The 57671-nt window shown below is 54.9% G+C and carries 53 protein-coding genes (2 of these 53 cut by a window edge); 36 read left to right on the top strand and 17 right to left on the bottom strand.

Going from position 1 to position 57671, the window contains the following annotated elements:
* Both ettA and FIV00_RS21390 read left to right on the top strand, forming a co-directional pair.
* Positions 1-1236: the 3' portion of an energy-dependent translational throttle protein EttA gene (ettA, locus tag FIV00_RS21395; RefSeq protein ID WP_152502660.1), read on the top strand. Its footprint begins 414 nt before the window's first position; the window shows 1236 of its 1650 coding nt (coding positions 415-1650); its start codon lies off the left edge, out of view; the stop codon is at positions 1234-1236.
* Positions 1237-1774: 538 nt separating this feature from the next.
* Positions 1775-2302 carry a hypothetical protein gene (locus FIV00_RS21390; protein WP_209006650.1) on the top strand — a complete coding sequence of 176 codons (528 nt, stop codon included), beginning with the start codon at positions 1775-1777 and terminating at the stop codon, positions 2300-2302.
* Between the two features lie 272 nt (positions 2303-2574).
* On the opposite strand, the gene FIV00_RS21385 is transcribed toward FIV00_RS21390, so the two are convergent.
* A complete protein-coding gene (locus tag FIV00_RS21385; RefSeq protein WP_173006092.1) occupies positions 2575-3102 on the bottom strand; it encodes a ricin-type beta-trefoil lectin domain protein in 528 nt (175 codons plus the stop codon).
* A gap of 317 nt (positions 3103-3419) precedes the next feature.
* Here FIV00_RS21385 and FIV00_RS21380 point away from each other — a divergent pair, with 317 nt between their 5' ends.
* The 4 genes from FIV00_RS21380 to FIV00_RS21365 all read left to right on the top strand — a co-directional run bounded on the left by FIV00_RS21380 (position 3420) and on the right by FIV00_RS21365 (position 7739).
* Positions 3420-5501 (top strand): FUSC family protein, encoded by a 2082-nt coding sequence (locus tag FIV00_RS21380; protein ID WP_152502657.1) that lies wholly within the window; start codon positions 3420-3422, stop codon positions 5499-5501.
* A gap of 172 nt (positions 5502-5673) precedes the next feature.
* A complete protein-coding gene (locus tag FIV00_RS21375; protein ID WP_152502656.1) occupies positions 5674-6492 on the top strand; it encodes a hypothetical protein in 819 nt (272 codons plus the stop codon).
* A gap of 193 nt (positions 6493-6685) precedes the next feature.
* Positions 6686-7303 carry an MOSC domain-containing protein gene (locus FIV00_RS21370; RefSeq protein WP_152502655.1) on the top strand — a complete coding sequence of 206 codons (618 nt, stop codon included), beginning with the start codon at positions 6686-6688 and terminating at the stop codon, positions 7301-7303.
* A gap of 43 nt (positions 7304-7346) precedes the next feature.
* Positions 7347-7739 carry a RidA family protein gene (locus tag FIV00_RS21365; protein ID WP_152502654.1) on the top strand — a complete coding sequence of 131 codons (393 nt, stop codon included), beginning with the start codon at positions 7347-7349 and terminating at the stop codon, positions 7737-7739.
* 45 nt (positions 7740-7784) lie between these two features.
* On the opposite strand, the gene FIV00_RS21360 is transcribed toward FIV00_RS21365, so the two are convergent.
* Together FIV00_RS21360 and FIV00_RS21355 are read right to left on the bottom strand one after the other, a co-directional pair.
* Entirely contained in the window at positions 7785-8102 is a 318-nt protein-coding gene (locus FIV00_RS21360; RefSeq protein ID WP_152502653.1) for a DUF2293 domain-containing protein, read from the bottom strand.
* Between the two features lie 47 nt (positions 8103-8149).
* Positions 8150-10147: a bifunctional diguanylate cyclase/phosphodiesterase gene (locus FIV00_RS21355; RefSeq protein ID WP_209006649.1), complete on the bottom strand. Its 1998-nt coding sequence runs from the start codon at positions 10145-10147 to the stop codon at positions 8150-8152.
* Between the two features lie 373 nt (positions 10148-10520).
* Between FIV00_RS21355 and FIV00_RS21350 the strand changes: the two genes are divergently transcribed.
* The 3 genes from FIV00_RS21350 to FIV00_RS21340 all read left to right on the top strand — a co-directional run bounded on the left by FIV00_RS21350 (position 10521) and on the right by FIV00_RS21340 (position 14075).
* Positions 10521-11147: a metalloregulator ArsR/SmtB family transcription factor gene (locus FIV00_RS21350; RefSeq protein WP_152502652.1), complete on the top strand. Its 627-nt coding sequence runs from the start codon at positions 10521-10523 to the stop codon at positions 11145-11147.
* Positions 11148-11257: 110 nt separating this feature from the next.
* On the top strand, positions 11258-13138 hold the full coding sequence (locus FIV00_RS21345; protein ID WP_173006257.1) for an ABC transporter ATP-binding protein: 1881 nt from the start codon (positions 11258-11260) through the stop codon (positions 13136-13138).
* Between the two features lie 100 nt (positions 13139-13238).
* Entirely contained in the window at positions 13239-14075 is an 837-nt protein-coding gene (locus tag FIV00_RS21340) for a hypothetical protein (RefSeq protein ID WP_152502650.1), read from the top strand.
* Between the two features lie 74 nt (positions 14076-14149).
* Here FIV00_RS21340 and FIV00_RS21335 read toward each other — a convergent pair whose 3' ends face one another.
* On the bottom strand, positions 14150-15241 hold the full coding sequence (locus FIV00_RS21335) for a hypothetical protein (RefSeq protein WP_152502649.1): 1092 nt from the start codon (positions 15239-15241) through the stop codon (positions 14150-14152).
* A 376-nt stretch (positions 15242-15617) separates the two neighbouring features.
* Between FIV00_RS21335 and FIV00_RS21330 the strand changes: the two genes are divergently transcribed.
* Positions 15618-16397 carry a helix-turn-helix transcriptional regulator gene (locus FIV00_RS21330; RefSeq protein WP_209006648.1) on the top strand — a complete coding sequence of 260 codons (780 nt, stop codon included), beginning with the start codon at positions 15618-15620 and terminating at the stop codon, positions 16395-16397.
* Between the two features lie 21 nt (positions 16398-16418).
* On the opposite strand, the gene FIV00_RS21325 is transcribed toward FIV00_RS21330, so the two are convergent.
* Positions 16419-18095, bottom strand: a complete 1677-nt coding sequence (locus FIV00_RS21325) for an FMN-binding glutamate synthase family protein (RefSeq protein ID WP_152502647.1) — start codon at positions 18093-18095, stop codon at positions 16419-16421.
* A gap of 331 nt (positions 18096-18426) precedes the next feature.
* Between FIV00_RS21325 and FIV00_RS21320 the strand changes: the two genes are divergently transcribed.
* On the top strand, positions 18427-19341 hold the full coding sequence (locus tag FIV00_RS21320; protein WP_152502646.1) for a hypothetical protein: 915 nt from the start codon (positions 18427-18429) through the stop codon (positions 19339-19341).
* A gap of 51 nt (positions 19342-19392) precedes the next feature.
* Here FIV00_RS21320 and FIV00_RS21315 read toward each other — a convergent pair whose 3' ends face one another.
* Positions 19393-20691: a glycosyltransferase gene (locus FIV00_RS21315; RefSeq protein ID WP_152502645.1), complete on the bottom strand. Its 1299-nt coding sequence runs from the start codon at positions 20689-20691 to the stop codon at positions 19393-19395.
* Between the two features lie 205 nt (positions 20692-20896).
* Between FIV00_RS21315 and FIV00_RS21310 the strand changes: the two genes are divergently transcribed.
* Together FIV00_RS21310 and FIV00_RS21305 are read left to right on the top strand one after the other, a co-directional pair.
* Positions 20897-21322 carry a secondary thiamine-phosphate synthase enzyme YjbQ gene (locus tag FIV00_RS21310; protein WP_152502644.1) on the top strand — a complete coding sequence of 142 codons (426 nt, stop codon included), beginning with the start codon at positions 20897-20899 and terminating at the stop codon, positions 21320-21322.
* Between the two features lie 135 nt (positions 21323-21457).
* Positions 21458-21754, top strand: a complete 297-nt coding sequence (locus FIV00_RS21305; RefSeq protein ID WP_152502643.1) for a hypothetical protein — start codon at positions 21458-21460, stop codon at positions 21752-21754.
* 9 nt (positions 21755-21763) lie between these two features.
* On the opposite strand, the gene FIV00_RS21300 is transcribed toward FIV00_RS21305, so the two are convergent.
* The 4 genes from FIV00_RS21300 to FIV00_RS21285 all read right to left on the bottom strand — a co-directional run bounded on the left by FIV00_RS21300 (position 21764) and on the right by FIV00_RS21285 (position 24770).
* Positions 21764-22519 carry an SDR family NAD(P)-dependent oxidoreductase gene (locus tag FIV00_RS21300; protein WP_152502642.1) on the bottom strand — a complete coding sequence of 252 codons (756 nt, stop codon included), beginning with the start codon at positions 22517-22519 and terminating at the stop codon, positions 21764-21766.
* A 27-nt stretch (positions 22520-22546) separates the two neighbouring features.
* Positions 22547-22987: a hypothetical protein gene (locus FIV00_RS21295; RefSeq protein ID WP_152502641.1), complete on the bottom strand. Its 441-nt coding sequence runs from the start codon at positions 22985-22987 to the stop codon at positions 22547-22549.
* Positions 22988-23625: 638 nt separating this feature from the next.
* Positions 23626-23880, bottom strand: a complete 255-nt coding sequence (locus FIV00_RS21290; RefSeq protein WP_152502640.1) for a YdcH family protein — start codon at positions 23878-23880, stop codon at positions 23626-23628.
* Positions 23881-24191: 311 nt separating this feature from the next.
* Entirely contained in the window at positions 24192-24770 is a 579-nt protein-coding gene (locus FIV00_RS21285; RefSeq protein ID WP_152502639.1) for a TetR/AcrR family transcriptional regulator, read from the bottom strand.
* A gap of 103 nt (positions 24771-24873) precedes the next feature.
* Between FIV00_RS21285 and FIV00_RS21280 the strand changes: the two genes are divergently transcribed.
* Complete coding sequence (locus tag FIV00_RS21280) at positions 24874-25665, top strand: crotonase/enoyl-CoA hydratase family protein (RefSeq protein ID WP_152502638.1); 792 nt, start codon at positions 24874-24876, stop codon at positions 25663-25665.
* A gap of 114 nt (positions 25666-25779) precedes the next feature.
* Here the strand turns inward: FIV00_RS21280 and FIV00_RS21275 are convergent, their stop codons facing one another.
* Together FIV00_RS21275 and FIV00_RS21270 are read right to left on the bottom strand one after the other, a co-directional pair.
* Positions 25780-27048 (bottom strand): HupE/UreJ family protein, encoded by a 1269-nt coding sequence (locus FIV00_RS21275; protein WP_152502637.1) that lies wholly within the window; start codon positions 27046-27048, stop codon positions 25780-25782.
* An 82-nt stretch (positions 27049-27130) separates the two neighbouring features.
* On the bottom strand, positions 27131-29074 hold the full coding sequence (locus tag FIV00_RS21270) for a calcineurin-like phosphoesterase family protein (protein ID WP_173006091.1): 1944 nt from the start codon (positions 29072-29074) through the stop codon (positions 27131-27133).
* A gap of 286 nt (positions 29075-29360) precedes the next feature.
* Between FIV00_RS21270 and FIV00_RS21265 the strand changes: the two genes are divergently transcribed.
* Both FIV00_RS21265 and FIV00_RS21260 read left to right on the top strand, forming a co-directional pair.
* Positions 29361-29735 carry a VOC family protein gene (locus FIV00_RS21265; protein ID WP_152502635.1) on the top strand — a complete coding sequence of 125 codons (375 nt, stop codon included), beginning with the start codon at positions 29361-29363 and terminating at the stop codon, positions 29733-29735.
* 12 nt (positions 29736-29747) lie between these two features.
* Positions 29748-30440 carry a YafY family protein gene (locus tag FIV00_RS21260; RefSeq protein WP_152502634.1) on the top strand — a complete coding sequence of 231 codons (693 nt, stop codon included), beginning with the start codon at positions 29748-29750 and terminating at the stop codon, positions 30438-30440.
* A 100-nt stretch (positions 30441-30540) separates the two neighbouring features.
* Here the strand turns inward: FIV00_RS21260 and FIV00_RS21255 are convergent, their stop codons facing one another.
* Positions 30541-31566 carry a LacI family DNA-binding transcriptional regulator gene (locus FIV00_RS21255; protein WP_152502633.1) on the bottom strand — a complete coding sequence of 342 codons (1026 nt, stop codon included), beginning with the start codon at positions 31564-31566 and terminating at the stop codon, positions 30541-30543.
* Between the two features lie 94 nt (positions 31567-31660).
* Here FIV00_RS21255 and FIV00_RS21250 point away from each other — a divergent pair, with 94 nt between their 5' ends.
* From FIV00_RS21250 to FIV00_RS21185, 14 genes are all read left to right on the top strand, one after another.
* Positions 31661-32839: a phytanoyl-CoA dioxygenase family protein gene (locus FIV00_RS21250; protein WP_152502632.1), complete on the top strand. Its 1179-nt coding sequence runs from the start codon at positions 31661-31663 to the stop codon at positions 32837-32839.
* A 256-nt stretch (positions 32840-33095) separates the two neighbouring features.
* Positions 33096-34634, top strand: coding sequence for a glycosyl hydrolase (locus tag FIV00_RS21245; protein WP_152502631.1), 1539 nt, complete (start codon positions 33096-33098; stop codon positions 34632-34634).
* Positions 34631-35380 carry an HAD family hydrolase gene (locus FIV00_RS21240; protein WP_152502630.1) on the top strand — a complete coding sequence of 250 codons (750 nt, stop codon included), beginning with the start codon at positions 34631-34633 and terminating at the stop codon, positions 35378-35380. Before FIV00_RS21245 ends, FIV00_RS21240 begins: the two co-directional genes overlap by 4 nt.
* A 72-nt stretch (positions 35381-35452) precedes the next feature.
* The gene (locus FIV00_RS21235; protein ID WP_152502629.1) at positions 35453-36748 is read left to right on the top strand and encodes a glycosyltransferase; all 1296 of its coding nucleotides are present in this window, start codon (positions 35453-35455) and stop codon (positions 36746-36748) included.
* A 114-nt stretch (positions 36749-36862) separates the two neighbouring features.
* Positions 36863-37117, top strand: a complete 255-nt coding sequence (locus FIV00_RS21230; protein WP_173006090.1) for a PepSY domain-containing protein — start codon at positions 36863-36865, stop codon at positions 37115-37117.
* A gap of 79 nt (positions 37118-37196) precedes the next feature.
* Positions 37197-37865 (top strand): response regulator transcription factor, encoded by a 669-nt coding sequence (locus FIV00_RS21225; protein WP_152502628.1) that lies wholly within the window; start codon positions 37197-37199, stop codon positions 37863-37865.
* The gene (locus FIV00_RS21220) at positions 37855-39273 is read left to right on the top strand and encodes an ATP-binding protein (protein ID WP_152502627.1); all 1419 of its coding nucleotides are present in this window, start codon (positions 37855-37857) and stop codon (positions 39271-39273) included. Before FIV00_RS21225 ends, FIV00_RS21220 begins: the two co-directional genes overlap by 11 nt.
* A 270-nt stretch (positions 39274-39543) precedes the next feature.
* Complete coding sequence (locus tag FIV00_RS21215; RefSeq protein WP_152502626.1) at positions 39544-39981, top strand: RT0821/Lpp0805 family surface protein; 438 nt, start codon at positions 39544-39546, stop codon at positions 39979-39981.
* A 207-nt stretch (positions 39982-40188) separates the two neighbouring features.
* On the top strand, positions 40189-41589 hold the full coding sequence (locus FIV00_RS21210; protein ID WP_209006647.1) for a hypothetical protein: 1401 nt from the start codon (positions 40189-40191) through the stop codon (positions 41587-41589).
* A gap of 114 nt (positions 41590-41703) precedes the next feature.
* Positions 41704-42834, top strand: a complete 1131-nt coding sequence (gene ccmI / locus FIV00_RS21205) for a c-type cytochrome biogenesis protein CcmI (protein WP_152502624.1) — start codon at positions 41704-41706, stop codon at positions 42832-42834.
* Between the two features lie 66 nt (positions 42835-42900).
* Positions 42901-43350, top strand: coding sequence for a cytochrome c maturation protein CcmE (gene ccmE, locus FIV00_RS21200; RefSeq protein ID WP_152502623.1), 450 nt, complete (start codon positions 42901-42903; stop codon positions 43348-43350).
* 37 nt (positions 43351-43387) lie between these two features.
* Positions 43388-45379, top strand: a complete 1992-nt coding sequence (locus tag FIV00_RS21195) for a heme lyase CcmF/NrfE family subunit (RefSeq protein ID WP_152502622.1) — start codon at positions 43388-43390, stop codon at positions 45377-45379.
* 4 nt (positions 45380-45383) lie between these two features.
* Positions 45384-45869 carry a cytochrome c-type biogenesis protein gene (locus FIV00_RS21190; RefSeq protein WP_152502621.1) on the top strand — a complete coding sequence of 162 codons (486 nt, stop codon included), beginning with the start codon at positions 45384-45386 and terminating at the stop codon, positions 45867-45869.
* Positions 45870-45986: 117 nt separating this feature from the next.
* Positions 45987-47222, top strand: coding sequence for a bifunctional alpha/beta hydrolase/OsmC family protein (locus FIV00_RS21185; protein WP_152504369.1), 1236 nt, complete (start codon positions 45987-45989; stop codon positions 47220-47222).
* Positions 47223-47253: 31 nt separating this feature from the next.
* Here FIV00_RS21185 and FIV00_RS21180 read toward each other — a convergent pair whose 3' ends face one another.
* The 3 genes from FIV00_RS21180 to FIV00_RS21170 all read right to left on the bottom strand — a co-directional run bounded on the left by FIV00_RS21180 (position 47254) and on the right by FIV00_RS21170 (position 49394).
* Positions 47254-48336, bottom strand: a complete 1083-nt coding sequence (locus tag FIV00_RS21180) for a DUF2336 domain-containing protein (RefSeq protein ID WP_152502620.1) — start codon at positions 48334-48336, stop codon at positions 47254-47256.
* Positions 48337-48617: 281 nt separating this feature from the next.
* On the bottom strand, positions 48618-49082 hold the full coding sequence (locus tag FIV00_RS21175; RefSeq protein ID WP_152502619.1) for a nuclear transport factor 2 family protein: 465 nt from the start codon (positions 49080-49082) through the stop codon (positions 48618-48620).
* Positions 49083-49106: 24 nt separating this feature from the next.
* Positions 49107-49394, bottom strand: coding sequence for a putative quinol monooxygenase (locus tag FIV00_RS21170; protein ID WP_152502618.1), 288 nt, complete (start codon positions 49392-49394; stop codon positions 49107-49109).
* Between the two features lie 103 nt (positions 49395-49497).
* Between FIV00_RS21170 and FIV00_RS21165 the strand changes: the two genes are divergently transcribed.
* A complete protein-coding gene (locus tag FIV00_RS21165; protein WP_209006646.1) occupies positions 49498-50412 on the top strand; it encodes a LysR family transcriptional regulator in 915 nt (304 codons plus the stop codon).
* 97 nt (positions 50413-50509) lie between these two features.
* On the opposite strand, the gene FIV00_RS21160 is transcribed toward FIV00_RS21165, so the two are convergent.
* Entirely contained in the window at positions 50510-51508 is a 999-nt protein-coding gene (locus FIV00_RS21160) for a DUF2336 domain-containing protein (protein ID WP_152502617.1), read from the bottom strand.
* Between the two features lie 127 nt (positions 51509-51635).
* On the opposite strand from FIV00_RS21160, the gene FIV00_RS21155 reads away from it, so the two are divergent.
* From FIV00_RS21155 to FIV00_RS21135, 5 genes are all read left to right on the top strand, one after another.
* The gene (locus FIV00_RS21155) at positions 51636-52292 is read left to right on the top strand and encodes a glutathione S-transferase (protein ID WP_152502616.1); all 657 of its coding nucleotides are present in this window, start codon (positions 51636-51638) and stop codon (positions 52290-52292) included.
* Between the two features lie 254 nt (positions 52293-52546).
* Positions 52547-54076, top strand: a complete 1530-nt coding sequence (locus tag FIV00_RS21150; RefSeq protein WP_152502615.1) for a Do family serine endopeptidase — start codon at positions 52547-52549, stop codon at positions 54074-54076.
* Between the two features lie 190 nt (positions 54077-54266).
* Positions 54267-54953, top strand: coding sequence for a response regulator transcription factor (locus FIV00_RS21145; protein ID WP_173006089.1), 687 nt, complete (start codon positions 54267-54269; stop codon positions 54951-54953).
* Positions 54937-56385 (top strand): HAMP domain-containing sensor histidine kinase, encoded by a 1449-nt coding sequence (locus tag FIV00_RS21140; RefSeq protein ID WP_152502614.1) that lies wholly within the window; start codon positions 54937-54939, stop codon positions 56383-56385. Before FIV00_RS21145 ends, FIV00_RS21140 begins: the two co-directional genes overlap by 17 nt.
* Positions 56348-57671, top strand: the beginning of a protein-coding gene (locus FIV00_RS21135; protein ID WP_152502613.1) for a bifunctional [glutamine synthetase] adenylyltransferase/[glutamine synthetase]-adenylyl-L-tyrosine phosphorylase. 1667 nt of this gene lie beyond the right edge of the window; 1324 of the gene's 2991 nt are visible here — the first part of the coding sequence; the start codon lies at positions 56348-56350; its stop codon lies off the right edge, out of view. Before FIV00_RS21140 ends, FIV00_RS21135 begins: the two co-directional genes overlap by 38 nt.

Genomic DNA, 57671 nt, shown 5'->3' with positions numbered 1-57671 from the left:
GAAATGGCGATGGAGGCTCTGCGCTGCCCGCCATCCGACAGCGCTGTCGACAAGCTCTCGGGCGGTGAGCGCCGCCGCGTCGCGCTTTGCAAGTTGCTTTTGTCTGAGCCGGACCTTCTGCTGCTCGACGAGCCAACCAACCACCTGGACGCTGAAACCGTCCATTGGCTTGAGCGGCACCTGCGCGAATTCAAGGGTTCTGTTCTGATCATCACCCACGATCGCTACTTCCTGGACAATGTTACCGGCTGGATCCTGGAGCTCGACCGTGGACAGGGCATCCCTTACGAGGGCAACTATTCGGTCTATCTGGAAAAGAAGACCAAGCGCATGGAGCAGGAAGGCCGCGAGAACATGGCTCGCTCCAAGGCCATCTCTCGCGAGCGCGAATGGATGGGCATGAGCCCGAAGGGACGCCAGACCAAATCGAAAGCCCGTATCCGGGCCTATCAGGACCTGGTTGCCATGCAGGAAGAGCGTCAGCCGACCATTGAGCAGATCCTTATTCCGGTCGGTGAGCGTCTGGGTGCTAACGTCATCGAAGTCGATGGCGTCTCAAAGGGCTTCGAAGACCGTCTCCTGATCGATGATCTGACCTTCAAGCTGCCACGCGGCGGCATTGTCGGCGTTATCGGCCCGAACGGCGCTGGTAAATCCACTTTGTTCAAGATGCTGACCGGCCAGGAAAAGCCTGACAATGGCAACGTTACCATCGGTGACAGTGTCCAGCTCGGGTACGTCGATCAGTCCCGTGATGCTTTGGACCCCAACAAGACGGTCTGGGAAGAAATTTCCGGCGGCGCTGAGGTGATTTATCTTGACGACAAGGAAATCAACTCCCGCGCCTATTGCTCGTCCTTCAACTTCAAGGGCCCGGCACAACAGGCCAAGGTGGGCGACCTTTCCGGTGGGCAGCGCAACCGCGTGCATCTTGCCAAGGTCCTGAAAAAGGGCGCCAACGTGCTCTTGCTCGATGAGCCGACCAACGACCTCGACACCGAGACGCTTGCCGCTCTTGAGGATGCGCTGGAAAATTACGCCGGTTGCGCCGTGGTCATTTCGCACGATCGTATGTTCCTCGACCGCCTGGCGACGCACATGCTGGCATTTGAAGGCGACAGCCATGTGGAATGGTTTGAAGGAAACTTCGAAGACTACGAAAAGGACAAGGTGCGGCGACTTGGTGCCCATGCTGCCGACCCGCGCCGGATCAAGTACAAGCCGTTGACGCGCTGACCCGCAAAGCGGTTGTAGCGGAAAAAAGCGTTCCATTGGAACGCCTCAGATTGCTGACAAACCCGCGAATTTTCGCGGGTTTGTTTTTGCCCCTGCTTGCATTCGGGTTTTGGGGGGCAGAGTTTTGATGTGGGCGGTCACTGTGGGTGTCAGGTCATCGCCACGCCACTTCTTCCCGACAGGTTGGACACTTTGCATCCGTAGTGCTTGCGACTCTGCCAGTGCATTGAATTGCCTGCTGAGCGATCACAATTTCTTCCGTGCAGTCGGCCAAAGTCGCTGTCACCGGCGGTATTTGAGCCTGCATGTTCAGCGTAGGTTCTGACCTCGTTTCTACAGCAGGGTCAGAAAGGAGTGTCGACAGCACCTCGCCAAAATCACGGAAAAAGTTGAACAATTGACAGAAACGGTGCCAATCTTCTTTTGAACGCAATGATTGCATAACAGTTGGAAGCATGCATAGGCTGCATTATGGAAGTTCCCTCGCGGGCGGGGCTGCAATACGAAATCGAATGTCAAATTGGTTCAAGGAAACACAATGTCTATCAAAAAAACTATCGTGGCAGGCGTCGGGCTTTCGTTGATGTTTTCCGGCGCAGCTCTTGGTGGAGGAATTTCAGAGCAAGCCGTAATCGATGCCCAAGAACGCTGGGGTAAGGGCATCGTCGAAATAGCTGCTCTGTATGCAAACGGCGGTGACTATAAAGCCCGCGCAACCGATCATATTCAGAAACTTTATGCCTATGGCGACACCGACGTCATGTTCAAACCGACGTTGGCAGCTGAAGACCAATTCCGTGAAACATTTGACGAAGCACTCAGATATTTCATTGGCGCTGATGGCACAGAAGATAGTGGTTTTGCAACAAAGGGGTGGACACAAGTACGTTGGGAAAACAATGGAATCTATACGGGTGACAAAGTAGCCATGGCAATGGGCAATTACTTCTTCACTGATCCTGATGGCAAGGAGGTTAAAGTAGAGTACACGTTTGGCTACTTGAAGGGTGCTGATGGAAATCTAAAAATCAACCTGCATCACTCATCACTACCTTACTCGCCATAAGTAACAACTGGTTTTGTGAGTAATAAAAGCACTCGAGAAACAAAATCAATTCACCTTGGTGGAGCGTTCCACTGTTCGGTATCAGGTGAACGAGTCCGCCAATCCGCATAGTCGGGTTTAGCTTCCACCTTGAACGGCTTGCATTACATTCTCAGCCGTATTCGAAGACTTTGTTGCACATCCTGTTTGCCTTTTCCGGCATTCGCGCAGTGCGGAACATTTCGAGCATCACTCGAGTGAATGGTCCCGAGCCGGGACCTTTGTGAAGTCGGTTATTCCCGAATGACCCATTGCTTTTGAGCTGCAGGCGTTGAGGCGCAATTGGCAAGTGCAAGGTCGCGTGAAACGAACGGTCCTGCGCTGCGTGTCTCTCCCGGGCTTGCCAGGCAAAGACCGCTTGTGTCTTGAGGTTGGAATTCCTGCTTGGCCGGATCGTAAGTGAACGCCTGCAATGGGCTGTCGCTGCAGGGCAGGAGCCCAAGCGTTACGCCATCCTTCGCCGAGGCGAGCAGTTCGGCACAAAGGTTCTCGAATGTGGCGGACTTGATCTGCCCGGTGGCCGCCAGGAAAAGGAACTGTACATCTCCCCCTTGCGGTTTGCAGGAATGGGCGTGAAGGCGATCCGATAAGCCGCGTCCGACCGTGTCTATACAGAAGCCGAGGTTCTGGTTTTCATCCAGATTGTCGGCCAGAAAGATGACGGGGGCCGGCGTTTTCAGATCAGGAGGAGCGGCGCTGGCCGTTTGCATGCCCGAAAGGATCAACACTGCGGTCGCTGCAATTGAGAATGTGCGGATCATGCCGTGCCTCCTGAAAGCCGAAAGTCTCGATAGGCTAAAGTCGCCAGGCAATGTCAGCAACATCGCTCGCCGCCAAAAAGTGTAACAAACTGTCTGTCCCATTTTGCTCTGGTTTCGCGACATCCGGTAACCGATGTGTCCCATAGCGGAAGTGAATAGGGATCTTGCGATCAACCGCATGAGAAAAGTTGTATCTTTTCTTTTGTCGCAGCCGATATTCGGCTGCATTCTGGGACATCCAGTTGCCGAGCCCCGATTGAGTGAAGGGTCTTGATAAGAAAACCAATGATTTGACACCGGCAGTTCACGTTAGACCAATGCTTCAAAAGCTGTTTCACGCGCCGTCCCGTTTGCTGACCTATGATCCTGGCGCACTCAGACTTGTGCGCGGTGTGCATTTGATGCTGACCGTTCTCGTGGCAGCCACATTGGGGCACATGGCTGGAGGCTATGTTGAAAATGTCTCTGGCTTCAAACTGGCTGTGCTTGCGGCGGCTGCAGGCGCTCATTGCCTGATCTTCACACCAGTTGCGACGAAGCGTCAGGAAATTGCGTCGTTGACCGCGATGGCGGGTGTCTTGGTCCTTCTCTTCAGTATTGGCGGTGTCGTCGGGACACTGGCTGGAGCATCAGTCTCACTGGTGTTGCAACTGGTCTGGGTGGCCGTGATCTCGCTTGGTTTCGCACTGGACGGAATCGGTGGATTTTGGCAACGCGCCGGTCGGATGATGGCGATTTGCTGGTTGTTCGTAATCATGGGCAGCTTGCCGACGTCTCCCGGCATCTGGATGCCGGCAATGGCGATCCTCGGAGCAGTTGTCGCTTTGATCATCCGCGTAGGCGTGTGGCGACCTTCAACTGAAAAGACCTATCTTAGCGTGGAAACGGCGAACAGGGAGGCAATGGCCGGATTTCTAAATCTTGCAGCCGCCGGTTCGCTGGAAGATCGCCAGAGTGCCGCTGCTGCTATGGCGGATCTGGCGGCTTTGCGCGGGGAACTGCGACTAAGTACGCAGCTTCTGGGCGCAAAGCCTTCCGTGCAAGGCATCTCGCCGGAAAATGCTACCATGATAGAGCTTGCTTTGGAGGTGGTTCGGGATGCATTGGCCCACATGTCGAAACCTGGCAAAGACCGGCTTATCTTCGCTCCAGCTTTCAAAAGCTCGGTCGATGCGCTCGTGGCAGCACTCCAATCCGGTCGCGAGCCGAAGCCGGAAGAGTTGAGAAAAGGCTGGGAGGTGCCGGATAAGAGCCTTCCGGTGAGTGATCAGTTCCAGATCCTGAGAATTGCTCAGGCGTTCAGGAGATTGAGCGTGCTGTCGCGAAGGGGCAATCCTGTCCCCAAAATTTCACCCACAACAGCGGAAAGCAGCAATGTGGCCTGGTGGATCCGTCTTTCCTGGCAACTCGCGCTCCAGGCAGGGGTTGCTGCTGCAATAGGATATGGCCTCGGCGTCTATTTTCAGCTGAGTCACGCCTATTGGGTGACACTGACAATTGTCATCGTTCTGAGCAATACGCTTGGCACAACGGTTCAGCGCACCATTCAGCGAAGTCTTGGTACGGCAGCCGGTGTTGTTGTCGCAATGGCCGTTGATCCTCTGCTTTCTTCGGTGCCGGAGATCCGAATAGGCCTGGTGGTGGTCTCGATTCCCGTCGTCATCGTCTTCATGGAACGCAACTATGCGCTTGCGTCCGGCATCATCAGCTTTCTGGTGGTCATGGGGCTTCAGACGCTTGAAGACTTGCCCATTTTGGAGCTCTGGTCACGGCTCTATGACACGCTCATTGGGGCGGGTATCGGGTTGGGCATTGCCTTTGTCCTCTTTCCAAAACGGTCAGACACCGGGATTCGTGCGCTTGCCGCTGACTATCTGAGTGCCTGCAAAGCCTACCTGCGCACGGATGGGGACAAGGGGAAGGACGACTGGGGTGATTTTTCCGCATTGCGCGTGTCCGCCGGCAAGCTGGTGACCACCGCGAGCGCCTATCGTGCCGAGCAGGCTCCCTGGTCGAGTTTCTCCGGAGCGGCAAACAGGCTTGATGTTCTTGTGATCGTTCTGGCCGACTATGTGGTTCTCTACCATCAAGCTCGAACGGCGGTGGAACAGGAATTGTCCGCAAGTCCGGACGTGGTCGATCTTCAACAGCTTGCGGACAGGCTCAATACCCGCATTTTGAGTGTGTTTGATGAGATTCTGGCTGAACATGGATCTGAGATCGCCGACGACTGGTTAGCGGTTTTGCCAGATCTTGCAGGCACAGACACTGATCTGATCACCGATTGGGTTGCGATGCTCTATCACGCCCGCAAGGTGATCTATTGTCTCAACGCCTTGAAAGAAGACAGTCTATGGTCGTTGGCATTTGAGACTTCAATGGCACCGGCGGTCCGTTGAAACGAGAAGGTTGGCATCGGTGGATGCGGGAGGGGCAACGTTACCAAGATTTCACCCTGCCGCCTTCATCCAGCTGCATTTGGCGCGGCACAGTGTGTTCCATATCACAATCGAAATTCGCCACCCGTGTAAAAAGCTGAAGATCGGGTAATACCCGGAGGAGGTATGGACAATGACGACACTTCATTCAGCGCGTGATTTGATGATTGCAGCCGGTCTTACCGGCATCATGATGTCCGGCCAGGCAATGGCCCAGGACGCCCAACCAGTTAATGCGGATCCGACACCGCCGCCGACATATGATTTTGTGCAGCAGGCCGGCGATATGACGTTTGACGGCAGCACATTGACCCTGTCGAATGCCAACACGGGTGTGCTTTATTTCAGCGACCGTCCCTATCGCGTAGGCGGTCAGATTACCAACGCACAGTTTGCGGATTTCTGGACATCTGCTGATGGCTTCGAAGGTGACCCGCCAAACGCGGTGGTCAGTATCCTGAGCAAGACGGACAAGGCACCGGCACTTGTCGAGCTGACATCGGCTAAAACCGAAGGCTCATCCATGGTTTATGGTGTCACGGTGTTGCGCGGCGAGCTTCCGGAAAGTGCCGAGGGTGTTGCCTTGTTCATTGACCGCAGTTCAAGACCCCATCACGCGCAGCGCCATGGCACAACCGCAGCCGCGCCAGGAAGCGTAGGCTTTGAACCCTATGGACCCTATTGCTACCACTCGCCCCAGGACCCGCGATGCCGCGCCTGGCACCATCCCTATCATCCCTACTACCCGCCCTATCACCCGTATTACCCGCCGTACGGACCTTATTATCATCCAGGTGCCTATGCGGCTGGTGTAGCAACAGGAGCTGCGATCGCAAATGCCAACAAGCAGCCTGCCTACTACTACTATCCGATCCCGACAGGACCGCTGCCGCCGAATTGCTGGATCAATTCACAGCACACTCAAATGGTTTGCACTGTGAAGCTGCAATAGGTGAAGCTGCAGTTGTTGAATGACTGCCCTCCGTGCCTCAAGGCGCGGAGGGCGTCTCGTATGGTACCGGCGTGCAACTGGCCTTTGGCACAGACACATCAATCGGCATTCTTGATCAATCCATCAATTAGATTTGCTGGTTCAGGGAGACCTCCGCGCCTAGATTGGCCCAAATCGCCATCAGGAGGCTCTCATGATTGACCAGCTTTCGCTCCTACCCAACACCTTCGAGACCACGCCCAAATTCAGAATCTCAGGGCGCATCGAAGGCGTTTTCGGAACGTCCGGCAAGGACGACTTTCGGACGGACCCTGTTGATTGCCTGGAGCTGACATTCGAAGGTATCCCCGGGGACAGACACGCAGGTTTTACAAGACTGTCGGGTGGACGTGAGCCTTGGTATCCTCGAGGCACCGAAATGTGCAACGAACGGCAGGTATCGCTTCTGTCGAGCGAGGAGCTCACCGAGATTGCAGCACAATTGCAGATCGAGGAGGTGAAACCTGAGTGGGTCGGGGCCAATTTTCTTCTCTCCCAAATTCCTGCCTTGACCAGAATACCAGCGCGCACGCGGCTGGTTTTCGAAAGTGGCCTTGTGATCCGCGTCGACGGTGACAATCTGCCATGTCGCTTTGCAGGGGCCGCGATTGCGCAAAACTACCCCGATCGGGAAGGGCTCGATCTTCTCTTTGCACAAAAAGCCCGTGGATTGCGTGGTCTGGTCGGCTATGTCGAAAAACCCGGCATTGCTCGTCCGGGTGAAGAGGTCGTGGCGCATATTCCCGAGCAATGGATTTACCGGCGCTCCTGAATCGATACTCTGGGTCGTGAGTTCCATCGACGCGGAGAAACAGATGCTGCCCATCCATCACATGATTGATCAGGCCCCGGAGCCGGTCGCCCCGTTTTCTCATGCTGTTGAGATCGACGGCTGGATCTTCGTCACTGGCCAGATGCCGACCGCGCCTGACGATCCGGATGCTCCGTTGCCTGACGGTATCGAGGCGCAAACCGAGCGCGTGATGGAAAATCTGAAACTTGTTTTGACAGGGCTCGGTCTCGGGTTGGAAAACGTTACCTTCATGAGGGTCTATCTGACCGAGTTCAAACGCGACTATCAGGCCATGAACGAGACCTACAAGAAATTCTTCAACGAAGGAAAACTACCGGGGCGCACCTGCGTCGGCGTTTCGGGCCTGGCTGTTGATGCGCTGGTTGAAATCGACCTGGTCGCGCGGCGTCCCTAGGGCGTTTCACCTCCAGGAGCGACAGTCGCAACAGGAGCTGTGTCTTCAGGAGATAACGTCGTCTTCTGCCGAGACACGGTTTTTACAGCCCCAGCCCTCCAGTACCGTGTTCATGTCGTCGACGACAAAGAACCTGGCGGCATCCCTGTCGTAGCCATCGTCTAGAAGCGTATCGTAGTCTGTCAGTTCATGCCGCACATAGCTCGTTGTCGCCTGCCATAGCGCGAGGGACGGAGGCAGATGCCTGAGATGCCCTGCCAGAGATGCTGCGAGGATGGCTTCGGCGTCGCGCATTGGGATGTGCGGTAGCAACAGCCGCAGAGCCTTGCGCATGTCCTTTTGTCGTTTCGTGCCGCCAGTCATGACTTCTGGTAGCACGGCGGGAGGATCAACATCAGTAACAAAACCGGTCAACCGTTCGATTGGAGAACTATTCCGTTGATGGAGCCATTCGACAGTGAGAGGCCATCGACCGTCCCGGCTTCTAGGGCACTGGCTGCTACGGTTTCGTAAGGTTGCGGCCGGCCGAATAGGAATCCCTGAACCAGATGGCACTGCAGGGCTTCCAGGACCTCAAGTTGGTCGGGTTTTTCAACGCCCTCGACGACACACAAGATCTGCATGGAGCGGCACAGGTTGACGATCGAGTTGACGACACCGATGGCGACAGGGTCCGCGATGCCTGAAACGAAACTGCGATCGATCTTGACGCAGTCTATGGGCAGTCTGTGAAGATATCCTAGACTGGAATAACCGGTTCCGAAATCGTCCAGGGCCAGCTTTACCCCTGCGGCGCGCAGCGTCTTGAGGCAAGTCTCGGCAGCTTCATAACTCCCGATGACCGAAGTCTCGGTGATTTCGAACATGATCCTGCGCGGGTCAATTTTCTTCAGGCGAATGATGTCCAGAAGCGCGGCGACCGTCTCTGCCGAGGTAACGTCGTGCGCAGACAGGTTGAAGGAAAGACTGAGCGAACCCGGCAAGCCATTGATCTGCTCGACGGCCCGCTCGAAGAGGTGAACGGTCAAGCGATGGATCATTCCGGTGCGCTCGGCTATCGGAATAAAACGATCGGGTGGAACTCGGTTCAAAACCGGACTGTCCCAGCGTGCAAGCGCCTCGAAGCCAACAACTTCGCGTTCAGGCAGAGAAATGACCGGCTGGAAGTAGATTTCAAATTCTTTCGCCAGATCCGCGTTTTGCAACGCGTTTTCTATCGCGCGCTCAGAACGGATGCGTGCCTCATGCTCGGCTGAATAGACGGTCGTTCGGCCGCGCGAGGTTGTTTTGGAATTATAAAGCGCATAGTCCGAACGGTCGAAGAGAACATGCGCACTTGTGCCGGCTTCCGGATAATACGCTATCCCGCAGGAAGCCCCGACCGTCAGTTGCAGGTCACCGATGCGATAGGGTTCGCTGATCTGCTCGCAGATGGTTTGACCGGTCTGTGCGGCGTCTTCGAGATCGCCACGGTACAGAAAACCGAACTCATCACCACCCAGCCGGCAAATATCCAGCTGCGACATACCGAGGCTTTTCAGCCGGTTTCCAACTTCGGTGAGAAGCTGGTCGCCAAGCTTGTGACCATATGTGTCGTTGATGGGCTTGAAGCGGTCCAGGTCAACAACTCCGACGGCAAATACCGCGTCGGTTCCATCCACTTCCGAAATCAGGTTTTCGAGCCTGTTGAAGAAATAGCGGCGGTTGGGAAGGCCGGTCAGGGCATCGGTCTGCGCGAGTTGAGCGTTTTCAGCGCTCAGCCGTTCTGTTTCCTTTTGCTTGGCAGCCAGAGCCGCCTGGGAACGAACGAGTTTGCAAAATCCCTTGTAACCGCTGAGCAGAACCTGAATGACGACAAGGCAGACGAGAAAGATGTTCATCGCGATCGCGATGTAGACGTCCTGTTCCTGGCGGATGTAGTGAAAGAGATATGGAACAGTCACGATAATCATTACCATGAGCGCTGCCTGCGGCAGGTTCATGAGGCAGAAAATGCAACCGATGACCGTGATGGCGATGAATAGCGCAATATGTCCTCTTTCGGCAGGACCGCCATATCCGTCCAGGCTTAAAGACCAGGCGATATAGATGACTGCCACGAGGCTGCCCAAAATGACCGTTTGGCGCATCTTCTTGATGGCCTCGTCCGGACCCAGAACCACGCGGCGCGCACGCAGCCAGGTCACCATTCTGATCGAGGTGAAGATCAGCATCGGCACAAGGACGCCGACGGTTAGATAAAAGGGTGCAACGTCGTAATGCGTGTAGGAAACCGCAATCGCATTGACCATCAGCAAGGCATAAAGGGAAGGAATTTGCGACTTCAGCTCATTGTATTGAGCCTGAGCAATATCCGGATGGCGAGGATCGATCATCATCCATCTTATGAAAGCCGAAAATTTGTTCATCTTCTCCTCTGCCATGCTTTATTTCTATCGGATAGAAGATGAAAGAAAAGTTATAGATGTAATAGCACGTTACTTAACGCGTTTGACAATTTGCGCCAAAAGATCACATGGATGACGAAGCGTTAATACGGTGCGATCATTGGAAAAGCAACTTTTAAGTGTGTCACCTGAGAATTCGGGTTGCTTTCTTTGGTGTTTTCATCGCGTCTGGCTTTGAACCTCGTGACCTTCGCAACGTTCACAGGCACATCTTTGCAGGTTCTTCGGCTCCTGTCTGCGATGAAGGCCAACTAAGGATTGCCGATAGATAGATCGTCGCTAATAAGAAAAGCGAACTATTTTTTTATCGTTGAAATGCGCTATATATCCGGCCATGGCAGATAGAACCAGAACACGGCTCCTGAACGCTCTGAAGTCCTCCGGTCCCAAAACAGCGGCAGATCTTGCCGAAGGGCTTAGTGTGACATCAGTTGCCGTACGACAGCACCTTGACGGGTTGTTGCAGGATGGTCTGGTGGCCTTTGAGGACCTGAAGGGGTCAGTCGGGCGCCCGAAACGGGTGTGGGACCTGACGCCTCAGGGGCATCAGCAGTTTCCTGACAATCATTCCAATCTGGTGCTGGGGCTGTTGAACGGTCTAACTGACCTATATGGCGCGGCAGGGCTGGAGAAATTGATCTCTCATCGCGAGGAGCAAAGCCGAATTGCCTATCTGGAAGCCTTGAGCGAAGCATCCAGCTTGTCTGAAAAAGTGGATGTTCTGGCCGAACTGCGTACGCAGGAAGGTTACATGGCAGATGTTGCCCAGGAGGGCGACGGTTTTTTGCTGATCGAGAACCACTGCTCGATCTGTGCTGCTGCGACTGCCTGCCAGGGGTTTTGCCGATCGGAGCTCAAACTGTTTCAGGATGTGCTTGGTCCCGATGTTGACGTCGAGCGCCTTGAACACCAACTCTCAGGCGACAGGCGGTGCGTCTACCGCATCGAGGCACGTGCCTGACGTCGCTTCCTGCTGTTGAACTTGGAAGCATTCCCCGCAGATCCGGTCTCGCGTGACCGTCAAAACCATCAAGCCCCAGCATACAGCAAGGAGGTCAGGCAGTGTCGTTCATGAAACCCGTCCTGGCGCGGTTGATCGATCGGTATTTCCAGCCATTCGAGACGCATTTCAAGCCGTTGGAGCTTCCTATCACCCCTTTGCCGGACAAAGGGCCGCTCTTTCTCGTCTGGCATTTTGCCAAGATGTTCCGGTGGCAGCTTGTCGTCGTGTCGGTTCTGGCCATGATTTCATCTGCGCTGGGTCTGGCTGGAATTTGGGCGATTGCCTATGTCGTGGATGGGGTGACCGGGCAGGGGCCTCAAGCGTTCCTGCAAACTCATGTCTGGTTTCTAACGGTCATTTTCGTTCTGTTTGTTCTGGTGGATCCGGTCGTGTTTCTGCTGCGGCAGACTTTCGCCTTTCAAACGGTCCGGATACTGCTTCCGGCTGCCATGCGCTGGCAGGCCCACAAGGCAGTGGAAGCGCAGGATCTCGCATTTTTTGAAGATACCTTTGCCGGTCAGGTTGCTTCGCGGATTGCTCAGGTCACAATGTCCGTTCATCGGCAGATGATGTTGGCTATCGAAACCATTCCGTACCTTGTTATCCAGTTCGGCGGCTCGTTCCTTCTGCTTTTGGCTCTCGCCTGGCCACTGGCAATCCCTGTGTTGATCTGGATTGGTGCCAATATTGTGGTCGCCTGGGCCGCGATTCCAGCCTATTTGCAGCGCTCCGCGAAAGTGGCGGCGGCCAACTCGCGCGCGACCGGGGCCATGACGGACGTTTACTCCAACATCGCCATGGTGAAGCTCTTTGCGGCTGAAGATTCTGAAGCCGGCGCTATCCGGAAGGTGATCGGTGAAACCATAGATACACGCCACAACGAAAATCGTTCATACATTTTGACCGACAGCAGCGTCCATTTTCTCAATGTGCTGATGGTGCTGGCGGTTGTCGCCATCGGTTTTTGGGGTATGAGCGGCGGTTGGGTTTCGATTGGAGATTTCGTCGCCGGGCTGACCGTCACGCGTTCGCTCTCGGCTGCGTCTTCGAGTTTTATCGGCGTCGGTCAGTCAGTCACAAGCACGCTTGGCACCATCAAGGATGCCATGCCGATCATGACGAGCAGACCGGAAATAACGGACAAACGCGATGCGGTCGACTTGACCGTCGACACCGGAGAAATCAGTTTTGATCAGGTCTCCTTCGCATATCAGGAGGATCGTCAACCCGTTCTGGAAGACTTCAATCTCAGGATTTCCGCCGGTGAACGCGTTGGTTTGGTTGGTTTGTCCGGAGCAGGCAAGTCAACGGTCATTTCTCTTCTTATGCGACTGCGCGACGTGTCCGCCGGCACCATTTCTATTGATGGCCAGGATGTACGGGATGTCACCCAAGTCTCCCTGCGCAGTCAGATCGGTGTCGTGACCCAGGACATCTCGCTTTTGAACCGCTCTATCCGAGACAACATCCGTTATGGCAAACCTGAGGCATCGGATGCGGAAATTCTGCAAGCGGCGAGGGCGGCAGAAGCGCTGAACTTCATTGAAGACCAGAAAGACAGCAAAGGCCGGCAAGGACTTGATGCACATGTCGGAGATCGTGGCGTCAAACTGTCAGGCGGCCAGCGACAAAGGATTACGATTGCAAGGGTCCTTTTGAAGGATGCTCCGATCTTGATTCTGGACGAAGCAACTTCTGCACTCGACAGCGAGGCGGAACTCGCCATTCAACAAAACCTCGCACGCATGATGGAAGGACGTACGACGCTTGCGGTTGCCCATCGCCTGTCGACCATCGCTGCAATGGACCGGCTGGTGGTGATGGACAAAGGCAAAATCATTGAAGAAGGCAGTCACCGCGAATTGCTGACCCGCGGCGGGCTTTATGCAACGCTTTGGGAGCGGCAATCCGGCGGATTTTTGGCATTTGACTCAACAGAGTCGACTTAAGTGTGGCGAGAGTATTATTAACTCTAAGTAGAGTTCCTGCTTCGCTCACCAGTCGATGCAACCTATAGACAACCAGCTGTATCGAAACTGGAGTGCGTGGATGCCGGGCTGGAAAAGTGCCTTCCTTGCCATCGTTATGATGCTTGTGTCCGGCTATGTCTCGGCTGGCATTGTCTGGGCTCAGGCTATTTCGGACAGTTCGTCAGAAAAACTCACTTATGAAGAAGACTTCAACGGTGATGATCCGGAGCTGATGCTGGGTGGTCAAATTGAGTTTGACCAAACTGACCGACCCTGGGTGAAAAAGGTCGAAAAGGGCAGGCTTGTTTTCGTGAACGATGCCAACCCCAGGGCCACCCACTACGACATTATCAACTGGGCACGCTTTGAAGGAACCAACAGTTTGACCCGCTTGTACGGCAGGGCAATGGCTGTCACGGTGATTTCAAATAATTCAGGCAAGGGCGGCGCCGGTATTGCGGTCTTGACAAGCAAACGCGGTGACTACTGGTTGTTTGCTGTTGCAAGCAAGGGAAAATATCACGTCCTGCGAAAGGAGCGTGGCAGACTGACATTGGCATATAGCGGCGAACACGCTGCCCTGAAAAACCGTGGACCAAACCGCATAAGTTATAGGGTTTTGGGGAACGAACTGGTTTTCAGCGGAAACGGTATTGAGATCACGCGCGTGCCGTTCGACCGATTGAAGTCCCGAGAAATTCAGCTGGCGCTTGCAGCTTTTGGGCGTGGTACTTTCGAGTTCGATGACGTTGTCTTTAGGGGCAGGAAAAACAACAAAACAAGCGGCTCCAAAATCAAGAAGATAAGACCCGGGAAACTCAAGGAATTGGTGCCTTCCGGTGCCAAGTTCGAACGGCTTGAGAAAAATGATCAAAAGCGCAGCGCTAGCCCATCGAGCGGGGGAACGAGGTTCTGATCAAAGTGTGGCAGGATCTGCTGGAGCCTGTGCGTCGCATCGCCGTAGCTTCTGAAAATCGCAAGACAGTCCGGTTAGCGCCTTCGTAAGATAACATTCAGATGCCATTGCTCGAGTGCAAGTGCTGAAGTCTTTTCCTTATAAAGTGCTTCATATCTTTTGAAAAACTCGGTCTCGAGTGCTTCAGCGGTCCGCTTGGTCGTTTCAGACGGGCGAAAGAGTTGATGCCTCAGGGAACTGGCTGCAAACGCTCGCGTATATCCGGCATAGTTCTGCGCATAGAGATCCGGTTCATCGATGCAATCGGCGAAGATGTCACCGTTCTGATCCGGGACAACCTCGATTGTATCTATTTCATAGGCTTCATTCAGATCGGCATGGATCTCAAACGGACTGCGCGCTTCTTCCGCTGTCATGAACCAAAGGCCGAACAGGAAAGCTTCTGAAGCTTTTCGATCCAGCAAACCGTCTTCGGTCATGCTGGAAGTCACGTCCTGCATTGCTCTGTAAAGCGTCCGCCCGGAAGCTGCGGTGCCATTGACTTCTCCTTTGTCCGGGGCCGCGCCGATTGTCGAGACAAAAAGATAGCCGTCCGGACGCAGTTCTTCCGCGCGCAGCCGCAGGAATCTGATCCAGTCTCGCTCGGCGATTTGCCACATTCTGGTTCTGGCCTCGCCCGTAAGGTCGGCAAACCAGACCGTGTCGGGAGCGGGCAGTGAAGCGGGGCTGCGAAGCCAGTGGCTTGCAAAGAAACACGTCGCCAGAGAAACGGACCGGTCGGGACGCATGCGTTCATAAAATGAACCAACGGACGTTGACACCTGCGCAGGGTTTGCGCCCCGCACATACCCGTTGTCACCGAAGATCCGCTGCATGAGCGCGTTCCAGTCGTTGCCCGGCTGGTCAGCATGACACACAGAAACCATCTTGTTGGGCGCGCAATCGTTCCAGCAGGAAAGGGCCGGCTTGACGGTTTCAATTGCGCTTTGCCCGGGGCCGCACCCAAAGTCGGTCATGTTCAGAACGTCAGCATGTGAGGAGACGCGCTGGGCAAGTTCACTGATGACCTCGGCATTTCCAAGAGCATTGTTTTGTTGCGCGCGAGAATTCGCATCGTAGTCGATCATACCGTCGGTCGAGCGGTTTTCTGCCTTGCCACTTTTCATAGAAATCTCCGGCGTTCCCACGAATTTCAGTATGCCCCAAGGATTTGTGCAGTTCAGCCTAAGTTTTAAGGGCCGCTTTGGCCAGCTTCATTGGCGCAATGCGAGTGCCTTGCAGGGATTGGAGAACTCAATCAAGACTGGATGAAGTCCTCCTGACCCATCGTTTGGTTGAATTGGATCCATTTGCTGGGTTTAGAACTGCTTGACGTGCCAAACCGCTTCCGGGTCGAAGATCTCCCTGAGACCGAGCGGCAGTTTTTGAAGTCACAGGCCTGTTGATTTTTCGAAACCTGAATGACAAAACTCCCCTATGGATAAAAGAGACCGCGCCGAGCTATTTCGCGAAAGGCTGTCAGATGCCTTGCGCAGCCGGGACATGAACCGGAGTGACCTCGCGCGCGGAGCAAAACTTGACCGCTCCACCGTGTCACAACTTTTGTCTGAAGACGCGCCGCGATTGCCCAACGGGCAAGCTCTCGCTGCTATTGCAACGGCCCTGAGTGTTTCTTCCGACTGGCTGCTTGGCCTGTCCACCCATCGGGGGGCAGCAGCTGAAATCCTCGATCAGGCCGTCCAGGTGGCGGAAACGGAGCGCCATCCCGTCGATGAGCATCTGCTCGCTTGGTATCGGGACGCGGTTGGCGCGAAGATCCGGCACGTCCCGGCCAATTTGCCGGATGTTCTAAAGACCGAAGCCGTGCTGGCATATGAATATGCCGGTGAAACGCTGCGCACCGCGGATCAGGCCATCACTGGTACGAAGGATCAACGCGCCCTCTTGGGGCGGGCCGAAACCGATATGGAAATTGCGCTTTCCAAGGAAGCATTGGAAGGTTTTGCAAGCGGTGAGGGGCTCTGGTCAGGCCTTCCACCTGAAACGCGTAAAGAACAGCTCGAAACCATGGGACGGATCCTGAACGATCTGTATCCGTCTCTCCGGCTTCATCTTTTTGGCGCAAATGACAGGTTTTCCGCACCTTTCACGGTCTTCGGCAAGAAATGGGCCGCGCTCTATCTCGGCCAGCGCTATCTCGCTTTTTCAAACACCCGCCATGTACAGCTTTTCTCCGGCCACTTCGACGACCTCGTACGCCACGCACTGATCCGCTCCCATGAGGCTGGAGACTTCGTTCGGCGTTTGGCGGATCAGATTTAAGGACTTCTCGGCTGAGGGGACTCAGTGGCTAACCTTGTGATGCTGTAGTGCTTTTGCGGTTGCCAGGGATTTGGCTGGGTGAAAGCTGTCCGCCACGGCCATTTCCCAATAGGTTGAATAGGCGGGAATGTTGTGTGCTTCGTCGAGCAGTTCTCCGCGTTTCAGCCAGGTGAGTGCAGCGCTTGCAGGCATGATGGCGCGGTTGCCTTCGCGCAGGTAGAAATGCTCAGGCTCGAATTCGCTCGGATGGTCGAAGCCGGAGGCTGCCGTGAAGGCCTTCAGAGACCTCAGCGTGTTGCGATGGAAATTCTCGACCCTTTGGGACTTGTCGGGAACATCAAGCGCCTGCTGACGTTTGGGGTCCTGAGTTGCAACGCCGGTCGGGCAACGGTTGGTATGACAACTCTGGGACTGAATGCAGCCGACAGCAAACATGAAACCGCGTGCTGAATTTACCCAATCCGCACCGAGCGCCATGGTTCCGGCAATATCATAGGCGCTGATCAGCTTGCCGCTGGCTGCCAGTTTTATGTCGTCGCGCAACCCAGTGCCGACAAGGCAATTGTGCACGAATGAGAGCCCCTGACGAAGTGGTGTTCCAAGCCTGTTGGCAAACTCGACGGGCGCAGCACCCGTTCCGCCTTCCGCCCCGTCCACGACGATGAAATCAGGCTTGATGCCTGTCTTCAGCATGGCTTTGACAATTGCCATGAACTCCCATCTGTGGCCCACACAAAGCTTGAAGCCAATCGGCTTGCCGCCTGACAATTCGCGCAGTCTGGCGATGAAATCCAAGAGCTCGAGCGGAGTAGAGAAGGCGGAATGACTGGCAGGTGAAACGCATTCCTTGCCAACAGGTATACCGCGCGCCTCTGCGATTTCTTCCGTTACCTTGGGTCCTGGCAATACGCCGCCATGGCCAGGCTTTGCCCCCTGGCTCATCTTGATCTCGATCATCTTGATTTGCGGATTGGCAGCCTGTGTCTTGAATTTCTCCGCATCGAAGGTGCCATCTTCTGTCCGGCAGCCAAAATAACCACTGCCAAGTTCCCAGACCAGATCGCCGCCGCCTTCCCGATGGTACCTTGAGACGCTGCCTTCGCCCGTATCGTGATAGAAGTTGCCTGCCTTGGCACCCTTGTTCAGTGCCAAGATCGCGTTGCCCGACAAAGACCCGAAGCTCATGGCGGAAATATTGAACAGAGATGCCGAATAAGGTTGCTTGCAGTCCGGGCCGCCGATTGTAACCCTCAAGTCGTCATGCGTTTCAGGCTTTGGGCTGATTGAATGGTTCACCCAGCCATACGCATCGTCATAGACATCAAGTTCCGTGCCGAAGGGCAGCACATCTTCAATGTTCTTCGCCCGGTCATAAACCATCGACCGTCTTTCGCGCGAAAAGGGCCGCCCATCCTGGTTGCTTTCAAAGAAATATTGCCGAAGTTCGGGCCGGATGGCTTCAAACAGAAACCGGAAGTGACCGATGACCGGATAGTTTCGAAGGACGGAATGCTTGGTCTGCGAGAGATCCAGCACACCCGTCACTGAGAGAGCTGAAAAGACGGCAAATGGCCAGAGGAAATGAATGTTCCAGGCAAAGATCAAGATGAAGCTGACAAGTGTCAGAAAAAGGCACAGAAGGAAAACGAAATAGCGGGCGGGAAACACAGGCCGGTGACTCCTCAAACATATTGGCATTCATAGTTGTGTCAGGCAAAGGTCGAAAAGAAAAGAGAGATCCCGCCACCTGATCGAAATCCTGTCTTGCCGGTGGCCATGAGAGCACAAGATTTTTTGGTCGAACAAGGTACTTGAACTGTCGGGATTTGGCGTCGGTATTCACCGAAATAGCGAGATCGGAAACGCAATTGTGCCCGATGCTTTTGGTACCAGGTCGTTTCTGGGAGTCAATGCGCCTTTCAACCACTGAGTGTATATCGGTTGGTAGTGTCTGACGATAAGTCAATTTAGTATATTTATGTAATTTCAGATTTTTATTCTTCAAAATACAACAAAAATGGAGGGGAGAGTGCTTAGCTTGAACGCCATTCTGATTATAATTCTATGTTTGCTGGTCTTTATTTCCGGTGTGCTTGCTTACATCGCGTTTAATCGGAAGGCTAAGGAAGCTGAAAAGCCTGCACCAGCTTCTCAGGCATCTTCTGGTTTTCGTGAAATGCTGGCTGACGATATCGTCAAGTTTTCCATTGTCGGGTTGATTTTTGTCTCGGTGGTCGTTCTGGGCGTTGGTATTTTTGGCGCTTCGAACAGTGATGCAGTTGAAAACAGTCAGTATGTTTTCGCAGCGCTGTTGCCCCTGTTTGCGACCTGGGTGGGCACAGTCCTCGCTTATTACTTCAGCAAGCAGAACTTCGAGGCGGCCAGCAAGGCGACAGAGAGCCTCGTCAAGTTGTCAGGGCAAAAGCTCAGGGCTGTCCCAATCGAGGAAGCCATGATCCCGATCGACAAAATTGTTGGAACTGTTGAGGCGCCGAACGGAGATCTCAAGGAAGTTCCTATCCAGAAAGTGGCGGAAGCGTTTGAAGACAAACTCCCGGGCGGCAGGCCAATCTCAAGAGTTGTCATTCTGACGCCGGGCAAGGCCTGTGTTGGAGTGCTTCATCGAGGCCTGTGGAGTGAAATGCGCGCCATCGACCTTCCTTCAAATGTTACCGTGAATTTCAAGAATGACCCGAAGAACAAGGACAAACTGGAAAAGGTGCACGACCTTGCCAGCGAGTCGCGAGCACCTGAAACTTTTGGAGCATTCATCACCGGGTATGTCGCCTTTGCGCGTGCCGGGGGAACGCTTGCCGACGCGAAGATGCATATGGAGAACAAGGACGGTTGCCAGGATGTGATCGTGACGGCCACTGGAAAGTCAACCGAGCCGGTTGTCGGCTGGGTCACCAATGTGGAAATCGGCAAAGCTCTAGAAGCCTAAGTAGGCTCTTGTTTGACCTGGCAGTAGGTGCGGACGAGCGTTGAGTCATGATCAATGTGATTTCTGACCGGTCTTGAGAACGCCGAGCAGGTATCGCGCGGTTCCGGCCGCGCCGGGTTCGCTTGACATCGTTTCGGCAGCTTTTTCAGCACCAACTCGATATTTGGGATCTTCAAGGGCGTTCAAGGCGGTTGTCAGCTGTGTCGTGGTGAGTTGTTTTTGAGGTAATGGGGCAGGGCCCGCGCCGATCTTGTGCACCCGGCTTCCCCAGAACGGCTGATCGCCGAAAACCGGGCAAATGAGAGACGGCTTACCCCAGCGCAGCGCTTCATGCGTGGTGCCGGCTCCGCCATGGTGGACAACGGCTGAACACCGCGGAAACAGCCAGCTATGTGGGGCTTTGTCGATCAGGAAAAGGCGATCGGCCATTTCAGTGGGAAGGTTCTCTTTCACAAGTCCGCCCCAACCGGTTGCGAGCACTGCGCGCTGTCCCGTGTTCTTAAGACTTGCAAGAACTGTTTTCGTCAGCTTCTCAGGATCTTTGCTCGGCATGGACCCAAAACCCAGATAGACGGGAGAACTGTCGTCTTGCAGGAATTGCTGAAGATCGGCTGGCGGGCGATACGCAGCGTCGGTCTCCGTGAGCCAGTAACCGCAGGCAATATTTTCTTCGCTCCAGTCTTCCGGTGTCGGCACCAGCGCTTTGGAAAAGGCTTGTAGCGCTGGCGCCATGCCGCCACCCGGCCAATGGCCGTCCATAAGAGCGCCGGACATTCCAAACTCTGCTTCTGCTTCCGGCTTGATTGGTTTTATGAGCGTTGCCAGTCCGACTTTCATCAAGAAACGTCCGGCTAGATAGCTTTTGCGATTGAAGTAGCTGCCAAGGTCAGGAATGGCGAACAACGGCAAAGGAAATTCTGCGGTCGGTGCGGTTACGGGCTGAAGAGCGGTCGGGAGCGCGGGCACTCCAAGGCGCCGGGCTGCGAGCGTCACCACAGTCGCTTTCAAATTGAACAGGATCAGGTCGGGCTGCTCATCGAGCGTTATCGACCACAGGCACCTTGTCAGCTCTTTCTGAAGCGCAAGGTTCTGCTTTGCGGCCCGGATTTTCCCTTTCAGCGAAAACAATGCCTCTTGAATATCTTCACTCTGCAGGAGTGTCTGGTAGTTGATCGGAAGAGGGCGGGCCCTTGCTCCCACCTGTTCGATCATGTCCTCAAAGCCTTCGCCGGTGGAAAGCGTCACTTCAGCGCCCTGCAGCACAAGCTCTTTTGCGAGCGCGACATATGGCTGGACATCACCGCGCGTACCAAGCGAGGCAATCAGAATTCGTTTCGCAGGGATGGACATGAGTACCTCCAGAACCGGTGACACCGAGTGTGGCGATGAGAGGCCTTAGCTCAGATGGCGGTTGCCAGTCCCGGTTGCAAGCACCAAACTGTATCTTGGTTTTCGTGCCAGGCTGGAAAGCTGGTGCCTATGGGGTGATTGTCAGACAAAAGCGAATGGCATAAGCCTCTACACAATCGAACAGTCCTCTTTCTGAAAGCCCCAAATGCACACCGTTTTTTCTATTCGCACGGAAGGTCAGGGTCTTTACGAGTTCACCAGTAATGTTGCCGGCTGGGTGTCCGATCAAGGTGGCCAGGATGGATTGTTGACGCTTTTTGTGCGTCACACGTCCTGCTCACTGTTGATACAGGAAAATGCCGACCCGGACGTGCAAATTGACCTGAAAGCCTATCTGGAGCGATTGGTGCCGTCTGCGGATCACCCGTCCATGAACTATCTGGTTCATACATTTGAGGGACCGGATGACATGCCGGCCCATATCAAGGCAGCACTCTTGCCTGTTTCCTTGTCCATCCCGGTGACCAACGGTCAAATGGTCCTGGGCACTTGGCAGGGTATTTATCTGTTTGAGCACAGAACACGTCCACATCAGCGCCAAATCGCGGCTCATTTCCTCTCGGACCACTAAGCTTCGTTGAAAAAAAAGGGAAATTGGAAACAGGTGTGACGATCGTCACACACGAAAATGTACATCTCCATAGAGTGGTCACAATGTCCAAACGCGTTTGCCGCGCAGGTGATCAGCCTCAATGGGAGCACTTCAATGCGATCAGGTCTTGTGATTTTCTTCATGCTGCTTTCCCAGTCTGCCTTTGCAGACCAGGACCCCAACCGGCTGACCGACAGGATTGCCCAGGACCTCCAAATTGAAGAAGCTGTGTTCATCGAATGTTTCAAGCCGGTCAATCCGGAGCCTGACAAATATCCAAGCGGTGCGGAACAACGGGCCAATAAGGCAATTCTTCTGCCGTGCCTTCAAAATGCAAACCCTGCCATCACCAATGACCGGCTTGATGCCGTCATGGACAAGTATCGTCCGGAAGGGGCGTTTAGAAAATAGAGATCGGGCTTATTTGTCTCGAAGCGCGGGAAGACCGACACCAGTGCTTTCAAACCCACCATCGGCGGCGATCACCTGGCCGGTTACATATGCCGCCTGATCGGAACACAGGAACGCAATCACTTCGGCAATTTCAACCTCCTGGCCATAGCGGTTCAGCGGTATGGCATCGTGATAGGCATCGATGATTTCCTGGCTGTGTACCGCCATGGCGAGTTTGGTTTTCACAGGTCCGGGGCAGACACAGTTGGCTCGAATTCCGCTTTCGCCGAGTTCTGCCGCTTGCTGTTTGGTCATCTGGATCACGGCAGCTTTCGAAGTACCGTAGGCGACGCGCAACGTTGAAGCGCGCAGACCGGAAATAGAAGCGATGTTCACGATCGCCCCCTTTGTTGCCTTCAAGGCAGGTATCGCCTCTTGAGATACAAGAAAAACGCCATCCAGATTGGTCTCCATGACCCGTCGCCACATTGCGAAGTCTGTCCGGTCGATTGGACCGAACTCTGCAACGCCCGCATTGTTCACCACCGCGTCCAGGCGCCCAAATCTGGAGAGAACCTGAGGCAGAGCCGTTGCCACCTCTTTTGGAATTGAGACATCGCAGATGAATGGCGCTGCCTTCTCAAGGCCGCTCGTGACTTTGAGCAGCTCTTCGCCGTCCCTGTCCAACATGGCGACGTGCCAGCCACGATCCATCATCAGATGTGCGGCGGCAAGACCTATGCCTCTGGCCGCACCGGTGATCAGAACAACCTTATTCGTCATGTGCTTCTCGATTGATGATTTCGGGCTTCAACGCATTGAGATACAGACACGGATCGCCCCGGCATTGTCCCAAAGGGCAACGTCCTTGTCGTTGATCCTGAAACTGTAGGTACCGGAAGGGTCCGGTGCATTGACTGCCAGTGCGGCAAACTCTGCAAAAGGAACAATCCTGCCAGCCTGGTCCCTGACCAACATTTCGCCAAAGGAATAGGACTGGTCAAATTTATAGCCATACAACGGGCCGAGGCTCTTCGCGTCCTTGCCGGAATATCCGCGCGGCCCGACCGGCTTGTAGATGCCATTGATGACACTCCAGCTGCCGTTGAAGCTGACCCGCCGTATTTTTCCATCAGGCAACGTAAGCCTCTGCCACCCTTTTTTGGAATGAACGTCGACACAAAAATCAGCCGCTTCTGCGGTCACAGGGAAGAGGCAGAGAAGAAAGACAGACAGGCGGGCCAGACACATGACAATTTCCAAGAGAACGATTTTCTAGAGAAGACCGCAGCGTCAATGAACCGTCAAGGCGGATAAACCGCGCAAATGCCCCGCTTCCTTTTCAATCGGGTTCGGGCCGTCAATCAGAGGCCCGTGTTGAATCAGCTTGTAAAGCCCTTGAATCATTTTCTCAGGAGGCAAAGATTATACTTTTCAATTAATTAATTGAGGTTCTTAATGTGCTGGTATCAACTGGATTTCGAGGATCCGCGTTTCGGCTCTCGTTCGGACGGTTCTTGAAAAGCTGATCCGGAAACAAGAGAGAGGCGCAATTCCAGTGCCTTTCGCGGCTCGGATTCACGTCATGCTCACATTTTATTTTCTTGCAAGTTTAACGATGCAGACCCACATGTTCCATGAACGATGAGGGTCGTTCCTCCCCAGACTGGCGCCGGACTTCATGGAAGTTTCGGCGCCTTCTTTATGTGGGCTCTCGGAAATCTGCCTTGCGGACTGTCTTCAAAAGCCTTCGTTTTGTCGCAGCCGGTGCCGCCTGTTTTTGATCCGCGGTATCGTGATCTTTCCAGTTTGATCGAAGATCGATTAGGTGGCCCGCGCCGTCGGACGGGGACGGCGCGGGCGCTAACACCGGCCTGAAAAGGAGGGGCTCAGGACACGGTGTTTTCGGTCGCCGCCAGTTTGGCGGCAATCTGGTCTTTCAAAAAAAGGCGTTTCTTCTTCAGGTCTTCCAATACCTCATCCGAGGCGGGTGCCACGTCTGTTTCGATGCGGTGAACTTCTCGATTGATGGTGTGGTATTCGTCTGCAAGACGCGCAAAATGACTGTCGCCAATTTTCAGTTGATGCAGTTTTTCAGCCGCTTCCGGAAATTCTTCATGCAGCTCGTGTGGGACGTGGCTCATTCTTGCCTCCTTTTAAGACACTCAAAGTGCCGCCAAGCCGGAGCGGTTACCTTGAGCAAGATCAATGTTGGTGGCATTTGAGCAGATGAGTTTTCCTGCCGCAGCGATAACAACGCTATGCAGGCTTGGCGATGTGCAGGCTTCTGTGGATTTGCTTCAGCGCAAGCGGGCCGTGCACGGGCTTCTTCGCTCTGTTTGGATGGCCTGATCGGCACCAGACACGAATGGTGCTGAGCGTACGCCCTTGGCATAATTGGGCGCATAAGTCAGTTCGATGTCGGAACCGAAAACTTATTGGACGCAACGACTTTTCAGGTTTTTGGAGGCTCGAGAGCACCTTTCACCAAGGTCTTGGCAGCCCGCCCAGCTTCTTGAATATAGCTTGGGTCTCGGTGCACGAGCATGGTGGAAAATGCACCATCCATCAGCAAAACAACCTGACGCGAAATTGCGTCCGGGTGGGTGCAGCCGTGAGACGACAATGAGTTGGTCAGCCAGTCTTCGAACTTCTTTTTGTGTGCAGCGCCCACGCGCAGCGCGGGGTGGCCCGGCTGATTGGCAAGTTCCGCCGTGGTGCGCAAGAAACCGCACCCCTGCCATTTCGGGTGCCTCGCGGCCTCGGTCAATTCCAGGAAGATCGCTTCAACCTTGTCGGAAACATCCCCTTGCGCAGCTCCAAACCAGGCTTCATAGAGCCTCAGATTGGGTTGGTCGCGTGACGAAAGGTACTCTGCAACAAGGTCATCCTTACTTTCAAAGTGATAATAGAGCGTCTTTTTCGTGACACCGGCCTTGGCGGCAACTGCGTCGACACTGACCGCGCGAATACCCTCCCGATAGAAGAGCTTCGTCGCGGCATCAATAATCTTGTCTCGTGTGTCTTTTCTCATTTTTACATTATTTTCAGTTAGTTATAAAAAGTATACTGACTAGTGAGTTTACCGATATTCTCTCTCCCGCTAGCGTTCCTGTCAATCGAACAGGAGAAACGCCTTGGACAACACAGTGATCCTCGAAATGCGTGGCAAAATCGCCTTGCTGACATTGAACCGACCCGAAAAACTCAATGCACTCAACTACGAAACGAACGACCGGCTCCTCTCGCTCCTTGATCAGTTAGAGCAAGATGAAACAGCCCATGCCATCGTATTGACCGGCGCAGGCGAGAGGGCCTTCTCCGCAGGTGGCGACATTCATGAATTCACAAAGAGCATCAAACGTGGAACAGACGAGGCTGTAAGAGAGTTTTGCCGCCGTGGACAACGCATGACAGCGAGACTTGAGGCATACCCCAAACCGGTGATTGCTGCAGTGAATGGCATCGCATTTGGCGGCGGCTGTGAGATAACCGAGGCGGTTCATCTCGCTGTGTCCTCCGACAGGGCAGTTTTTGCCAAACCTGAGATCAACATTGGAATTCCACCGACATTTGGTGGCACCCAGCGTCTGCCTCGCCTGGCCGGACGCAAGCGTGCATTGGAACTTCTGCTGACCGGCGACACGTTCGGACCAGACCGTGCTCATGAGCTGGGTCTTGTCAACAAGGTCGTTCCGCACAAAGACCTGTTGCCGGCAGCATTCGAATTGGCAGAGCGGATCCTGAGGCATTCGCCTTTGGCGGCAGCGCGCATCATTACTGCCGTCACACGGGGCTTGAACATGACCATCGGAGAAGGGTTGACCGTCGAGCAGGAACAATTTGCCAGGATGTGTGCAACGCAGGATATCATTGAAGGACTGGACGCATGGATTGCACGCCGCACGCCCTGCTATGCATGCAACTGAGCGCAATGCGCGCACTTCAATCTCGGCGACCCGCCTGTAGAACCGCGTAATGACAGCTTCGAGCAACTGACCACAGGTGCCGTAACCTGCCGTCCTCCGCGGAACTCAATTGTCTCAGATTGAATACACCAGGCCGTTGAGCCGTTCCGCGATCCACCAGGAAGACAGTAGCGCGATCCCGGTCAGTGCTCCCAATCTGACGGGCTTGAGTGCCGGCTCGGCGAGTTGTTTCATGAAGAAGACAATGCTCCACGTGGCGGCAAGAATCGCGAGCTGACCAAGTTCAATACCGATATTGAAAGCAAGGAGAGCCGGGACGAGGTCCGGCGCGTCGCGGCCGAGAATGTCACCGAGCACAAAGGAAAATCCGAGTCCGTGCAACAATCCGATACCTGTAAAGACCAGAACCGAGCCGGATCTATGGATCATCGCCGCTACGGCGGCATAGAGCACCGAAGCAGCAATAGCAGCTTCAACAGCTGGAACGAACCATGGCCAGGTCGGTGTTGCACCCAGAAACGTAGCAATCAGCGTAACAGAATGCCCGAGGGTGAAAGCAGTCACCAAATAAATCAGTTTGCGTGTGGCACCGACGCCAAGGGCCATGGCAATGACCAGAAGCACATGGTCCAGACCTTCCACAATGTGCAGGGCACCTTGAAAAACGAAATGGCCAAAGGTTGAAAGACGCGATCCGTCGATCACTGCCGGTTGCTCGAGCTGCCCAGGTGCGGTCAGAGAGACCGGTGGGTTCACGCGCGCGTCGATGAGATGATTGTCTATTGCAACACCCGGTCCCGGAATAAGCGGTCCATAGCCTGCACGCACGCTGAGGATCCCCAAAGGGTCCTGGCTGTCCAATTGCACCACGTAATCAACCACGGCCTGTCCGAAAAGCGGATCAAGGCGAGGGGGAGGCTCTGCGACTGCTGTCTTGGCCGCCGACAGCGAACCGAACTCTGATTGAGGACGCTGCATGTGCACTGTGAAGCCAGCGATCTTTGCGGAAAGGTCGAGACCCGCTTGAGAAAAGACCAGTGCTTCGGTCAAACGTGTTTCGAACGAGCTCCGGTCTTCAGCGATTGCACCCATGTTCAGTCTGTAGCGATTGCTGGTTCCGGTTGTCTCAAGGCGCAAGAAGGGCGATTCCAGAGGCGTTTGGTCAACCTGCGCTTTGCCGACCAGATCCGAAAAGACAAGTGGCGCAGGCGCCCTGACATAGGCGACCAGAATACCGTTCTCCTCGGCAACCAGAATTGTGCGGACCTTTGTTCCGTCAGAAAAATGTGCGCCTGCGGGCTGCGTCAGCAGCATTGCAAGGACATAAAACAGGCTGAAGAATGCAAAGTTAAGTGCACTGGTGCACTTGCGGCTTTGAGGCATCGGGTCATTCCGTCGAATGGAGCCCGGCTGCTTCGAAAAAGCAGCCGGGCTATCTTTATTGCAGTTTACCGGTTCTTACAGGTTATTCATTCCAGAATTTCTCTTGCCATGTCATTTGCGGCAATTCGTCCACCACCTCGAAGGTTTTGGTTTGTTTATACATGCGCCCATAGCGGTCTGTTGTGCGGACTTCGAGCGTATGGACGCCAGCCGGCAGATCTCCGGGGAGCTCGGCACGCCAGAGATGGCTTGATTTTGTAGTCAGCATCCAATCCTGAAACGGGCCAGCGACACCGGTCCATTGAAGGCCCTGCCAGGTGCGGTAGCCGGCGGTTGCGTCGCCTCCGGTTGTACTGCGTACGGCCTGACGCCCGTTTGTGGACTGCTTCGCCATCGCAAGTGGGTCGGAATAGGTCGGACCGTCGAAGGCTTCCTCGCCTTCGCCTTTTTGCGTGCGCTCGGCCTCAATCGGATCGCCACCATTTATGGAGAAGGATACCCGGCTTTCCTTCGAACCGTTCCAGACGTTGATGGCGACATAAGTCGTTCCGGAGAGGTCCGCCCTTGTCAACATGTCCATGTCTCCCAGGTCGTTGACGGTGACCGGAGGTGTGATGTCGTTCGGGATGTCGTTTTGGGTCGTGTAGCTGACCAGTTGCTCCGCCCAATCGCGAAAGCGGGGCGTGTTGAAAGAGACGTGAAGTTGATCGTTTTCGTCGCCTTCGAAGGTCAAAAACGTGTCGACATAGTCAGAACCCGCGAAATCCAGAACATAGTAGCCACGTGGGGAGCCAAGACGCTGTGTCGCATGAGGAACGCCGCTGTTGTTCAGGTCACCTGCCCACCAGGAGCCGGAGACTGCACCAGTGATGATCTGATGAAATTTGGCAGGCCCTGTTCCCGTAGCCTCTTCCCAGCCCTTGTAAAATTCGCCCGGCAGGATCTGTTCCGTTGTGTGTGTATGGCCTGAAAGCCCGAGCGCGGGTCTGTCGCCTATCAAGTCGTAGAGCTTGTCGAGATTGTCGACCTGGTGTTTCTGGGCGGTTGCATCCGTGTAGGTCACGAATGGTATGTGAGCGCTCACAACGATCAACTTGTTTTCCGGCACATTGGCAAGATCGTTTTTCAGCCATTCCAGTTGGCGCTCGGAGATGACGCCGTTGTAAGAGGGTTTGGCCGACAAATCACAAAATGCGTGGGTGTCTACACCATTGCATGGGTACCGCACGTCATCGAGAACGACAAAGTGCACCTGACCGATGTCGAAGGAATAATACTCCGGGCCGAATTCGCGGCGAAAAGTGTCAAAGCTGTCGGCATCGGATTTGGCATCGAAGTCGAGGTCATGGTTTCCTGCAACGTAGTATTGCGGTACGCCACCCTTGGCGACAATCTGTTTGAAGCGTGGATAGAGCGACAGGTCATCGCCCATGACATCACCCTGAAACAGCAGACACTGGGTGGCACTGTTGTCACGGTTGGTCAAAAGCTTGCCCACCGTCTGGCGGACATAGGAAACTTCCTGGTTGGAATATGGCTGTGTGTCCCCGAACACCAGACATTGGAATTCATCGCCGACCGGATCTTCCACAAGCGGGAAATTTACCGATTGGGGCAGGGGCCCTGTTGGCTCGATGCCGCCAAAGCGCAGATTGGCGGAACCGGCAACTTTGTGCACATAACTGAACTGCGGGATCATGTCGTCACTAACTGGCGTCATGTAGCCTGCCGGTTTCGTGATGAAGAGGTTCATGTCGTCGTAAGCCGGCAATGTGTAGGAACCGTCTTCACCGGTTGCCACAACTTCACGCCCGTTTGAGACAAGGACCCCGGCCAGGCCAGCCTCACCGGCGTCCAGTCTGGAGTTGCGGTTGGTGTCCAAAAACACCTTTCCGGTTGCTGTGTCGGCAGAACTGTCGCCGTGAACGACATCAATTTCACCAATATAACCGGCATCCTTGGCAATCGCGCTGAATGCCATGGCACTGGTGCCCGCCAATAGCAGGACCTGGGTCAGTTTTCTCATGAGAGCCTCCGCAGGGAATGGGCTGGTGATCAGCCAAAACACTCTGCAAGCACACAGTGACGGAAGATTGACATTCGCGTTAAAGTTATATCTCAGTTTCATTACACGCAATGTCATTGTGCTGGCAAATTGTCACAAACCGGATGAAACAAATTGAGCTGAAGGTCGTTTTAGGGCCAGAAACCAAAACCTTGCCAACGAAAGCTCTGATGGTTTCTCCTGACAGAAGGCTGTCAGGAGCCCTTTGCTAGAGTGCCTCACATCACTGCAGCCAAGGAGACTTTCAATGACATTTGTTCCTGACAACTTCACTGTTTGGATGGAGATCCCGGTAACTGATCTGGACAAGGCAATCAGTTTTTACAATGACGTTTTCAAAACCGAACTCAAACTTGTTACAGATATGGGACCGAACCATATCGCGATGTTCACGACCAACAAGCAGGACGGAATTGCAGGACATCTTTATCCCGGTAAACCGGCAGGTGACGGGTCTGGACCCACGGTGCATATCGCGTGTCCGGACACGCTTGAGGAAACCATGGAACGTTTTGCAAAGGCTGGCGGTGAAGTCGTCTCCGACCCGATTGCAATTCCGGCAGGCCGGTTTGCCTATTGCATCGACCCGGATGGCAATTCCATCGGGCTTTTCGCTGCTTAAGGGTCTTGCAGCATGAGACGCGCCGACCGCCTTTTTCAGATCGTTCAATATCTGCGTGGCGGCCGGCTTGTCCGGGCACGACAGTTGTCTGAATGGCTGGAAGTATCGGAACGCACCATCTATCGCGATGTCGCCGACTTGCAGGCCTCCGGTGTCCCCATCGAGGGAGCTGCGGGTGTCGGTTACATCATGCGAGATGGCTACGAGTTGCCACCTCTCATGTTCACACGAGATGAAATTGTCGCGTTGCTTGCCGGTGCACGGTTGATCCGCGCCTGGGGAGGTGCAGCCATGGCCCGTGCAGCCGAAGAGGCCATGATCAAGATCGATGCCGTCATGCCTGACAAGCTGCGGGTAAGGCAAAATGAGGTGCAAATCCACGCATTTGCGCCGGAGATGACACCTCAGGTTAGGTCACACATCGATTTTCTTGAAAATGCAGCGGACACGCGCAAGCGTCTTTCAATCGCGTATCGCGATGGAAAAGGCGATGCCTCTGACCGGGTGATCCGTCCTCTTGGTCTGTGGTTCTGGGGCAAGGTCTGGACACTTGTTGCCTGGTGTGAACTTCGTCACGACTTCCGCATGTTTCGTCTCGACCGCATATCCGAACTGCGGGAAACCGGCGAGAAGTTCAAGGCGGAGCCTGGCAAGACCTTGAAGGACTTCTATCGCTCAATGGAGAGCAAGGACCCGGGACGATAATTGCGTGGGCAGACTATGCCCGTCTGGGTGAGACCCCAGACAGGTGGTGGATTTCAGTCATCCGAATTGTGTTGGATTCCAGGACCCACAAAGCCTCAACTTATTTGAAAGCCATTGGAATATTGACCGGCGTAACGATTTGAATGTCGCTGAGAGATGTGGTTGGCGCCGCGCCGAGACCATGAAATGCCATTATGTGTCGAAAGGCCGTTCTCAAATCGGAGCGAAGGTCGTGATGCAGGACGAAAGTCAACTTCTCCTGACGAAGCAGTTCAAGATTGTCTTCATCAAGGTCATGGGCGACGAAAACCGACGGCGTCTTTCCGGCGCTTTCCAGGACTTTCAAGACAGCTTGGTTGCCACCGCCCATGGAATAGACGCCGGCAATTTCGGGTATGGACCGGATTTTCGCAGCAACCGCACGCTCTGTTGCAGTGTTCAGTCCGCCGCCACCGCTGGCGTCAATGACCTCAATATCAGGCCGCGACCGACCCAGTTCTGACCGGAACCCGTCGTATCGTTCCTCTTCGCCCTGAAATGCAAGCTGGCTGAGAATTGTCAGAACAACCCGGTCCGCTGGGCCAAGCTGTTTCAGCATGAGATAGGCGGCGGTCTTTCCCGCATTCTGATTGCTCAACCCAGCATATGCCAATTTCTGAGAACCGGTGATGTCGGTAAACATCGTGACGACCGGAATGCGCTTGTCTGTCAGGCGAGAGATGGCGCTGCGCAATTCAGGAGTGTCTCTGGCTTTCAGGCAAACGCCATGACTTCCACGTTTGCGGATCCTGTCCAGCGTTGCCGCGCATGTGGCAGAGGTCATCGTCTCAGCGATTGAAAATCGCGTTCTGAGCGCCGCTGGAGCCAGCTGTTTCTGGACGTCTTCACTGGCCAGCTGAACTTCCCTGCTGAAACGGGCAGGTGCTTCCATGACCACGTCGATGAAAAGACGACGACCCTTCGCCGCCAGCTGGCCTTCCTGCCGGCCAAGTTCTTCGATTGCGTCATGAACCCGGCGATGGGTCTGAGGGCTGACATTGGGTCGTCTGTTGAGAACGCGATCTACGGTCGCCGTGCTCAGGCCGGCCTGCAGTGCGATCTCCTTGATGGGAAACCGATGTGTCATTTGATGGATTCTTGATGGATCATGTCGGCGACGCAAGATCGATTTCTGATAATCTTCTGGTTCTGGCAGATTGACGGATGCCCGGGAGGAAAAGATGGACCAGAGAGTGGCTGTGAGCGGCTATTTCGATGCTGTTGATTGTGACATCAAAGAGTTCAAGGAACTTGTCGGGCGTCAGCTCGATCCGGCCGCTGTGCCGCACGCGGAAAGAGTAGCATCAAACATACCGATTTATCGGGTCGCGGACTTGCAAGATGTGTTGCGTGGAACTCATTCACGTCAGCGTCTTATGGCCGAATGGGCAAAGGTGCTGATGGACGGAGCTGGTGTGCTCGTCCTTGATGGAGCCTATGCGGATGTCACGGCCATAGATCAAGCCACCGAGATATTCAATCGGGTTATCGAGGCGGAGAAGCATTCCACCGGCGGAGGGGCAGATCATTTTGCCGCAAGCGGGGCAAACGACAGGATATGGAACAGTCTTCAGAAGCTGTGCATGGCCTCGCCCGAAGTGTTCGCCACCTATTTTGCCAACACGGCAATCGACGCGGTCTGTGAGGCTTGGCTTGGACCCAACTATCAGATGACGGCCCAAGTCAACGTGGTGCGACCGGGGGGCGCTGCACAGCAGGCACACCGGGACTATCACCTGGGTTTCCAGACCGCAGAAATCTGCGCACGGTATCCGGCACATGTGCACGAACTATCACCGGTGATGACCTTGCAAGGAGGCATTGCTCATTTGGATATGCCGGTTGAAAGCGGTCCGACAAAGCTGTTGCCGTTTTCTCAACTCTATCGTCCGGGATACGCGGCCTACCGGCTAGAGCCGTTCAAGCAGTTCTTTGAAGAAGCCTATGTTCAGCTACCTTTGAAAAAGGGTGATGCGTTGTTCTTCAATCCGGCTCTCTTTCATGCAGCGGGCGCAAACATCAGCAGCTATATCCAACGCATGGCCAATCTGCTGCAGATATCGTCTGCATTCGGAAGAGCCATGGAAAACATCGACAGGCAATCGATGTGTACTGTCCTCTATCCTGTCCTGCTTGAAAGGGTAAAAGCTGGCGATCTGGAGCAAGCAGAACTTGAGGCAGCAATTTCCGCCTGCGCAGAAGGGTATTCATTTCCCACCAATCTGGACAGCGATCCCCCGGTCGGCGGCCTTGCACCTGAAACCCAGAAGCAACTCATGTTAAGAGCCTTGAGCGAACGGATGAGCGTTGAAGAGTTTGTGGACGCACTCAAGACTCAAAGCTCTCGACGCCTTTTTTAAGGCGCTGCATGTCTTCACGACTTGCGATGCATAAAGATGAAGCGATGCTCTAATGCCGCCCGCGATGCGTTTGCGGGCGGTTAACGCGTGAAGTCCTTCGCCGTTGAACAGACACAATCGACATTTGAAAAAAGCTTCTGAGAAACCGGCTTGAGAGCCACCCGGTCCGATGGTCGGTCCTTTGGAATTGTTGCGCTGCAAAAAAATATTGCCGAAGGACTTGAAGCCCGCCAAGCACCTGGGGCAGGCTTAGGACATGTACGCATCCCATGGATTTTTGAGGTCGGACATCGGCGACGTCGATGTCGTTTATCACGATGGGTTATTCCATCTTTTTCATCTCGTTCTTCCAAATCACGATTTCATTGCCCACGCAGTCAGCTCCGACGGCATGACCTGGCGCCGCGTAAAGAACGCGCTTTTTGTAGGAGAACCTGGAGAGTGGGACGACGACATGCTCTGGACGATGCATGTCACGCCGGACCCCGACAAAGCGGGAGAGTGGCGCATGTTCTATACGGGCCTCGCCCGTTCTGAATTTGGCCGTGTCCAGAGGGTTGGGTTGGCGCGCTCGAGAGATCTCTACCAATGGGAGCGCTGCAATCAGGGTGTTTATCCACTCGAGATTCCAGCACCCCATTACGAAAGCTCGATTGACGAGGGACGGCACTGGGTCAGCTTCCGGGACCCGTTTTTCTATCATGATCGGCATAGCGGAGACCGGTTGCTTTTGAGCGCGGCGCGCGTCAAGGACGGGCCGGTCATTCGGCGCGGTTGCGTCGGGCTTGCGCGCGAGACGGCACCTGACAGGTTTTCGTTTGAGGCTCCTTTGCATCGACCTGGCCTTTATGACGACGTTGAGGTTCCGAACCTCTTCCGGCTTCACGACCGCTATTATCTGATGGGTTCGATCCGAGAAGACACAAAGATCCACTATTGGTACGCGCAGTCCTGGGATGGGCCGTATGAGAACTTCTTTGACAACGTGTTGCTTCCCTCCGGAAACTACGCTGGTCGCATCTGTCAGACCGAAGATCGATTGCTCTTATTCAATTTCTTTTCAAAGACCGAGAATGTTTACGGACGCGAAGTGGTCAAAAAACTGCTGCCGCCTCCAAAAGAGCTGGACACCGACAAGGCTGGGCGTTTGAAAGTCAGATCCTACAGAGGGTTTGACAACCTGGTGACGGGCCGAGAGATCGTTACAGCCTCGTATCAATGCAAGATACTTTATGAAAACAAGTATGCCACGGCCGTAGATCGACCCGACGGCCTTCATCTGGCCTGTACAAGCGGCTACGAGGCCTATCTGCTTCCCGGTCATCATCAGGATTTCAGGCTGAGTACACAATTGATGCTTGAAGGGTCTGGAAAAACGGGTCTCGTACTGCGGATGAACGAAGAGGGCGACGGATACTATCTGTCTCTCGATCTGGTGAATGGCATTGCGCAAATGCGCGCGTGGAGCGCAAATCCGACACCGGAATTTGAGCACGCATTCCGATATGAGCCGCTTCAGGAGGCGCATTTTCGCGGCAGCGACCAAGGACCATGGCAGATCGAAGTTGTTGCCCATGGCATGTATATCGAGTTTTCGATCGACGGATATGTCGTCTTAAGTCTGGTCGACGACAGTTTCCACGAAGGCGGTATTGGTTTTTATGTCGAAAGCGCAGCTGTTTGCCTGAAAGATCTCGCAATTGAAACTTTGCGAAGGCCAGTCAGTGAAGACACCGCGGAACGGGTTTATACGACCACTTATCTTGCGCCTGAAGACGAGGCGGACACGCGATGAGCGAAGCTGCCGATGTGTCAGAGCCGTGGCTCCTGGTCTGCGACATCGACGATACGCTGACCGGGAACAGCGAGGCCTTGCGAAAGCTTTGGCAGGCTTTGAAAGAACGTCGGAATACCCTGTCGCTGGCCCTTAACTCCAGCAGACCCTGGCAAAGCGTTGATGAAACCATTTCGACGTATTTCCCCGAAGATTTTGAACCTGAAGCGGTCATCACCGGACTAGGTACTGAAATCCGCGTAAGAGGTGCCTGGCTCGACAGCTGGCAGCAACAGTTCAAGGAATGGCCGGACCAGCGTGTCCGCAAACTCGTCACAGATATGGGATATGCTGCTCATTCAAGTGCCTTCCAGACAAGTGGAAAGGCAAGTTTTGAGGTTGCCGGCAAGGATGCGGTCCACAGTGTGTTGAATGCTCTGACGGATCAGGGAATACCGTTCCGTTCGGTCTATTCGGGAAAAAGTGACCTGGACATTTTGGCGCCTGGCGGTGGCAAGGACACCGCCATGATGCATTTGGCAGACATCCTTGAGATCGCACCGTCCCGCACGATCGCTGCCGGAGATTCCGGAAATGATCTTGCGCTTTTTACTGCCGCTGCCAGGGCAATTGCCGTTGGCAACGCACGTAGTGAGCTGATTGCCGCCATGCCGAGGGAAAAAACCTATCACGCAACAGCCTGTCATGCGGCCGGTGTGATGGAGGGACTGATAGAATTTGGTCTACTGACCGATGAAGAATGCTGAAAAAGCCTTCGAAAACAAAAATAGAATGCCTGGGAGGGATGAAGTCTCAAACGCGAAAGAAGGCTATCTCTCATGACTAAGCAAAACATCGGTTCACTGCTGATGATTTCATTACATGGCTATGTCGCCGGCTCGCCAGAGTTGGGCAAACCCGACACTGGTGGTCAGGTTGTTTTTGTTCTGGAGCTGGCTAAGCGCTTCGCACGCCTCGGCTACAGGGTGGATGTCATGACGCGCCAGTTCGAAGACCAGCCAGCTGAAGATATTATCAATGAAAACCTGCGGGTTGTCAGAGTGCCGTTTGCGGGTAAGGAGTTTGTGCGCAAGGAAGACATGCACGACTGGTACGGCGATTTTGTCACGAACGCTTTGGCCATGATACGCGCCAAGAACTTGCATTATGACGTGATCAACAGCCACTACTGGGATGCAGGCGTGTCTGGACAGAAAATCGCGGAAGAACTGCAGATACCGCACATACACACACCGCACTCTCTTGGCTGGTGGAAAGAACATGACATGACCGGCGCCGGTGACGAGGAGATGGCTGGCTACCGGTTCGAGGAGCGCATTCAGAGAGAATTTGTTCTCTACAGGAACTGCGATCATGTGATCTCAACGACTGAGCAGCAGACCGATCTCATCGTCGAACACTATCAGCTGCCCAAAGAGCACATCACCATGATTCCGCCCGGGATTGACGAGGGCCGGTTCATGCCGGCAACGCCGGGTAAAGTTGAGGATGCCAGGGCCCGGCACGACATGAAAGACACCGACATCTACGTGGTCGGCAGAGCTGCGGAAAACAAAGGCTATGACCTTATTATCGAAGCCTTGCCCAAAATTCTGGAACTTCAACCGGACGCCCGGCTGGTTCTGGCCGCAGGTGCGAATTCCGAAAGCGACATCGCTCTCCTGAACCAATGGAAACAGACGGCTGCCGACATGGGGGTTGGCGACCGGATCAGCTGGCGCGGATATGTCGAAGACGAAGACCTTGCAGATCTTTATCGTGCCCCTGGGATATTTGCGCTGCCATCGCGTTACGAACCATTTGGAATGACTGCGGTTGAGGCCATGGCTTGCGGAACCCCGACAGTCGTCACTGTTCACGGCGGCCTTTTTGAACAAATCGAATTTGGAAAACACGCGCTAATCGCTGATCCCAAAAGACCTGAAGAATTTGCCACCATGGTCAATATGCCGATGCAATATCCCTGGATCCGGGAAACGCTCGCCGTTGAAGGCGCAAGATTTGCACGGCGTGTTTTTGGCTGGACCGGAATCGCCCGGCGGACGCTTCAGGTCTTTGAGCACTTCAAGGGCCGCTATGACGATTTGCAAACCGAAGACATGCTTCTCGGCTAAGGATTTCTGAGAAGGTGGTGGTTTCCGTTTTCTAAAGGGATGGTTCAGCTTGCGTTCATGTGAATTTGATTACACGTTGATCATCAAATCGTAGGCAGAACCGGAACCGAAAACGTGAAACAGCTCGTTGCCCTTTTAATCGTGTTTTTTGCCGCCGTGACCCCGGCAAGCGCGGCCTGCCTGTCTCAGGCGCAGGCCCGCGATGCGGTGGCGAGCGGCAAGGCAGCGCCCCTCGGCGCAGTCGCGGGTCGTGCTGGCGGGGAAATCGTCAAGGCACAACTGTGCCAACAGGGCGGCGGCTATGTTTACAAGCTGTCGGTTCTGAAGGGCGGTAAGGTGACGACGGTCACAGTCAACGCCAGTCGCTAGAGGATATTCCCTGTTGTCCGGCGGCTCGGATTGAGAATTGCCGGAGTGTTCCAATTATGAAAGCCCGAAGTCAAAACGCATGCGCATTCTCGTTGTTGAAGATGATACGGATCTGAACCGCCAACTGGTTACCGCTCTCGAAGAGGCAGGTTATGTGGTTGACAGCGCCACGGATGGCGAGGACGGACACTTTCTGGGCGATACGGAGCCCTATGATGCAGTTGTTCTCGACCTTGGCCTGCCAACGCTCGATGGTCTCTCTGTCCTGGAAAACTGGCGTCGCGACGGACGCACAATGCCGGTTCTGATCTTGACCGCGCGCGACCGCTGGTCGGACAAAGTAGCTGGAATCGACGCAGGCGCTGATGATTATGTCGCAAAACCCTTCCACATGGAGGAAGTCCTTGCGCGCGTCAGGGCGCTGGTGCGGCGCGCGGCCGGTCATGCTTCCAATGAATTGACGTGCGGCCCCGTTCGGCTCGACCTTCGGGCTGGCAGGGTTACGGTTGATGGTAATCCCATCAAACTGACCTCTCACGAGTACAGGCTTTTGTCCTACCTTCTCCACCACCAGGGCAAGGTCATCTCCCGCACGGAGCTGACGGAACATCTTTATGATCAGGACTTCGATCGGGACTCAAACACAGTCGAAGTCTTTGTTGGCCGTCTTCGCAAGAAAATCGGATCAGACCTGATAGAAACCATAAGAGGGCTTGGGTACCGCCTCGGAGACGCCAGTGACAGCTGAACCGGCTGAAGAGGCTCCAAACGTCAAAGCGCGGCCGCAGCGGTCGCTCGCAGCCAGGCTCGTTCTTGTCGCGGCTGTTTGGTCAACCATTGCTCTGGCCCTTGCAGGCGTGTTTCTTGTCAGCCTGTATCAGCGGGCAAGCGAGCGTGCTTTTGACACGCAGCTGGAAATTCATATCAAGGCGCTGATCTCCGAAATGCTGGAGACCGATGCCGATGCGCCTGAAGCTGCTGCACGCGTGACTGCGCCGACCTATCGCGGCGACCCAAGATTTTCGCTGCCACTGTCAGGTTGGTATTGGACTGTGCGGCGGGCGGACAGTTCAGCGATCCTCTATGCCTCTGAATCGCTTGTCGGTGACCCGTTAAACGTTCCGGACATTGGAGACGCGGAAAGCGCGGTTGGTTTCATCACCGGGCCGACTGGCGATGAAATCAGGGTGTTGCAGCAAAGGATTTCCATAGAAGACGTGCCCTACATCATTGCTGTTGGTGCTGCCACGGCGGGTTTTTGGGCCGATATTGCCGAATTCAGCCGGATGGTCGCAATCACGCTCTGCGTCGTCGGACTGGGTCTGATTCTGGCAATTTTCCTTCAGGTTCGCGTCGGTTTGCGGCCATTGTCACGTTTGCGCGCGTCTTTAAGCGCAGTGCGTCAGGGAGAGGCAGACCGAATTGATGAAGCTCTGCCGCGCGAGATTGCGCCTCTTGCAGTGGAACTCAATGCTCTGATTGTCTCCAACAGGGAGATTGTCGAACGGGCCCGTACCCATGTTGGCAACCTCGCCCACGGGCTTAAGACCCCATTGTCGGTGATTTCCAATGAGGCTCGAGCGTCCGGTGGGCCGCTTGCCGAAAAGGTTTCGGAACAGACCGCTATCATGTCGACGCAGATACAGCATCACCTGGAGCGGGCTCGCATGGCTGCACAGCGCCGGGTGATCGGCGTTTCGTGCGAGACCGAACCGGTTTTATCCCGTCTGATCCGAGCCATGGACAAAATCTATCGCGACAAAGGCGTTGCGGTGACGTTCGATCAGGCACCCGAGATCCGGTTCCGTGGAGAGAGCCAGGATCTGGAAGAAATGGGCGGTAATCTGATTGACAATGCTTGCAAATGGGCTGTTTCGAAGGTCGCGGTAAAAGTCGAAACGCTACTGGACCCGACAACCAACCGGGACATGTTCTCAATTACCGTCGAAGATGACGGTCCAGGATTGACACCCGAAGAGCGCGCTGAAGCCGTCAAACGTGGCCGCAGGTTGGATGAAACTGTTCCTGGAACTGGATTGGGCCTGTCGATCGTTGCGGATCTTGCTGCGCTTTACGGCGGCAAATTCACGTTGGACGGGTCGGATTTGGGCGGTTTGAAGGCGAAACTCATCCTGCCGTCGCTCACCAGGGAATAGGCGATTTTTTAAGTGTTCCATGCCAGTTTTATAAAGCGACTGTGATAAGCTTAATCGCAAATCATGTGCTCATATTCCGGTTTGTGGCCAAGTTCGGCCACAAATTGAAAATATCAATGATTCACCCACCGGTTCAGGCCGGTTCTCAAACCCACCGGGGCATGTCACCTTCAAGTGACGATCAAAAAGATGCTCTGGTAACTGGAAATCGAGCAACAGCCCTGCGGTCGGCAGACTTGCCGCCTTACGGTGCTCTGGGAGCTTCAACGCATGCGTTTTCGCAGTGCCATATGTCTTGCTCTGTTCACCGCTCTGGCCGGCTGTTCCATGACATCCGGCACGAAGGACACCAGCGGATTGGGGTCGTTTTTCGGCGATCCGAACGCGAATGTCGCAGGCTCTGAAGCCAACGCAGCAATTTCAGTGCTCGTAAACAACGAGTTCGGAGATGCGCTCGAACCTTCGGACCGACGGGCGGCAGAAGATGCTCAGAACCGGGCGTTGCGGGCCAAGGGTGTCGGCGTGTCAGTGGCCTGGCAAAATGACCGTACCGGCCGCAGTGGCCAGGTGCGTCCTGGTCCGGTTTATTATGTGAATGAGACAGGCTGTCGTGAGTTCACTCATGAAATGGTTCTGCGAGGGCAAATCCTGCAGGCACGGGGAACAGCCTGTGAGACCGATCGTGGCAAGTGGCAAGTCATCGGTTGATGGTCGTTCTGCGGTCTTGATCTTAGAAAGCAATTCCCAAGAATTATCAAACAGCTACTTGCTATCTCAACAATTGCTTAAGTCTCTGCGGATACCATCTGTCGGATTGAGATCGCGATGTTGACGCTGTGAATGGTATATTCGGACAAGCTTGAAACCAAATTAAAGTCATATTTGGGCAGCCTCAGTCCTCAGGCGGTTGAGGCTTTGGTCCGTAATTTGGAACGCGCCAAAACCGAAAAGAACGCAGATCCCAACATTCAGTTTATTCTTGCTGCAGCTGTAAAATTACTTCGAAAACCTCAAAAGGTGACGCCTGATATGCAGGGCGGGGCGCAGCGGCGCGGCCAGATCCAGCGGATGTTTTTCTCGCCGTTGGATGACTTCCTGATCAACGAGGTTCTGCCGAACAGGCAGGAAGGCCGGATTTACCGGGGCATCCTGGACAAGGTCTGGGCATGGCTTTGTCGGGATGTAATGGCGACCGATGTAAAGATCGTCCTGGAGCAAGCCGGCAATGCGACCGTAAGCGGTGAAAGGGTTGATGCTCTTGTCCAGGCTTTGCGCAGCCGATCCGTCGAGCTGATCAGTGAGGCATTGCATCGCGCCGAAATCTCAGAGAAAGAGCATCGGCGAATTGGCGTTGAACTCGGCGGCGAACGGGGTGTTGCTGAAGTCAGGGATATCCTGAAGGTTTTTTCCGCCGAAAAGTGGTTGTTGCCCCTGTTGCAAAACATACCAGACCGGATCAATGAACATCGTTTGAAGAAAGACATGGATGTTCTACGACTGGTCGACAAATGCTCTGCGCGTTTCCCCGATCACGTGCCCGTGCTCGCAGCAGCACTGGTCGAGCGATCCGAAACACCATCCGCGCTGTGCACCTTCGCCGGAAGGCTCGTTGGAGACGACGATCCGAAAGCCATTGCAGGGTCGCAATTCGCCCCGTTTGTCGATGTGGTCATGAGCGAGGCCGAACGCTTGCAGATCCTTGCGTTCGAACACCGTAATCACAATCCGGATCCCGTCGCGTTTTCTCAAGCACTTTCGGAGTATCACTCCCTTGTTCGTGGCGTGGAACGCGACATCGATCTGACGGTTACAGGAAAGTGGCACAAGCAGCTGTCGGAAACCAAGCGCAGCATCTCCGGTGTCGTCACACGTGAACTTGACGGGGCCCACGGGGCCATACGACGCGCCTTGCGGCTTCCCAAGCATGACCAGAGCGGCAATCTCGTGGTGGACCAGTCTGCTGTCGATGAAGCGGTTCGGGCGCTTCGGGTCGTCGCGATGGTGCGCAATGCGTCGGAAACTTTTGCTGTCAACGAGATAGGAAAGCGGACCCGCCAGGCCGTCGAGCAGACGCTGGAAATCATGACCCGTTCCCTGATCACCGACCTTGGGAAGGCAAAGGGCCAGCAGTTGGAAGCAAACACGGCTGCGGCGGACACGGCGATCATGCTCTCTGAAATCTACTTCGGAGCCGACTATGCCGCACAGCTGCGGCGCAGCCGGCAGTCTGCGGTCGGCAAGGGTTCGCCGAAAGAGGGTGCTGCGCCCAAAAACCCTGAACGAAAGCTCGTCGCCAGCGCACTCGGGCGGCGCTGAAGACATCTCCAAATTCTTGTTGAACGTACCTTCTTACTGGTTGGTGAGCCGCGACCGCCGGTCACAGGACAGCCGCCTTGCATTTGTCTGCTGCCGGTAGTCTATAGTGCGCCCATGATGTTCTGGATCCTTATTGCAGCATTGACGGCAGCCGCAACGCTTGCGGTTCTCGTTCCGCTTTCAAGAAACCGCCAACCTGCCGACGCCGCTTCAAAGGCGGATGAGGCTGTTTATCGCGAACAGCTTGAAACAGTGGACCGCGACCTGAAAAGGGGGCTGATCGAGCCGGAAGCTGCCGAGGCAGCGCGTACGGAGATCGCGCGCCGTCTATTGTCGGCTAACGAGCGGCAGACTCAAACAGTTGAAAAGAGCGAGAGGTCTCTCCAGAACAAGATTGCAATCGGCCTGGCAATTGTTTTCCTGCCGGCTGCAACTTTCGGCCTCTATATCCTCCTCGGGTCACCGGATCAGCCGGACCAGCCGCTTTCAGCGCGCCTCGAAGGACCTGCGCAGGGCCAGTCTGTTGATGTGCTGGTTGCCCGCGTTGAGCGGCACCTTGCCGAAAATCCCGAAGACGGCCAGGGCTGGGCGGTGATTGCACCGGTTTATATGTCCATTGGGCAACCAGAGAGTTCGGCAAGAGCCTATGCGAACGCGCTTCGCATTGTCGGTCCGAATGCCGATTGGCTGACCGACATGGGTGAAGCGCTCACAATTGCCAATCAGGGCCTGGTGACAGCAGATGCGCGAAAGGCCTTTGACCAGGCAGTGAGCCTGCAACCCGAAGCGGTGAAACCACGCTTTTTCCTGGCGATGGCACTTGGACAGGAAGGTCGGACGGATGAGGCGATAGCTGCCTGGGAACAGCTCCTTGATGGCGAGGATGAAACGCAGGCTTGGGTGGGGGCGGCGCGCGCTCAACTTGCGGAACTTCAAGGAACAGCCCCTCCGCTCGCGAATCGGCCAGGACCCACGGAAGAAGATGTTGCCGCCACATCAGATATGACAGCTGAAGATCGCCAGACCATGATCCAGGGAATGGTTTCCGGTCTTGCCGAGCGGCTTTCGGCGGAAGGCGGAAGCGTGGATGAATGGAACCAGCTCATGCGCGCTTACATGGTTCTAGGTGAAAAACAGAAGGCGGAAACCGCCTTGAAAGATGCTCTGACGGCTTATGCCGAAAATCCGGATGATTTGTCTCTGATCAAGGACGCTGCCGATCAGTTGGGCTTAACTGGATCATGAACGGAGCCGAGTGAGGGACATTTGGGGGCCCAAACGACTTCGCAATTGAAATTCGGACGCAAAGCCATGACAAGAAAACAAATGAGATTGACCCTGATCGGATCGGCTGGTGCCGTTCTGGCCGTGGCGCTTGGGCTGATCCTATTTGCCCTAAATGATCAGATCGTCTTTTTCCAAAGTCCAACTGACATCACGCAAAACACGATCCCCGACGGACAACGCATCAGACTGGGTGGTCTTGTCGAAGAAGGTTCCATCGTCCGCTCTGACAACGCTCAGGTTGAATTCCGCGTGACCGACATGGAGAACGTGGTTCAGGTGTCCTATAAAGGTATTCTGCCGGATCTCTTCCGTGAGGGGCAGGGTGTTGTCACGGAAGGTATCATCGGGACCAACGGTATTTTCGTCGCAGACAGCGTTCTGGCAAAACACGACGAGAACTATATGCCCAAGGAGGTTGCCGAAGCCCTGAAGGATCAAGGGCACTGGCAAGGTGGAGAGGCGACGGCAAACTAGATTTGCGGTCGAAATGGACGGGACTTAAAGGCCGACGATGATCATCGAATTCGGACACTATGCGCTGGTACTCGCGTTCGCTCTGACGCTGGTGCAATCCATCATCCCATTCTGGGGCGGTATCACGGGAAACGAACGGCTGATGGCGGTTGCCTCTCCAGTCTCCGTGATGCTTTTCATCCTGGTCTTGATATCCTTCATTGTCCTGACCCTGGCTTACCTGAATTCTGACTTTTCCGTTCTGAACGTCGTGCAGAATTCACATTCGGCAAAGCCGTTCCTCTATAAGTTCACAGGGGTTTGGGGCAATCACGAAGGGTCGATGTTGCTCTGGGTGCTTATCCTGGTGTTTTTCGGCGCCTTGGTTGGCTTTTTCGGCGGCAACCTGCCGGCTGATCTCAGGGCTCTGACCCTTGCCGTTCAAGGCTGGGTGACCGCCGGTTTCATACTGTTCCTTCTGGCAACGTCAAATCCGTTCCAGCGGGTTGTGAACCCGCCGCTGGAAGGCGCGGATCTCAATCCGATCCTTCAGGACATTGGCCTGGCAATCCATCCGCCGCTTCTCTATGTCGGCTATGTCGGGTTTTCCATCACCTTTTCATTCGCGGTTGCTGCCCTGATCCTGGGGCGGACTGACGCCGCGTGGGCACGATGGGTCCGCCCGTGGACACTGCTTGCCTGGTGCTTTCTCACACTCGGCATCGCGATGGGCTCGTACTGGGCCTACTACGAGCTCGGCTGGGGTGGCTGGTGGTTCTGGGATCCGGTTGAGAATGCCAGTTTCATGCCCTGGCTGGCCGGGACTGCGCTTTTGCATTCCGCCATCGTCATGGAAAAGCGCGAAGCGTTGAAGGTCTGGACGATCCTGCTGGCGATCTTCACCTTTTCGCTCTCGCTTCTTGGAACCTTCCTTGTCCGTTCGGGTGTCCTCACCTCAGTACATGCATTCGCTACCGACCCTGCGCGTGGTGTGTTCATCCTCGGCTTGTTGTGCTTCTTCATCGGTGGTTCTCTGGCGCTTTATGCCTGGCGTGCGCCGATGTTGAAGCAAGGCGGATTGTTTGCCCCGATCAGTCGGGAGGGAGGGCTTGTTCTGAACAACCTCTTCCTGACAGCCGCCTGCGCGGCCGTTTTTGTCGGCACGCTTTATCCCCTGGTGCTGGACGCGATAACGGGTGAAACGATCTCCGTCGGCGCACCGTTCTTCAACCTGACATTCGGACCGTTGATGATACCGCTTTTGATGGCGGTTCCCTTCGGACCGATACTCTCCTGGAAGCGAGGGGACCTGCTGGCGGCCTGTCAGAGGCTTTACGTTGCACTGGGTATTGCGCTGGCAATGACCCTGTTCACATTCTGGCTCTGGGGCATGGAAAAGGTCCTGGCGCCGCTCGGTGTCGGTCTGGGTGTATGGGTCATGGCCGGTGCGGTTTCTGAGATCCTGACGCGCGTGAAGCTGTTTGAAATCGGCTTGAAGCGGGGCATCTCCAGACTTTGGGGACTTCCGGGCTCAGCCTGGGGAACTGCGGTTGCGCATTTCGGTGTCGGGGTGACGGTTCTTGGTATTGTGACCGCATCCGCTTTTCAGGAAGAACACATTCAGACAATGCGTCCCGGCGACTCGGTTGAGCTGTCCGGTTATCAGGTAACCTTTGACGGAGCCGCTCCCAGGCGGGGACCCAACTACACCGAAGAGGTCGGTCACTTCACGATCCGCAAAGGTGGAGTCGTTGTCAGCGAACTCGATCCATCCAAAAGGGTTTATACCGCGCGGCAAATGCCAACGACGGAAGCCGGGATTTACACGACCGGATTTTCTCAGGTCTATTTGTCGCTTGGTGAGAGTCGCGGCGATGGCGCGGTTGATGTCAGGGTCTATTTCAAGCCGATGATCACATTGATCTGGATTGGCTGCGTGATCATGTCACTCGGGGCGGTCTTCTCGATGGCTGACAGGCGTCTTCGCGTCGGCGCGCCCAAACCCTCACGAAAACGCACCGCGGCGGCAGCGCCAGCACCGGCAGAGTAGACCCATGTGGAAGACATACTTTTCAGCCATCGTCCTGAGTTTCTGCTTGATGGTTCCCTCTGCAAACGCTGTCACACCGGACGAGGTCCTGGATGACCCGGTTTTGGAACAGCGTGCACGAGCGCTTTCAGCTGAACTCCGCTGCATGGTGTGCCAGAACCAGTCCATTGATGACAGCGATGCACCTTTGGCAAAAGACCTGCGGGTCCTCGTACGCGAAAGGCTTGTGGCTGGTGACAGCGACAAGCAGGTGATCGACTATCTGGTGTCGCGCTACGGCGAATTTGTTTTGCTGAAGCCCAGGCTTGCCTGGCATACGATCCTTTTGTGGGCAGCTGGCCCGATTTCCCTGATCGCCGGCATGATCGCAATTGTCCTGACGCTTCGAGGGCGCTCGAAACGATTGCAGGCCGAGGCAGGCTCGGCGCATACGAAACTCTCAGCTGAAGAAGAGCAGCGCCTCAAAGCCTTGCTGGAAAAAACGGACTGACTTTGCAGCCGGCTCAGCGCCTGTGAGTGCGGATCACACTGTTCACACCAAGGCGTGACTTGCATGGCAATTGCTCGTGCTTACCTCTGGCGCAGACAAACGCTGGAGGGCCTTGATATGGCAAGTCGACCGCAGAAACTGGAATTTGACGGCGCGCATGGTGCAAAACTGGCGGCGCGGTTGGATCTTCCGGCTGGCAAGATTCGGGCATTTGCATTGTTCGCTCATTGCTTTACCTGCTCAAAAGACATCCCTGCCGCGCGCCACATTGCTGGTGCTCTTTCGGCCGAGGGTATTGCAGTTCTTCGCTTCGACTTCACTGGACTTGGCGGCAGTGGGGGTGATTTTTCGTCCACCGGATTTTCTTCCAACGTCGAAGACCTGAAGCTGGCCGCCGACTTTTTGCGCAAGAACTACGAAGCACCGCAGCTCATTATCGGCCACTCCCTTGGGGGAGCTGCTGTCTTGAGCGTTGCTGGCGACATTCCTGAAGTGCGCGCGGTGGTGACCATCGGAGCGCCTTCTGACGCCGATCATGTGATCCACAATTTCAAAGGGGCGGAAGACGAAATTCGGGAAAAGGGCCTTGGCGAAGTTGATCTCGCAGGCCGGACCTTCACCATACGGAAGGAGTTTCTGGAGGATCTGGAGGCGCAGTCCGTGAAATCAAAAACGGCCAAACTCGGCAAACCGTTGCTTGTTCTGCACGCGCCTCTGGATGAAACAGTCGGCATTGACAACGCGACCAGTATTTTCGTCGCTGCCAAACACCCGAAGAGTTTTGTATCGCTCGACAAGGCGGATCATCTGCTCACTCGAAGCGAGGACGCGGCCTATGCGGCGCGTGTCATCGCCGGTTGGGCAAGTGGATATCTCGACATGGACGAAGGGACGAAGAATGCCCCGGTATCGGAAGGCGTTGATGTCGTCGAGACGGGGCAGGGCAAGTTCCAGGCGATGGTTGCTGCTGGCCATCATCGGTTGATTGCCGATGAACCGACTTCTTATGGCGGTTTGGACAGCGGCCCGTCACCCTACGGCTACCTGTCGGCAGCTCTCGGCGCCTGTACGGTGATGACGTTGCGCATGTATGCCGACCGCAAGGGGCTGCAACTTGACCGCATCGGGACGCGGGTTTTTCATGACAAGGTGCATGCGGCCGATTGCCAGGAGTGCTCTGAGGAGCAGAAAGCCCGGGGCGGCAAGATCGATCGCTTCGAGCGCGTTATCTCTCTGGAAGGCGATCTGGATGCCCAAACGCGCGCGCGCATGCTTGAAATAGCCGACAAGTGTCCAGTCCATCGGACACTGGAAGCTGGTGCTGCTGTTGTGACCCGCGAAGACGCAAAATAGAGCCTGCCCTCAGGAGAGGCAGCTGACTGAGTTAGGCAGCTGCCTCGCTTTCGAGCGATGAAAGGCGGATTTTCATGAAGGACAGCAGGCGGCGCGCATCCCGGTCCGTCAGCGACTGATAGTCGTTTATCCAGTTTTCCACGGTCGATTGCGGCTGCTTGTTGTGCATGGCGCGTGCCTTGCACAATGCGGTGTAGTCTGTGTTGTCCACGCCAAGTGCGCGACAAAGAACGGCTACACCTGTTGCGTCGTACCGAACCATGACGTTGGTGACGTATTTCTGTTCCAGGCCAGCCATTTCTGCGAGCAGAAAACAAATATCCAGCAGGTTGTTTGACAGTGCCAGTTTGGTAATGGCCTTGCCGAGCGTGCGCTGGCCGGCACGGATTTCTTTCAGGACAGCCTTGGAGTCGATCCGGGTTGCCTTGCGTTCCAGTTTCGAGCTGGCAACGACCTTGCTTGCCTTGTGGAAGAGGTCGTGAATGAGTTCTTCGTTTTGCGACCGCATCTCACGAATGCGCTTTTGTTGCTCGCTCGGCATCTGTGCGATGAGCTTCTCATAGTCCGCTTCGCTGACGTCTGCCCGTTCCATCATCGCGTCGCGGATCTTGTCATCGCGTTCGGCGAGCTTGATGAGCAGGCGGGAGCCCCAATCGGAGAATTCTGCTCCGGAGTTGGCGGCAACGGACTGTTTGACCGGGCTTTCACCACGCTCCAGAAGAACGTCGGTGACCTTTGGTTCAAGATTGTCGCGCTTGGAAATGGCCAGCAGGTGACCTTGCCCCATTGTCTTGGCTAAACGGAGAATGTCTTCGCTTGCCAGTGCTTTGGATTGGGTTAGCATCGGACGGGCGATATCGATCTCTTCGCGGGCCAACTGGTTGGCAATCTCCGTTGACGTGCTGTCGATCGGGGCCAACTGTTCGGACACGTCTTTCTTCTGTTCCCGCTCCATCGTCGGCAACATCTTTTCAAGCACCGTATTGAAGAGTGTGATCTCTTCGGTCTGGTAACTGTCCGCACCATTTACAAACAGCTCGGTAACATGTTCGACGAGCTGATGGCGTTTTTCCGGCGTGGTTTCCTGGGCGAGATTAAGAATATCTTCGATCATATCGGGGCCAATCCGTTCTTTTGACCTTCAGGACTACCGTATAGACCGTTTACAACTGGATAAAACGCACCAAAAAAATTCAATTAATCTTGGATACATTGTGAAAAATCACAGTGAAGGAGCGGGGCGACGCAGCAAATGCAAGTGTTCAGAGCTCTTTCCATTGTCGCATCGGCGTACTCGAAATCGACCCACGCATCGTTCTCGGACGCGCAGGTCGGGAGTGGAGCCTTTCGAGGGAGTTAGGAGGTGCTCAAAGGCGATGGATAGGGCCTCCGTTTTTACTGAGCAACCTCGAAATGATCTTCGCGCAACAGGACACTGCCGTCAGGTTGCAGGACCCAATGCTCATTGGTGATGATCCCTTGTGCATTGTTCATTTTCCAATCTGCCGCGACGCGCGCGGAGGTCAGACTTTTGTCAACGATTGTGGTTGATGTGTTGAAGTAGACGACATCATCAAATCCATCTTCAATGAGTTTTGTCCAGAACGCTTCAATGGCGTCACGGCCTTTGAATGTTCCGAACGGTTTGGCGACCATGATAGCGTCTTCTTCATAAAGCGCTGCAGCTGCGGTTGCGTCACCAGCATTGAAGGCATCGCGCCAGGCACGGCTGGCCTTTGCAACGGCGGTGCTGAGTTCGTATTCGCTCGCAGCACGCGTCTGTGCTTCCTGCGCGAAGCTTTGTCCACCGGTCAGGGCGAGGATTGCGACAATGGCGGTGAGTGTATGTTTCAGTTTCATTGGTCTGGTTCCCTAATGTAGGTGTCAGGCTTGGGTGAAGTGAGTGAGGGCAGGTTCGGCGGCGAGAAGCTTGCGCAGCCTTGCATAGTCGCCGCTTTCAACGCGCCAGTTCAGATAGGCTTCAAAGGCGGTTTTCGATTGCCATTTCTCGATGAGCAAAGCCTGGGCAGGCGCGCTTTCAGAAAGGGCGAATTCAGCGTCTTTGCAGCCTTCGAAACGACGGGTCTCCGGCAGGATGGTTTCCAGGCAGGTGGCGAGGCTGTCACTCGCCCCGTCTGCTGAGGTCAACTCAAAGGTAACAATGTGGATCATGATCGGCTCCGTGTTGAATTCCGGTGCCGCTAATTTGAGTTGTTTCTATTGTTCCAAAAAGAGTATAAAAAAGAAAATACTGTTCATTTTTAGAGAACAAAAAATGATGTTATCCGTTTTGCCGCAAACGTTCGTCACTGTAGTTGAGACTGGCTCGATTACCCGTGCTGCGGAAGATATGAACCTGGCAAAGTCGGCGGTCAGCCAAAATCTGAAGCGACTTGAAACCCAGCTCGATGTGAAGCTGGCCGTACGCACGACGCGACGTTTGTCACTCACGCCTGCAGGCAAACGGTACTACCAGAAGTGCAAAGAGCTGATTGCGTTGTCGCGACTTGCGCAAACGGAAATGGAAGCCTTTGGCGCCAGGCCATCTGGACCGATCACGATCACCGCGCCCCACGCATTGATTGCAACTGTCATAGCACCGGCGATGGCGCTTGTGAGGCGGCAGTTTCCGCATCTGACACCGCAGGTTATCGCTGACGACAAACGGCTTGATCTGGTTGCCGAGGGTATTGACGTATCGCTGACTGTTGGCGAACTGCCGGACAGCAGTTTGAAGGCAAGACGTGTCGGCGCTTTGAGGGACGTGCTTTGCGTTGCCCCTGAACTGCTCGATGCTGCACCTTCTGCCGACGATCCGGCCTTCATGGAATGGGCGCAGTCACTGCCTTACATTGCACACGTGCGTGAGCCTGAGAATCTGGAGCACATCCTTCAATCTCAAGAAGGTGGCAATCCGATAAAGCTTTGTTTCAAAACAAGCTTTCGCAGCAACACCGTAGAAGCCATCGCCGCACTCGCTAGGGAAGGTTTGGGCGTCGCACTGTTGCCGGACATAGGCGTTGTTGAAGACCTGCGCGCAAAAAGGCTTGTGCCTCTTTTTAGCAAACACACGCTCGAACCAACGCCTGTTTATGCACTTCATGCTTATGAAAAACTGCAGCCCGGGTCAGTTCGGGCAACCATCAAAGCGATCGAGACTATTCTTGCAAGCGCCGTTGCCTGGCGTTGAAGCAGGGGAAGAGATGACAGTACCCGCTTCGCCGTCTGCGCAAGGGAGTTCAATAAAAAGACGTGAATGCAAATGGCCTTCGCCGTTCTGAGAACGGTCAGGCGGCCTTTTCCTGTTTTGTCGCCTTCAGCTTCATCTTCATGAGCGACAGCAAGCGCCGAGCATCGGTCTCATCAAGCATGTGATAGTTGGTCAACCACTTGCTGCCTGTGCTTTCGGGAAACTTCAAGTGCTTGCAGCGTTCCTTGCAGATGGCTTGAAATTCCTTCGCGCCAATACCGGTTGCACGGCAAACTGTTGCGATACCTGTTGAATCAAAGCGAACCATCAGGTTGTGAACATACTTCATGTCCAGTCCGCAGAAAAAGGACAACAGTGCAACGGCATCCAGAAGATTATGCTCGATGGAGAGCTGATAGATTGCCTTGTTCAGATTGGTTTTCTTCAGCCTGATGCCCATCAGCCAGGCTTTCGGACTGATCTTTGACGGGCGTTTGACAAGCTCTTTGCCGGCAGCGATTTCTCCGTCGTCCTTGAAAAGGTCCTCAAGCAGTTCGTCATTCGACTTGCGCAGATGCCGGATGCGATCACCCAGCTGTTTGGGCATGTCCTTAACCAGGGTCTCGAACACCGGCATGGTGATCTCGGCGCCCAGATTTGCAGCGACCGCATGCTTAACCTTCTTGCTGCCGCGTTTGACGAGAATACCGCCAAGATCCTTGCTGATGTGGTCGCGTTTGGCCAACGCAAGCAGATAGGCTTCGTCCTTGGTTGCAGCGATGTTCTGAAGATCTTCCTCGCGAAGGGAATTGGATCGCTCAAGAACCGCCTGAGCAATCGGCAATTCATCGCCCGCCATTGCTACGGCAAGCTTGTTTGAAGTCGCCTCAACAGTGCAAAGGCGTTCGGACATCGTTTTCCGGGCTTCCAATTCCAGAGAATCGTAAACGCCTTCGAGCATATTGTTCAGGAGACTGGTTTCTTCTGATCGAGTGTCGCTTGCCCGTGCTACAAGCAGTCCGGTCACGTGCTCTGCGAGCTCGTGTTTCTTGTCGGCGGAACTGTCTTTTGCAAGTTGAAGGAGCGACTCAGTCATGTTGATATCCTAAGTCAAAAGTATCACTGCAATTCATTTACAACCGGTGAAGAAAAAGCCTTTAGGTTGCATTTGATTGGTTTCATAATGTGTTTTTTGCACTTTATGATTGAAGTAAAGAATAAGCATGAATACCTACCCAATTCTGTACTCCTTTCGGCGATGTCCCTATGCAATTCGAGCGCGTCTTGCTTTTCACGCGAGCAGAAAAACAGTTGAACTGCGCGAGATTGTACTGCGTGACAAGGCTCCTGAATTTCTGAAAACGTCGCCATCGGCAACAGTTCCTTGCCTGAAGGAAGGGAACACTGTGCTCGATGAAAGTTTGCACATCATGCTGTGGACGCTGCGTCAATCTGATCCAGAGCATTGGTTGCAGCCCGAAGTTGGGACGCTTGATGAGGCACTCGAGTTGATCGAGATGTGCGACGGCCCATTCAAGCGCCATCTTGACCGTTACAAATACGATACCCGCTACCAGGACGCTGACCGTGAAACTGAGCGCGGTGCTGCGTCCGATATCCTCTGGCAGTGGGAAAAGCGCTTGTCGAAAGGCCCCTGGCTGATGGGAAAACGTGCGTCACTTGCCGACTACGCAATTCTTCCCTTTGTCCGTCAGTTTGCCAATTCCGACCGAACATGGTTCGACGAAGAGGCTTGGACTGCCATCAAAGCATGGCTTACTGCATTTGAGACTTCTGAACAGTTTCAAGCCGTAATGCCCAAATGGTCGAAATGGACGGCGGGGAACGCGCCAGTGTTGTTTCCAGACCCCTCGTCGTAGGAAGCAACTCTGCAATGGTTGGTTCCGACCGAAGAGACCATTCGCCATTCCTCTTTTTTGTATGAGCAACAGCGCAGAAGTCAGTGGGCTTTTACCGAAACTGCGCCCCTTCAGCACAATCTTACAAAAACGTAATGCCACCGACAGGCGGCTGTAAGGAACGATTACCTAAGTTCTTTCTCGAACCGGAACGTGAGTCCCCGCAAACGTTCCTGCAACGACCTTCAATTTGAAAGTCTACAGAGGAAGATAATATGCAAAACGGTCGGTCAGTTTCTCCCTTGCGGTCTCGCCGCGCCAAATTACTGGCAGGAGTATTCGCGCTCGGCGCTGCGGGTCTTTTGACCGCGCAAACCATTGTCCCCAGCCAGTTGGCGCACGCCGAAGCTGTACGCGTGAATGCAGCGTCTCCGGCGGACTTTTCTGACGTTGTCAGCACCGTAAGCCCTGCCGTTGTCAGTGTTCGCGTGAAGCAGGCAGTTGAGCCCCGCATGATGAACTTCAATGGCAGAGAAGGATCCCAGGAATTCTTCAAAGGCCTGCCGGACGGGCATCCGTTTGAACGCTTCTTCCGTGACTTTGGAAACCCTGGTGCTGAAGAAGGCCAGCGCGAGCGTCGCAATCCGCGTCAGTTCGGCATGTCTCAGGGCTCCGGCTTCTTCATCTCCAAAGATGGTTTTGTTGTCACCAATCATCACGTGATTGATCGCGGTACCGAATTTACGGTCATCGACCAGAATGGTGACGAGTACAACGCAACCCTGATCGGCGCTGACAAGCGCACAGATTTGGCGCTACTGAAAGTCGAAGCCGACAAGGACTTAACTTACGTCGATTTTGCCGATGATGCTCCGGAAGTCGGAGAGTGGACAGTTGCAATCGGCAATCCGTTCGGTCTCGGCGGTTCTGTGACTGCAGGTATCGTATCTGCTCGTGGACGCGATATTGGCGCCGGTCCTTACGACGACTTCATCCAGATTGACGCGCCAGTCAATCGCGGAAACTCCGGTGGTCCGGCTTTCAACATGAAGGGTGAGGTGATTGGTGTGAATGCGGCGATCTTCTCGCCGTCAGGTGGCAATGTCGGTATTGCCTTCGCAATCCCGGCTTCGACCGCGCAAGATGTCATCATGGAGCTGAAGGACGACGGTACAGTCGTACGCGGCTGGCTGGGTGTTCAGATCCAGAACGTGACCGATGACATCGCGGAAAGCCTTGGCCTTGATCAGGCCCGCGGCGCCATCGTCGCGGAAGCGCAGGAAAACAGCCCGGCTCAGAAGGCTGGCCTGCGCTCAGGCGACACCATCCTCGCGGTGGACGGCACCAGCGTCGAAGGGCCTCGTGATCTGTCCAAGATCGTTGCTGCCTATGAGCCCGACACCAAGGTTGACGTTACCATCTGGCGTGACGGCGAAGAACAGGACGTGACCGTTACACTCGGCCGTCTGAAGGAGCAGGAACAGGCTGCTGTCGAACAGCCTCAGGTCGAAGAAACAAAAACCAGCCTTGATGAGTTGGGCCTGGTTCTGACCACCAAGTCCGAAGCCGGTATGGAAGGCAAGGGCGTTGTGATTGCGGAGATCGATCCGGAAAGCCCTGCAGCCGAAAAGCGTCTCAGCACTGGTGACGTCATTCTTGAAGTCGCCGGGATGCAGGTGAGCAACCCGGAAGATGTTCTCAAGGCACTCGACAAGGCCGAGAAGGACGGCCGCAAGGCGGTTCTCTTCAGGGTCGAGACCAACAACTCAACACGGTTCGTGGCGCTTCCCATGAACCTTGCCTGATCAGGACCCGGTCCCGCCCCGGACCGGCCCCTGTGTGGCAAGACCGGCCTGCCCTCTGCCCCCAAACCCCGACAGGCCGGTCTTTGCCTAGGGTTTAGCCTCTAAACCCGCACTGACTGGCGGCGGCGTCTCACATCCATCGCCGCCGCCAGCCATTTTCATTCTGCGCAACTCACGGTAAAAGGAAGCTATGTTGAGGATTCTTGTTATCGAAGATGATCCCGAAGCGGCCAGCTACCTCGTGAAGGGCCTGACCGAACTCGGGCACACGGCCGACCAGGCCGCAGACGGGCAGACAGGATTGCAGATGTCGCTGGACAGCGACTACGACATCCTCATTGTCGACCGCATGTTGCCCCGGCTGGATGGACTGTCCGTGATTCAGCAGCTTCGCGACGAAGGCAATCATACACCGGTGTTGATCCTTTCCGCCCTCGGTCAGGTGGATGACCGGGTCAAGGGCCTGAAAGCCGGCGGTGACGACTATCTGCCCAAACCTTATGCCTTTACCGAACTCCAGGCGCGTGTCGAAGCGCTTGCCAGACGGCCGAAATCCGCCAGCCAGGTCGAAACAACCTATACCGTCGGTGATCTGACACTTGACCGTATGGCGCATTCCTGCCGCCGGGGCGAAACCGAAATCCCTCTTCAACCTCGAGAATTCCGTTTGCTGGAATACCTGATGCAGAATGCCGGTCAGGTGGTCACCCGCACTATGCTTCTGGAAAATGTCTGGGAGTATCATTTCGACCCGCAAACCAATGTGATCGACGTTCATATCTCGCGCTTGCGTGGCAAGATCGACAAGGGCTTCGCCACACCGCTTCTGCACACCATCAGAGGTGCTGGATACACGATCCGTGACGCGGCTCACTAGATTTACCCGAACGACGGCATTCAAGCTGTCGTTGCTCTATGTCGGCGTTTTCACGGTCATGTCCGGTTTTCTGGTCGTTTACGTGGCTGAAAACACCGACCACCTGATGTCCGAGCAGGTCGTTCAATCCGTCGATTCCGAGCTTAAGGGATTGGCGGATGTGTACGTTCGCGGTGGCGTCCGTGATCTGGTGGAAACCATCGACCGTCGCTCCAGACATCCTGATGCCAGTCTCTATCTGCTAACCGACTTTGCCGGCAATGCCCTGGTCGGAAACATTGCCCGCCTTCCGACCGTTGTGCTCGAAGAAGCCGATGGCGGATTGCGCCGCGTACGCTACACGAGGCTTGGTCAGAATACCGAAGATATTGAACGCCAGGCCATGGTGCGCACGTTTGAGCTGCGCGGCGGCTTTCGTCTTCTTGTCGGACGGGACCTCGGCGATCAGCTGAAATTCTCCAATTTGTTGGCGAACGCGCTGCGGCTCTGGCTCGTCGTTATTGTTCTGATGGGCGCGATCACCTGGTTCTTTGTCAACAGCCGCGTGATGAAGCGTATCGACGATATCTCCGCCACCAGCCGGACCATTATGCACGGCGATTTGACAGGCCGGCTGTCTGTTGCGGGCAATAATGATGAATTCGATCGGCTTGCGATCAATCTCAACACCATGCTGGAACGCATCGAGCTGCTCATGCAGTCGATGAAAGACGTGACCGACAACATCGCCCATGACTTGAAAACGCCTCTGACGCGCCTTCAGACACGCATCGAAATCGCATTGCGCGATGCAAAGGGAGAAGAGGGGTATCGCGACGCTCTCGAAGCCACACTCGATGAGACCGACCACCTGCTTCGGATTTTCAATGCATTGCTGAGGATCGCCAGAATTGAATCGATGGCGCCTGGAACGGTCATGGAGCCGACAGATCTGAACAAGATGGTCGCGGAAATCGCAGAGCTCTATGAACCGCTCGTTGAAGATGAAGGCGGGCGCCTTGAGACCGACGTGCCGGCCGGCCTATACGCTGAATGCAACAAGGACCTGATCAGCCAGGTTCTGGTCAACTTGACTGAAAACGCCTTGAAATATGGCCGCCCTATAGAAGGTGATCTCGTGATCCGAATGTCGGCACGTCTGGAAGATGACCGGGTGCAGCTGTCGGTCAGCGACAACGGTGCTGGTATTCCGGAGAAGGATCAGGACCGGGTGAAAGAGCGCTTCGTGCGTCTAGAAGAAAGCCGTTCAGAACCTGGAACCGGCCTTGGATTGAGCCTTGTCAAGGCAGTCGCCCGCTTGCATGGAGGAGAGTTGCGCTTCAAGAATGAGACGCCGGGCCTGTCCGCCCGGATCGACTTGAAGCCGGCAGAGCCGGATGGCAGCGGGAGTGGAAATGGACAAGACGGGAAAACCGGAGAGAAACCCTCTTGATGGCAAAATTGGCACCAGAGGTCTTCTTGCTGACCGGATAACCATCGTCCCGACAACGCCCGATCCGGACCATGCAGACCTTTTTCTGAAAGACCTGCTGGATCATCCTGAAGCGGGCGAACTCCTGAAAAACCTGATCGGGGAAAAACCGAACCTGGGCGAATTTCTCTCAGGCATTATTTCCAATTCCCCTTATTTGCGCGACCTGATGCTTGCTGATCCGCCGCGCTTGTTGGCCTTGCTGCAGGAGGTGCCAGAGGAGCGCATCGGTCGACTGTTGTCAGAAGCAGAAAATGCAGTCGCGGAAGATGAAGACGGTATCATGCAAGCGCTCAGACTGTTCAAGCAGAACCTTGCGCTGACATTGGGGCTGGCGGATGTCTGCGGAGCAATTGAGCTGGACCAGGTAACGGGCGCGCTTGCCGGTTTCGCCGACGCGGCTCTGACAGCAGCCATCCGGTTTTGCCTCAAGGATCTGACCCGCCGCAACAAGTTTTCGCCTGTTGACGCCGAGCGGCCTGAGGTTGACAGCGGAGTGATCGTGCTTGCAATGGGCAAACACGGTGCAAACGAACTCAATTATTCTTCAGACATCGATCTGATCGTGCTCTACGACCCGGACAAGGCACCAATGTCCGGCAATGCAGAAGCTCCTGTAGAATTTGTTCGTATGACCCGTCGCCTGGTAAAGATCATGCAGGACAGAACGGCAGACGGTTACGTCTTTCGAACAGATTTGCGCCTGCGTCCCGATCCGGGCGCAACGCCGCTGGCAATGTCCGTTCCCGCAGCATTGGTTTACTATGAATCTCTCGGGCAGAATTGGGAGAGAGCAGCACTGATCAAAGCCCGGCCTTGCGCTGGCGACATTCCGGCAGGCGAGGAATTCCTCAAAGAAATTGTGCCTTTTATCTGGCGCAAGTATCTGGACTTCGCAGCGATTTCGGATGTGCAGTCGATCAAGCGGCAAATCCATATGCACAAAGGCCACGGCGCCATTGCCGTTGCTGGCCACAACGTCAAGCTTGGACGTGGCGGTATTCGAGAAGTGGAATTCTTCGTTCAAACGCAGCAGCTGATTGCAGGTGGCCGCAATCCTGAACTGCGTGGGCGCCGGACACTTGAAATGCTTGATGCGCTTTGCGATGCGGATTGGATCCGGGTGCGCGCAAGAGATGAGTTGAGGAACGCCTATGTCTTCTTGCGGGATGTGGAACATCGCATTCAAATGATGAATGACGAGCAGACCCAGCTTTTGCCAAAAGACAGCGAGGGTCTCAATCGTG

Origin of the sequence: Labrenzia sp. THAF82 (assembly GCF_009363435.1) — a bacterium.
In the GTDB taxonomy this organism is placed as follows: Bacteria; Pseudomonadota; Alphaproteobacteria; order Rhizobiales; family Stappiaceae; genus Roseibium; species Roseibium porphyridii.
The sequence above is the reverse complement of the archived record's forward strand: the minus strand, read 5'-3'. Positions and strand labels throughout refer to the sequence as shown.

Bases quoted from the DNA above. Each gene is read 5' to 3' on its own strand.
- FIV00_RS21390 (WP_209006650.1), top strand. From the start codon at position 1,775: ATGTCTATCAAAAAAACTATCGTGGCAGGCGTCGGGCTTTCGTTGATG.
- FIV00_RS21385 (WP_173006092.1), bottom strand. From the start codon at position 3,102: ATGATCCGCACATTCTCAATTGCAGCGACCGCAGTGTTGATCCTTTCG.
- FIV00_RS21380 (WP_152502657.1), top strand. From the start codon at position 3,420: ATGCTTCAAAAGCTGTTTCACGCGCCGTCCCGTTTGCTGACCTATGAT.
- FIV00_RS21375 (WP_152502656.1), top strand. From the start codon at position 5,674: ATGACGACACTTCATTCAGCGCGTGATTTGATGATTGCAGCCGGTCTT.
- FIV00_RS21370 (WP_152502655.1), top strand. From the start codon at position 6,686: ATGATTGACCAGCTTTCGCTCCTACCCAACACCTTCGAGACCACGCCC.
- FIV00_RS21365 (WP_152502654.1), top strand. From the start codon at position 7,347: ATGCTGCCCATCCATCACATGATTGATCAGGCCCCGGAGCCGGTCGCC.
- FIV00_RS21360 (WP_152502653.1), bottom strand. From the start codon at position 8,102: ATGACTGGCGGCACGAAACGACAAAAGGACATGCGCAAGGCTCTGCGG.
- FIV00_RS21355 (WP_209006649.1), bottom strand. From the start codon at position 10,147: ATGAACAAATTTTCGGCTTTCATAAGATGGATGATGATCGATCCTCGC.
- FIV00_RS21350 (WP_152502652.1), top strand. From the start codon at position 10,521: ATGGCAGATAGAACCAGAACACGGCTCCTGAACGCTCTGAAGTCCTCC.
- FIV00_RS21345 (WP_173006257.1), top strand. From the start codon at position 11,258: ATGAAACCCGTCCTGGCGCGGTTGATCGATCGGTATTTCCAGCCATTC.
- FIV00_RS21340 (WP_152502650.1), top strand. From the start codon at position 13,239: ATGCCGGGCTGGAAAAGTGCCTTCCTTGCCATCGTTATGATGCTTGTG.
- FIV00_RS21335 (WP_152502649.1), bottom strand. From the start codon at position 15,241: ATGAAAAGTGGCAAGGCAGAAAACCGCTCGACCGACGGTATGATCGAC.
- FIV00_RS21330 (WP_209006648.1), top strand. From the start codon at position 15,618: ATGAACCGGAGTGACCTCGCGCGCGGAGCAAAACTTGACCGCTCCACC.
- FIV00_RS21325 (WP_152502647.1), bottom strand. From the start codon at position 18,095: ATGCCAATATGTTTGAGGAGTCACCGGCCTGTGTTTCCCGCCCGCTAT.
- FIV00_RS21315 (WP_152502645.1), bottom strand. From the start codon at position 20,691: ATGTCCATCCCTGCGAAACGAATTCTGATTGCCTCGCTTGGTACGCGC.
- FIV00_RS21310 (WP_152502644.1), top strand. From the start codon at position 20,897: ATGCACACCGTTTTTTCTATTCGCACGGAAGGTCAGGGTCTTTACGAG.
- FIV00_RS21305 (WP_152502643.1), top strand. From the start codon at position 21,458: ATGCGATCAGGTCTTGTGATTTTCTTCATGCTGCTTTCCCAGTCTGCC.
- FIV00_RS21300 (WP_152502642.1), bottom strand. From the start codon at position 22,519: ATGACGAATAAGGTTGTTCTGATCACCGGTGCGGCCAGAGGCATAGGT.
- FIV00_RS21295 (WP_152502641.1), bottom strand. From the start codon at position 22,987: ATGTGTCTGGCCCGCCTGTCTGTCTTTCTTCTCTGCCTCTTCCCTGTG.
- FIV00_RS21290 (WP_152502640.1), bottom strand. From the start codon at position 23,880: ATGAGCCACGTCCCACACGAGCTGCATGAAGAATTTCCGGAAGCGGCT.
- FIV00_RS21285 (WP_152502639.1), bottom strand. From the start codon at position 24,770: ATGAGAAAAGACACACGAGACAAGATTATTGATGCCGCGACGAAGCTC.
- FIV00_RS21275 (WP_152502637.1), bottom strand. From the start codon at position 27,048: ATGCCTCAAAGCCGCAAGTGCACCAGTGCACTTAACTTTGCATTCTTC.
- FIV00_RS21270 (WP_173006091.1), bottom strand. From the start codon at position 29,074: ATGAGAAAACTGACCCAGGTCCTGCTATTGGCGGGCACCAGTGCCATG.
- FIV00_RS21265 (WP_152502635.1), top strand. From the start codon at position 29,361: ATGACATTTGTTCCTGACAACTTCACTGTTTGGATGGAGATCCCGGTA.
- FIV00_RS21260 (WP_152502634.1), top strand. From the start codon at position 29,748: ATGAGACGCGCCGACCGCCTTTTTCAGATCGTTCAATATCTGCGTGGC.
- FIV00_RS21255 (WP_152502633.1), bottom strand. From the start codon at position 31,566: ATGACACATCGGTTTCCCATCAAGGAGATCGCACTGCAGGCCGGCCTG.
- FIV00_RS21250 (WP_152502632.1), top strand. From the start codon at position 31,661: ATGGACCAGAGAGTGGCTGTGAGCGGCTATTTCGATGCTGTTGATTGT.
- FIV00_RS21245 (WP_152502631.1), top strand. From the start codon at position 33,096: ATGTACGCATCCCATGGATTTTTGAGGTCGGACATCGGCGACGTCGAT.
- FIV00_RS21240 (WP_152502630.1), top strand. From the start codon at position 34,631: ATGAGCGAAGCTGCCGATGTGTCAGAGCCGTGGCTCCTGGTCTGCGAC.
- FIV00_RS21235 (WP_152502629.1), top strand. From the start codon at position 35,453: ATGACTAAGCAAAACATCGGTTCACTGCTGATGATTTCATTACATGGC.
- FIV00_RS21225 (WP_152502628.1), top strand. From the start codon at position 37,197: ATGCGCATTCTCGTTGTTGAAGATGATACGGATCTGAACCGCCAACTG.
- FIV00_RS21215 (WP_152502626.1), top strand. From the start codon at position 39,544: ATGCGTTTTCGCAGTGCCATATGTCTTGCTCTGTTCACCGCTCTGGCC.
- ccmI (WP_152502624.1), top strand. From the start codon at position 41,704: ATGATGTTCTGGATCCTTATTGCAGCATTGACGGCAGCCGCAACGCTT.
- ccmE (WP_152502623.1), top strand. From the start codon at position 42,901: ATGACAAGAAAACAAATGAGATTGACCCTGATCGGATCGGCTGGTGCC.
- FIV00_RS21195 (WP_152502622.1), top strand. From the start codon at position 43,388: ATGATCATCGAATTCGGACACTATGCGCTGGTACTCGCGTTCGCTCTG.
- FIV00_RS21190 (WP_152502621.1), top strand. From the start codon at position 45,384: ATGTGGAAGACATACTTTTCAGCCATCGTCCTGAGTTTCTGCTTGATG.
- FIV00_RS21185 (WP_152504369.1), top strand. From the start codon at position 45,987: ATGGCAAGTCGACCGCAGAAACTGGAATTTGACGGCGCGCATGGTGCA.
- FIV00_RS21180 (WP_152502620.1), bottom strand. From the start codon at position 48,336: ATGATCGAAGATATTCTTAATCTCGCCCAGGAAACCACGCCGGAAAAA.
- FIV00_RS21175 (WP_152502619.1), bottom strand. From the start codon at position 49,082: ATGAAACTGAAACATACACTCACCGCCATTGTCGCAATCCTCGCCCTG.
- FIV00_RS21170 (WP_152502618.1), bottom strand. From the start codon at position 49,394: ATGATCCACATTGTTACCTTTGAGTTGACCTCAGCAGACGGGGCGAGT.
- FIV00_RS21165 (WP_209006646.1), top strand. From the start codon at position 49,498: ATGATGTTATCCGTTTTGCCGCAAACGTTCGTCACTGTAGTTGAGACT.
- FIV00_RS21160 (WP_152502617.1), bottom strand. From the start codon at position 51,508: ATGACTGAGTCGCTCCTTCAACTTGCAAAAGACAGTTCCGCCGACAAG.
- FIV00_RS21155 (WP_152502616.1), top strand. From the start codon at position 51,636: ATGAATACCTACCCAATTCTGTACTCCTTTCGGCGATGTCCCTATGCA.
- FIV00_RS21150 (WP_152502615.1), top strand. From the start codon at position 52,547: ATGCAAAACGGTCGGTCAGTTTCTCCCTTGCGGTCTCGCCGCGCCAAA.
- FIV00_RS21145 (WP_173006089.1), top strand. From the start codon at position 54,267: ATGTTGAGGATTCTTGTTATCGAAGATGATCCCGAAGCGGCCAGCTAC.